At 67.7% G+C, this 57,671-nt stretch carries 34 protein-coding genes (2 of these 34 cut by a window edge); 28 read left to right on the top strand and 6 right to left on the bottom strand.

Annotated features, from left to right (window positions below; all coding sequences use genetic code 11):
• The 25 genes from SLW52_RS19270 to SLW52_RS19150 all read left to right on the top strand — a co-directional run.
• Positions 1-147: part of a chemotaxis protein CheW coding region (locus tag SLW52_RS19270; RefSeq protein ID WP_320744255.1), annotated on the top strand (this coding region is incomplete at its 5' end). The annotated region extends 771 nt beyond the left edge of the window; the window shows 147 of its 918 annotated nt.
• Positions 148-256: 109 nt separating this feature from the next.
• Positions 257-565, top strand: coding sequence for an STAS domain-containing protein (locus tag SLW52_RS19265; RefSeq protein WP_010341777.1), 309 nt, complete (start codon positions 257-259; stop codon positions 563-565).
• Entirely contained in the window at positions 562-927 is a 366-nt protein-coding gene (locus SLW52_RS19260; protein ID WP_010341778.1) for a response regulator, read from the top strand. Before SLW52_RS19265 ends, SLW52_RS19260 begins: the two co-directional genes overlap by 4 nt.
• Before the next feature lie 31 nt (positions 928-958).
• Entirely contained in the window at positions 959-2,962 is a 2,004-nt protein-coding gene (locus SLW52_RS19255; RefSeq protein ID WP_148827701.1) for a chemotaxis protein CheA, read from the top strand.
• A 491-nt stretch (positions 2,963-3,453) separates the two neighbouring features.
• Positions 3,454-5,694 carry a methyl-accepting chemotaxis protein gene (locus SLW52_RS19250; protein WP_320740901.1) on the top strand — a complete coding sequence of 747 codons (2,241 nt, stop codon included), beginning with the start codon at positions 3,454-3,456 and terminating at the stop codon, positions 5,692-5,694.
• Positions 5,695-6,433: 739 nt separating this feature from the next.
• A complete protein-coding gene (locus SLW52_RS19245) occupies positions 6,434-8,701 on the top strand; it encodes a methyl-accepting chemotaxis protein (RefSeq protein ID WP_320740902.1) in 2,268 nt (755 codons plus the stop codon).
• 465 nt (positions 8,702-9,166) lie between these two features.
• A complete protein-coding gene (locus SLW52_RS19240; RefSeq protein WP_320740903.1) occupies positions 9,167-11,410 on the top strand; it encodes a methyl-accepting chemotaxis protein in 2,244 nt (747 codons plus the stop codon).
• A gap of 383 nt (positions 11,411-11,793) precedes the next feature.
• Positions 11,794-14,442, top strand: coding sequence for a methyl-accepting chemotaxis protein (locus SLW52_RS19235; RefSeq protein ID WP_152180600.1), 2,649 nt, complete (start codon positions 11,794-11,796; stop codon positions 14,440-14,442).
• A gap of 238 nt (positions 14,443-14,680) precedes the next feature.
• Positions 14,681-15,451, top strand: coding sequence for a transporter (locus tag SLW52_RS19230; protein ID WP_017913687.1), 771 nt, complete (start codon positions 14,681-14,683; stop codon positions 15,449-15,451).
• A gap of 13 nt (positions 15,452-15,464) precedes the next feature.
• On the top strand, positions 15,465-17,834 hold the full coding sequence (locus SLW52_RS19225) for a methyl-accepting chemotaxis protein (RefSeq protein WP_267084388.1): 2,370 nt from the start codon (positions 15,465-15,467) through the stop codon (positions 17,832-17,834).
• Positions 17,835-18,083: 249 nt separating this feature from the next.
• Positions 18,084-20,312, top strand: coding sequence for a methyl-accepting chemotaxis protein (locus SLW52_RS19220; protein ID WP_267120908.1), 2,229 nt, complete (start codon positions 18,084-18,086; stop codon positions 20,310-20,312).
• A 346-nt stretch (positions 20,313-20,658) separates the two neighbouring features.
• Positions 20,659-22,902 carry a methyl-accepting chemotaxis protein gene (locus SLW52_RS19215; protein ID WP_267120909.1) on the top strand — a complete coding sequence of 748 codons (2,244 nt, stop codon included), beginning with the start codon at positions 20,659-20,661 and terminating at the stop codon, positions 22,900-22,902.
• Between the two features lie 686 nt (positions 22,903-23,588).
• A complete protein-coding gene (locus SLW52_RS19210; protein ID WP_320740904.1) occupies positions 23,589-26,087 on the top strand; it encodes a methyl-accepting chemotaxis protein in 2,499 nt (832 codons plus the stop codon).
• A gap of 348 nt (positions 26,088-26,435) precedes the next feature.
• A complete protein-coding gene (locus SLW52_RS19205; protein WP_320740951.1) occupies positions 26,436-26,870 on the top strand; it encodes a hypothetical protein in 435 nt (144 codons plus the stop codon).
• Positions 26,867-29,074 (top strand): methyl-accepting chemotaxis protein, encoded by a 2,208-nt coding sequence (locus SLW52_RS19200; protein WP_267103475.1) that lies wholly within the window; start codon positions 26,867-26,869, stop codon positions 29,072-29,074. The genes SLW52_RS19205 and SLW52_RS19200 overlap by 4 nt, the downstream gene beginning before the upstream one ends.
• Before the next feature lie 60 nt (positions 29,075-29,134).
• A complete protein-coding gene (locus tag SLW52_RS19195; protein WP_026144691.1) occupies positions 29,135-29,917 on the top strand; it encodes a flagellar brake protein in 783 nt (260 codons plus the stop codon).
• Between the two features lie 122 nt (positions 29,918-30,039).
• Positions 30,040-30,534, top strand: coding sequence for a chemotaxis protein CheW (locus tag SLW52_RS19190; protein WP_017910573.1), 495 nt, complete (start codon positions 30,040-30,042; stop codon positions 30,532-30,534).
• Positions 30,535-30,734: 200 nt separating this feature from the next.
• On the top strand, positions 30,735-31,097 hold the full coding sequence (locus SLW52_RS19185) for a hypothetical protein (protein ID WP_017910574.1): 363 nt from the start codon (positions 30,735-30,737) through the stop codon (positions 31,095-31,097).
• A gap of 101 nt (positions 31,098-31,198) precedes the next feature.
• Entirely contained in the window at positions 31,199-33,583 is a 2,385-nt protein-coding gene (locus tag SLW52_RS19180) for a methyl-accepting chemotaxis protein (RefSeq protein ID WP_152180626.1), read from the top strand.
• A 169-nt stretch (positions 33,584-33,752) separates the two neighbouring features.
• Positions 33,753-35,978 (top strand): methyl-accepting chemotaxis protein, encoded by a 2,226-nt coding sequence (locus tag SLW52_RS19175; protein ID WP_320740905.1) that lies wholly within the window; start codon positions 33,753-33,755, stop codon positions 35,976-35,978.
• A gap of 360 nt (positions 35,979-36,338) precedes the next feature.
• A complete protein-coding gene (locus tag SLW52_RS19170; RefSeq protein ID WP_320740906.1) occupies positions 36,339-38,564 on the top strand; it encodes a methyl-accepting chemotaxis protein in 2,226 nt (741 codons plus the stop codon).
• Between the two features lie 97 nt (positions 38,565-38,661).
• Positions 38,662-39,528, top strand: coding sequence for a CheR family methyltransferase (locus SLW52_RS19165; protein WP_152238835.1), 867 nt, complete (start codon positions 38,662-38,664; stop codon positions 39,526-39,528).
• Positions 39,525-40,127: a chemoreceptor glutamine deamidase CheD gene (gene cheD / locus SLW52_RS19160; protein ID WP_017908723.1), complete on the top strand. Its 603-nt coding sequence runs from the start codon at positions 39,525-39,527 to the stop codon at positions 40,125-40,127. The genes SLW52_RS19165 and cheD overlap by 4 nt, the downstream gene beginning before the upstream one ends.
• A complete protein-coding gene (locus SLW52_RS19155) occupies positions 40,124-41,197 on the top strand; it encodes a chemotaxis response regulator protein-glutamate methylesterase (RefSeq protein ID WP_026143996.1) in 1,074 nt (357 codons plus the stop codon). Before cheD ends, SLW52_RS19155 begins: the two co-directional genes overlap by 4 nt.
• Positions 41,198-41,201: 4 nt before the next feature.
• Complete coding sequence (locus tag SLW52_RS19150) at positions 41,202-43,799, top strand: EAL domain-containing protein (protein WP_267084381.1); 2,598 nt, start codon at positions 41,202-41,204, stop codon at positions 43,797-43,799.
• 132 nt (positions 43,800-43,931) lie between these two features.
• On the opposite strand, the gene acnB is transcribed toward SLW52_RS19150, so the two are convergent.
• From acnB to SLW52_RS19135, 3 genes are read right to left on the bottom strand one after another with little or no spacing between them, the layout of a single operon-like run.
• Positions 43,932-46,523 carry a bifunctional aconitate hydratase 2/2-methylisocitrate dehydratase gene (acnB, locus tag SLW52_RS19145; protein ID WP_320740907.1) on the bottom strand — a complete coding sequence of 864 codons (2,592 nt, stop codon included), beginning with the start codon at positions 46,521-46,523 and terminating at the stop codon, positions 43,932-43,934.
• A 52-nt stretch (positions 46,524-46,575) separates the two neighbouring features.
• Positions 46,576-46,983: a type II toxin-antitoxin system VapC family toxin gene (locus SLW52_RS19140; RefSeq protein ID WP_017908728.1), complete on the bottom strand. Its 408-nt coding sequence runs from the start codon at positions 46,981-46,983 to the stop codon at positions 46,576-46,578.
• Positions 46,980-47,243 carry an AbrB/MazE/SpoVT family DNA-binding domain-containing protein gene (locus SLW52_RS19135; protein WP_010343322.1) on the bottom strand — a complete coding sequence of 88 codons (264 nt, stop codon included), beginning with the start codon at positions 47,241-47,243 and terminating at the stop codon, positions 46,980-46,982. Before SLW52_RS19135 ends, SLW52_RS19140 begins: the two co-directional genes overlap by 4 nt.
• A 149-nt stretch (positions 47,244-47,392) precedes the next feature.
• Here SLW52_RS19135 and acnA point away from each other — a divergent pair, with 149 nt between their 5' ends.
• The 3 genes from acnA (at position 47,393) to SLW52_RS19120 (ending at position 53,395) form a co-directional block, all read left to right on the top strand.
• Entirely contained in the window at positions 47,393-50,152 is a 2,760-nt protein-coding gene (gene acnA / locus SLW52_RS19130; protein WP_320740908.1) for an aconitate hydratase AcnA, read from the top strand.
• Positions 50,153-50,690: 538 nt separating this feature from the next.
• Positions 50,691-52,376 carry a long-chain fatty acid--CoA ligase gene (locus tag SLW52_RS19125; protein WP_017917557.1) on the top strand — a complete coding sequence of 562 codons (1,686 nt, stop codon included), beginning with the start codon at positions 50,691-50,693 and terminating at the stop codon, positions 52,374-52,376.
• 149 nt (positions 52,377-52,525) lie between these two features.
• Positions 52,526-53,395: a crotonase/enoyl-CoA hydratase family protein gene (locus SLW52_RS19120; RefSeq protein ID WP_320740909.1), complete on the top strand. Its 870-nt coding sequence runs from the start codon at positions 52,526-52,528 to the stop codon at positions 53,393-53,395.
• A 46-nt stretch (positions 53,396-53,441) separates the two neighbouring features.
• Here the strand turns inward: SLW52_RS19120 and SLW52_RS19115 are convergent, their stop codons facing one another.
• From SLW52_RS19115 to lysS, 3 genes are all read right to left on the bottom strand, one after another.
• Complete coding sequence (locus SLW52_RS19115; RefSeq protein WP_320740910.1) at positions 53,442-55,616, bottom strand: ATP-binding protein; 2,175 nt, start codon at positions 55,614-55,616, stop codon at positions 53,442-53,444.
• Position 55,617: 1 nt separating this feature from the next.
• Positions 55,618-56,754 (bottom strand): two-component system response regulator, encoded by a 1,137-nt coding sequence (locus SLW52_RS19110; protein WP_043086876.1) that lies wholly within the window; start codon positions 56,752-56,754, stop codon positions 55,618-55,620.
• A gap of 147 nt (positions 56,755-56,901) precedes the next feature.
• Positions 56,902-57,671, bottom strand: partial view of a lysine--tRNA ligase gene (gene lysS, locus SLW52_RS19105; protein WP_017917554.1) — the 3' portion only. 748 nt of this gene lie beyond the right edge of the window; the window shows 770 of its 1,518 coding nt (coding positions 749-1,518); its start codon lies beyond the right edge, outside the window — the gene reads right to left on this strand; its stop codon occupies positions 56,902-56,904.

Genomic DNA, 57,671 nt, shown 5'->3' with positions numbered 1-57,671 from the left:
GAAGACGTGGCCAGCCTCAGCGACCAGCAGATCGAGCCGCCGGACAACGCCCGCATCTGCCGCATTTCCAACCATCTGTTCCGCGGCGTGGCGCGGCTGGCGCAGCAGCCGATGATCCTGCTCGACGCCGAGCAACTGCTGCACTGACCCGGGCCGGGGGGCGGCAACTGGGAACGGTGCCGCACTTTCCAACCGCCGCTAAAGCTTTTCAGGCCACGGCCGTTATCTGCCATAGAACCATTGGTGCGGAGCAATGATGAGCACAGTCCCCCTTGGCGAAGATCTCGGTATCGAGACCAGCGCCGACCTGAAACAACGCCTGACCGCGTTCCTTGCGTCGGACGACGTGCTGCGGCTGGACGCCGGCGAAGTCCGCCGCATCCATACCGCATCCGTACAGGTGCTGTGCGCATTCGTCGATGCCCGTCGCAAGGACGGCAAGCGCACCGAATTCGAGGCCTGCAACGCCACCTTTCGCGACGCGGCACGCCTGCTAGGGGTCAGCGAATCGCTGGGCCTTCCTGCAACCCCTGACAATCTGAAATCTGTGGAGAACGCGGCATGAGCGCACGTATCTTGGTAGTGGACGATTCGGCGTCGATGCGCCAGATGGTCTCCTTCGCCCTCACCTCGGCCGGCTTTGCCGTCGAAGAAGCCGAAGACGGCGCGGTCGCGCTGGGCCGCGCCAAGGGCCAGCGCTTCAACGCGGTGGTCACCGACGTCAACATGCCGAACATGGACGGCATCACCCTGATCCGCGAACTGCGGCAGCTGCCGGACTACAAGTTCACCCCGATGCTGATGCTGACCACCGAGTCGGCGGCGGAGAAGAAGTCCGAGGGCAAGGCGGCCGGTGCGACCGGCTGGCTGGTCAAGCCGTTCAATCCCGAACAGCTGATCGCCACCGTCCAGAAAGTCCTGGGCTGATCCCTCCCCTCCTTTTCCGGATTCCCGCCCCATGAGCATGGACCTGCAACGTTTCCACGCCACCTTCTTCGAGGAAAGCCGCGAAGGGCTGGACGCGATGGAAGCCGGATTGCTGTCGCTGGAAGAAGGCAATCGCGACCCCGAGACCATCAACTCGGTGTTCCGCGCCGCGCACTCGATCAAGGGCGGCGCCGCCACCTTCGGTTTCGAGGCGATGGCCGGCCTCACCCACGTGCTGGAGACGCTGCTCGACGAACTGCGCGCCGGCAAGCGCGAAGTCGAAGCGCACGCGATCGACGCCATCCTCGGCTCGGTGGACGTGCTGCGCGCCCTGCTGCGCGAAGCCGAACACGGCGTCCCGGCCGATCCGGCCGCGGTCAAGGCCGTGCACGAGCGCCTGCAGCACGCGTTGAACGGCGGCCCGGCCGCGCCCACCGTCGCCACCCCGGCGGCGAACCAGCCGGCCGAGCCGGAAGCCTGGCAGATCGGCTTCACTCCGGCGCCGTCGCTGTTCATGAGCGGCAACGACCCGCTGCGCATCATCCGCGAACTCGAACACCTCGGTCCGCTACAGGTCGCCTGCCGCAGCACGCGCCTGCCCGGCTTCGCCGAACTCGATCCGCTCGAGGCCTACCTGGCCTGGGACCTGGGCCTGGTCGGCAAGATCCCGCGCAGCGCGATCGAAGACACCTTCGCCTGGGTCATCGACGACTGCGAGCTGGAAATCCGCCCGGTGCCGCCGCCGAGCCTGGCCACCGCGCCGGCGCCGGTGCTGACCGCGCCGCCGACCGCCGCCACCGCCGCCCCGGCCGCCGCCGTGGCCGCGAATGCGCCGGCGGGCAATGCCGCGGCCGCGCACGAAGCGGAAAGCTCGATCCGCGTCAGCGTCGACAAGGTCGACGCGCTGATCAACCTGGTCGGCGAACTGGTCATCACCCAGGCCATGCTCAAGCAGGTTTCCACCGGCCTGGACCAGGCCGTGGCCGAGCGCCTGTTCGCCGGCCTGGACCTGCTCGAACGCAACACCCGCGACCTGCAGGAAGCGGTGATCGGCGTGCGCATGCTGCCGGTGGACGCGGTGTTCCGCCGCTTCCCGCGCCTGGTCCGCGACCTCTCCACCCGCCTCGGCAAGCAGGTGCGCCTGCGCACGATCGGCGAAGGCACCGAGCTGGACAAGGGCCTGATCGAGAAGATCGCCGATCCGCTGGTGCACCTGGTGCGAAACTCGATCGACCACGGCCTGGAACTGCCGGAGGCGCGCCGCGCCGCCGGCAAGGACGAGACCGGCACCATCACCCTGGCGGCCTCGCACCAGGGCGGCCACATCGTCATCGAAGTCAGCGACGACGGCGCCGGCCTCAACCGCAACCGCATCCTGGCCAAGGCCGCCGAACGCGGCATCGCCGTGCCGGACAACCCGAGCGATGCGCAGGTCTGGGACCTGATCTTCGCCCCGGGCTTCTCCACCGCCGACGCGGTCACCGACCTGTCCGGCCGTGGCGTCGGCATGGACGTGGTCCGCCGCAACATCCAGGGCCTGGGCGGCGAAGTGCAGCTGGAAAGCGAATCCGGCCGCGGCACCCGCGTGCTGATCCGCCTGCCGCTGACCCTGGCGATCCTCGACGGCATGACCGTGGCGGTGTCGGGCGAAACCCTGATCCTGCCGCTGGCCTACGTCATCGAGGCGCTGCAGCCCAAGGCCGACGACATCCGCACCATGGCCGGCGAAGGCCGCGTGCTGCGGGTCCGTGGCGAGTACCTGCCGATCCTCTCGCTCAGCGACTCCTACGGCTTCGGCCGCATCGAGCAGAGCGAAGAACCGCTGGTGGTGGTGGTCGAGGCCGACGGGCAGAAGCTGGCGCTGGAAGTGGACGAACTGATCGGCCAGCAACAGGTGGTGGTCAAGAACATCGAGAACAACTACCGGCGCATCAGCGGCATCTCCGGTGCCACCATCCTCGGCGACGGCCGCGTCGCCCTGATCGTGGACATCGGTGGCCTGGTCCGCTCGCTGCGGGTGCAGCAGGCGGCCTGACCGCCCCGTCCTCCGGCGTCACGCCACACATGAGCCCCGGCAGCGATGCCGGGGCTTTTTGTTTGCGGTGCGCGCTGCAGATCGGCGTCTCTGCGTACATCGCCGCCAAAAACGGGGCGACGCGCGCTGCACGCAGATGCCTCCAAGCGGCCCGCCATCCGACCTGCACACTGCAACGCGGCCCTAAAGAAAACGCCATGATTGCCGATGCACATTGAGCGCACAGTTTTTGTCTACATGTGCGTGCCGGTCACACCTGGGGAGGTGGAACCGGCGCTTCAGGGGAGCGATCGGAGGAGCTGCCGGTCGCTGAAGCCGTGCTGCAGCAGCGGGGAAAACGCATCGTGTGCCGTGTTGGCGTGGCTTGAACGCATGTTTCCGCATGCCTCTCGCCTGTTTTACGCACTTCATCACAGATGAAACCAGCATTACGACCGGTTTTCCCTGGTACCGACCACGCCGTGACTCGTCCATTTTCAGGGGGTTCCAACATGACGTCGCTCTTGCAACGCTACAACGTGGGCCGCCGCCTCGGCGGCGCGTTCGGCCTATTGATCCTGCTGTCCTGCCTGCTGGTCGCGGCCGGCCTGCTGTCCATGTCGCGGGCGCGGAACGAGCTGGACCATATCGTCAAGATCAACGTCGAGAAGATCCGCATCAGCAACGGCATGCTCGACGACAACGCCAACATCCTGGTCGCCCTCGGCACCTTGGCAATGGTGAGCAGCGACCAGCTCAACCGGGAAGCACTGGCGGAAATCAAGCAGCATCGCGCGCACTACATGGAGATGCGCAGGCAACTCGATGCGTTCCAGGACACCAGCGAGCGCATCCGCACGCTGCGCGCGGAGATCGATGCGCAACGGGCGGTCGCTGGCAAGCTCAACGATCAGGTGATTGCGCTCGGCGCGGCCAATCGCAACGACGAAGCGCAAGCCCTATTGAACGAAAAGGCGCGACCGGCCACAGCCGCCTGGCAGGCCAAGATTCGGGAAAACGCCGATATCCAGGACGCGCAGATGAAGCAGGCCTATGCCACGGCCACCGAGGCGATGACCGATGGCCGCAACATGCTGCTCGGCGGCGGCCTGGCCGTGCTGATCGTCAGTGGCCTGCTGGCCTGGACCATCACCCGCAGCCTGACCGGACCGCTGAACCAGGCCACCCGCGCCGCCGAAGCCATTGCCGATGGACGCCTGGACAACGACGTGGCCACCGATGCGCGCGACGAACCCGGCCGCCTGCTGGTCGCGATGGGCCGCATGCAGACCCAGTTGCAGCGCTTCTCCAGCGAAACCGCGTTGATGATCGAACTGCATGCCGACAAGGACATGTCCCACCGCATGCCGCAGGACTTCCCGGGCGTGTACGGCGAGCTGAGCAAGGGCATCAACACCATGATGTTCGAGCACCTGGACGCCATCGTCGACGCCATCGGCGTGCTCAACGAATACGCCAACGGCGACCTGCGCCGCGACGCCCGGCGCCTGCCCGGCAGCCGCGCGGTCCTGCACGAGTCGATGGATGCGGCCAAGGCCAGCCTGCTGGCGATCAACACCGAGATCAAGCGTCTGGCCGCCGCGGCGGCGGCCGGCGACTTCAGCGCCCGCGGCGATGCGGCGCACTTCCAGCACGATTTCCGGCTGATGGTGCAGGACCTCAACGCGATGATGGAGGTCAGCGACCACAACCTGGGCAAGCTGTCGGCCTTGCTGCAGTCCATCGCCGCCGGCGACCTCACCGCGCGCATGGAAGGCGAGTTCCACGGCGTGTTCGCCACCATGCGCGACGACGCCAACGCCACCGTCGAACAACTGACCGGCATCGTCGGCCGCATCCAGACCGCGGCGGTCAGCATCAATGCCGCTGCCACCGAAATCGCCGCCGGCAACGACGACCTGTCGCGCCGCACCGAGCAGCAGGCGGCCAGCCTGGAAGAAACCGCTGCGTCGATGGAGGAGCTGACCTCCACCGTCAAGCAGAACGCCGAGCACGCGCGCCAGGCCAACCAGTTGGCAGCAGGTGCCGCCTCGGTGGCCTCGCAAGGCGGCAGCGTGGTCGGCCAGGTGGTCGAAACCATGAGCGGCATCGAGGCCTCGTCGAAGAAGATCGCCGACATCATCGGCGTGATCGACGGCATCGCCTTCCAGACCAATATCCTGGCCTTGAACGCGGCGGTGGAAGCGGCGCGTGCCGGCGAACAAGGTCGCGGCTTCGCGGTGGTCGCCAGCGAGGTGCGGACCCTGGCCCAGCGTTCCTCGAATGCGGCCAAGGAGATCAAGAGCTTGATCGACGACTCGGTGGACCAGGTGGCCAATGGCTCGACCCTGGTACGCCAGGCCGGCGAGACCATGGCCGAGATCGTGGCCTCGGTACAGCGCGTCACCGACATCATGGGCGAGATCTCGGCGGCCTCGCAGGAGCAGGCGTCGGGGATCGAGCAGGTCAACCAGACCGTCACCCAGATGGACGAGACCACCCAGCAGAATGCCGCCCTGGTGGAAGAGGCCACCGCCGCCGCACGCTCGATGGAGGAACAGGCCACGCAGTTGCAGGATGCGGTGTCCGTGTTCAAGTTGGATACCCTGCCGGCGATCGCATCGATCGCGGTCGCGTCGACGGCCCGCCCCGCCCCACGCAGCGTGCCGTCTGCTCCGCCACGCAAGCCGCGGCCGGCGCCGCAGTCCGTTGCGCTTGCCCAGGCGGCCAGCAGCGACTGGCAGGAGTTCTGAGTCCTCCTCCCAGTCGCCTCGATGCGCGGCCGTGCACCGCACGGCCGCTCGATAGGCGACGCCGCGATGTCGGTACGGGGCAGCCAGGCTGGCTGGCGCCCGCATCGTCTCCATCGACGCGGCGTACGGCAACCACTGCCGGCACGACCGTACTGAGGCGCTCAAGAATCTCCTGCTTCTGTCGATACCAAATCGAGCGCACGCTTTTTGTCTACACCGGTGCGTGCCGACACGGCCTGGGGAGGTCCGTCGGCGCTTCAGAGGGATCGCTCGGTGCATGCGCCGATCGCTGAAGTCGCAAAACCGAACGGGGAAACCGCAGCCCTGACGACTGTTCCTTTTCGCGCCTGCCTTCGGCACGCGCGCAGCTTCGACTTGCCGTTCCTTGGTCCGTTTCGTCAGCTTGCCTACACCCGGGATCTCCGGCGCGCCACAACACGCGTCGTTCCTTCATTCGTACACGGGGGGCCACCATGCATGCGGTCTTGCGACACCGAAGACGCATCCACCGAGCGATCGACCGACGCCGTCGGCGATTACAGGCGGAACTCGGGCATGCCAACGCCATGGTCACCGTCGCGAGTGCGGCGCTTTCGCACGACCCGCCTGTCGCGTCGCCCGTCATCACGCCATGTGACTGGCGCCGCCTAGAGCGCAGGCCGTCCGCGTCAGCCCACGTCCACCGCCGACGTCGCACCCCTGCGCGCCGAGCAGCCTTTTCGCCCCTTGGAGATGTGAAATGACCCGCCTTCTGCAACGCTACAACGTCGGTGTCCGCCTGTCGGCGGCCTTCGGCGTGCTGATTCTTCTTTCGGTGGTCCTGGTGATCATCGGGCTGTCCGGCATGGCCGAGGCGCGCAAGCACCTGGACATGATCGTGCTGGACCGCATGGCGAAGATCGAGTTCAGCAACCAGATGCTCGACGCCAACTCCTCCGTGCTGGTTGCGCTGAGCACCTATACCACCTCCACCAACGCGACGATGCGGCAAGAGGCGCTGGAGACCTTCAATCGGCAGCGCGAGCGCTACGCCGAAGCCCGCGCCAAGATGGACAAGCTGTCCAGCACCGCCGGCGGCCGCGTCATCCGCGCCGAGATGGACGCCAAGCGCGCCGCTGCGAAACAGATCAACGACGCCATCGTCGCGCTGGGCGAAAAGGGCGAGAATGCCCAGGCGCTGGAGATGCTCAATCGCGAAGCGCTGCCGGCGACCCTGGCGTGGCAGAGCAAGATCCGCGAGTTCGCCGATCGGCAGAAGTCGCAGGCCGCCGAAGGCTATCAGGCGGCGCTGGACGCGATGCACCGTGGCCGCATGCTTCTGATCGGCGGTACCGTGCTGGCCCTGGTACTCAGCGTCTTGCTGGCGCTGGTCATCACCCGCAGCCTGACCGCACCGCTGGGCCTGGCCACCCGCACCGCCGAGGCCATCGCCAATGGCGACATGCACAATGCCGTGCGCACCGAGGCCCGCGACGAAACCGGCCGCTTGTTGAACGCCATGGGCCGCATGCAGCAGCAGCTGCAGGCCGTGTTGGCCGCGCAGGCCGATATGGCCCAGCGCCACGATGCCGGCCAGATCAGCTACCGCATGGACGAGAGCGTCTTCCCCGGCGACTACGGGCGCATGGTCCGCGACAGCAATGCCCTGGCCGCCGCGCACATCGCGGTGACCGAGCGCCTGGCGCAGATCATGGGCCGCTATGCCATCGGCGACCTGTCCGAGGACATGGACCGCCTGCCCGGCGAGAAAGCCCGCCTCAGCGAGACGATGGACACGGTCAAGCACAACCTGACCGCGATGAACAGCGAGATCAAGCACCTGGCCGGTGCGGCGGCCGCCGGCGACTTCAGCGTGCGTGGCGACGCCGCGCGCTTCCAGTACGACTTCCGCCTGATGGTCGACAGCCTCAATCAGCTGATGGCCACCGCCGACGGCAACCTGCAGGCGCTGTCGTCGCTGCTGCAGTCGATCGCCGCCGGCGACCTGACCGTGCGCATGCACGGCCAGTTCCAGGGCGTGTTCGCCACCATGCGCGACGATGCCAACGCCACCACCGAACAACTGGCGGCCATCGTCGCGCGCATCCAGACTGCCGCGGTCAGCATCAACGCCGCCGCCAGCGAGATCGCCACCGGCAACGACGATCTGTCGCGCCGCACCGAGCAGCAGGCGGCCAGCCTGGAAGAAACCGCCGCGTCGATGGAAGAGCTGACCTCCACGGTCAAGCAGAACGCCGAACACGCCCGCCAGGCCAACCAGCTCGCCACTGGCGCCGCGTCGGTCGCCTCGCAGGGTGGCACGGTGGTCGGTCAGGTGGTCGAGACCATGAGCGGCATCGAGGCCTCCTCGCGCAAGATCGCCGACATCATCAGCGTCATCGACGGCATCGCGTTCCAGACCAACATCCTGGCGCTCAACGCGGCGGTGGAAGCGGCGCGTGCCGGCGAGCAGGGCCGCGGCTTCGCCGTGGTGGCCAGCGAAGTGCGCACCCTCGCCCAGCGCTCGTCGAATGCGGCCAAGGAGATCAAGGACCTGATCGACGACTCGGTCGGCCGCGTCGCCACCGGGTCGGCCCTGGTCGACCAGGCCGGCAAGACCATGCAGGAGATCGTGGCCTCGGTGCAGCGCGTCACCGACATCATGGGCGAGATCTCCGCCGCCTCGCAGGAACAGTCGGCCGGCATCGAGCAGGTCAACCAGACCGTGATGCAGATGGACGAGGCCACCCAGCAGAACGCCGCCCTGGTGGAAGAAGCCACCGCCGCCGCGCGTTCGATGGAAGACCAGGCCGGCCAGCTGAGCCAGGCCGTGGCCCTGTTCAAGATCGACCAGCAGGCACCGACGGCACCGCGCCGCGCCGCGCCGCCAGCCGCGCTCGCCAGCGTCGGCGCCAAGCGACCGGCCAAGATGCCTGCACCACCAGCGGTCGCACGCCGGCCGGTGGCCGTTGCTGCAGCCAAGACCACAGACGTGGTTGCGGGCGGTGGCGACTGGCAGGAGTTCTGATCGCGCTTCACCGCGCATCCCACTGACACGGGTAACGAAGCCCGGGGGCGCCAGCTCCCGGGCTCTTTTTTTGAGTCATTCCACACGGCTGGAGGCGAATCGACGGGCGTGGCGCCCGGAAAAGCGCGACGCCTATCCCTGTCGGAGTGAAGCCAACGTGAAGCGAATCTAAATCCGCACCATCCCGCCTTAAAGAACAGAGTGCGCACGCCGATACGGGGGTAGCGCACACAAATTGTCTACAAATTTGAACAAGAGTTGCCACAAAACAACCAAAGCAAGACAAGCCAAATCGTAAAGGAAGTCTAAATCGTCAATGCCTATTGAAAAGACAAGAACTATCAACTGAGCTTTTCGACTTGCAACAGAAACAGATAGGGCACCGCCCAGCGCCTCCGCGGACATCGACTCAGGCAAGGGGGTACGCCATCCCCAACGCTTCACCTTTCCACCAGGACTCCGACGATGACGCTCAAGAATCTCAGTCTCTCCGCCAGGCTCGCGCTCAGCTTTGCCGTAATCGTGCTGATCACGGTGGTCATCGGCTCGATCAGCCTGAGCAGCCTGTCTTCGCTCAACAGCGCCGCCGACATGAACGACCATACCTACAAGGTGATGGCCACCGGCGACATGATGGAAATCGATGCCCTCAACGTCGAGACCGGCTCGCGTGGCTATCTGCTGGCGGGCGAGCAGCAGCATCTGCAACCGTTCACCACGGGCGTCGCCGAATTCGAAAAGAACTTCGCCGAGGCCAAGCGCCTGACCGCGGACAATCCACGCCAGCAGGCGCGGCTGGAGAAGGTGCACGCGGCGTTCGATGACCTGGTCGGCATCGAGAAGCAGATCATCGCGCTGCGCGCCCAATCCGACGACCCGGCAAAGATCACCGCGGCGTTCAGCCAGGCCCGCGACCGCAAGGCGATGCAGGAGATCCGCGGCCTGCTGGGCGACTTCAGCAACGAGGAGCGCGGCCTGCTGGCCAAGCGCACCGAGACCCTGACCGCCGTGCGCGCGCAGAACAAGTGGGCGGTGCTGCTGGGCAACCTGCTGGTGATCGTGGCCGCGGTCGGCATGGCGATCGTGATCCGCCGCCAGTTGCTCAAGCGCCTGGGCACCGCGATCGGCGTGGCCGACGCCATCGCCCGCGGCAAGCTCGACAATGCGATCGACCTGCGCAGCAAGGACGAGGCCGGCGTGCTGCTGCTGAGCATGGACAAGATGCAGAGCCAGTTGCAGGCGGTGCTCGCCGCGCAGGCGGAGATGGCCCAGCGCCATGACGCCGGCCAGATCAGCTACCGCATGGACGAAACCGTGTTCCCGGGCGACTACGGGCGCATGGTCCGCGACAGCAACGCGCTGGCCGCCTCGCACATCGCGGTCAAACTGCGCCTGGCGCAGATCATGGGCCGTTACGCGATCGGCGACCTGTCCGAGGACATGGACCGCCTGCCCGGCGAAAAGGCCGTGCTCACCGAAACCATGGACACGGTCAAGCACAACCTGACCGCGATGAACAGCGAGATCAAGCACCTGGCCGGCGCGGCCGCCGCAGGCGACTTCAGCGTGCGTGGCGATACCGAGCGCTTCCAGTACGACTTCCGCCTGATGGTCGAGAGCCTCAACCAGTTGATGGCCACCGCCGACGGCAACCTGCAGGCGTTGTCGGCACTGCTGCAGTCCATCGCCGCCGGCGACCTGACCGCGCGCATGCACGGCCAGTTCCAGGGCGTGTTCGCCACCATGCGCGACGATGCCAACGCCACCGCCGAACAGCTCGCGGCGATCGTCGCGCGGATCCAGACCGCGGCAGTCAGCATCAACGGCGCCGCCAGCGAGATCGCCGCCGGCAACGACGATCTGTCGCGCCGGACCGAACAACAGGCCGCCAGCCTCGAAGAAACCGCCGCGTCGATGGAGGAACTGACCTCCACCGTCAAGCAGAACGCCGAGCACGCCCGCCAGGCCAACCAGCTCGCCACCGGTGCAGCCACGGTTGCCTCGCAGGGCGGCGCGGTGGTCGGCCAGGTGGTCGAGACCATGAGCGGGATCGAGGCGTCCTCGAAGAAGATCGCCGACATCATCAGCGTCATCGACGGCATCGCCTTCCAGACCAACATCCTGGCCTTGAATGCGGCGGTGGAAGCGGCGCGTGCCGGCGAACAGGGCCGTGGCTTCGCCGTGGTCGCCAGCGAAGTGCGCACCCTCGCCCAGCGCTCGGCCAACGCGGCCAAGGAGATCAAGGGTCTGATCGACGACTCCGTCGGCCGTGTCGCCCAGGGCTCGGCGCTGGTCGACCAGGCGGGCAAGACCATGCAGGAGATCGTGACCTCGGTGCAGCGCGTCACCGACATCATGGGCGAGATCGCCGCCGCCTCGCAGGAACAGTCCGCCGGCATCGAGCAGGTCAACCAGACCGTCACCCAGATGGACGAAACCACCCAGCAGAACGCCGCGCTGGTGGAAGAAGCCACCGCCGCCGCACGTTCGATGGAAGAACAGGCCGGCCAACTGAGCCAGGCCGTGGCGGTGTTCAAGATCGAGGCGAGCAGCGCCCCGCTCGGCCATCCGGCTGTCGCCAGCGCACCGAGCCGCCCGGCCGCCCGGTCGGCGGCCAAGCCGGTGGCCAAGCCCGCCGCCCGCCCGGTCCGGCAATCGGCCCGGCCGGTCGCGGTCACGGCGGGCGACGACAGCTGGCAGGAGTTCTGAGCACGCGCGGTCGCCGCCGGTCCGCGTCGACGGCCCCGGGAGCGATCGCTCCCGGGGCTTTTTCGTTGTCATCGTCCTGTCGGCCGCCGAGCCGCCTTGGTCGTGCGGCTCGGCGCCGCGCCCGACGCTCGACATGCCTTGATCGGGGAACGATCGCGATGCGGTGCCGTCCAACGCGACCGACAGAGCATCCGGTTCCGGCCGCATGGCCGGTGCCGGGGCGCGTGTGGCGTTGCACCACAAACACGCCCTACATTTCTGGGACGCCGTGCCGATAACCGGAAGGTCGCGCACGTCTCCGCTCCGGTCTGCTGTGCCCGCAGGCAACAGGCTCCGGTCCACGACAGCGCGATCTTTCCCTCCTCTCCATCGAGACGACCGCGATGTCCACGACGTCCTCCACTCGCCCGAGCAGTGTCGCCACCCGCCTGATGCTCGGCGTGGCCGCGATCGCCCTGCTGTGCTTCGGCATTACCGCCGCCATCATCTACGCCCGCAGCAGTTCCGCCCTGCTCGCCTCCGCCAAGGTCGGCATGACCGACACCGCGCGCCTGGAATCGGAGCGCATCGGCAACACCATCGGCGCCTCCGCGGTCTCCAACCAGGCGCTGGCCAATGCCCTGCTCGCCCAGCGCGGCCACGACAAGGCCCGCGAGTTGTTCAGCGACAGCCTGCGCCGCGAACTGCAGCAGCATCCGGACTGGACCGGCATGGGCACGCTATGGGAACCGCAGGCGCTGGACGGCAAGGACGCGGACTACGTCAACAGCGCAGGCCATGACGCCAGCGGCCGCTACATGGTGTACTGGTCCTGGCAGAACGGGAAACTGGTGCGCGATCCGCTGCGCGACTACGACGTGGCCGGCGCCGGCGACTGGTATCTGAATCCGCGCAAGCTGCTGCGGCCGACCGTCGCCGAACCCTACGATTACGAGATCGCCGGCAAGAAGGTGCTGATGACCACGGTCAGCACGCCGATCCTGGAAGACGGCAAGTTCCTGGGCGTGGTCACCACCGATTTCGGCCTGGCCACGCTGCAGCAGCGCGTCGCCAAGCTGCGCCCGCTCGGTGCCGGCCGCGTGCGCCTGCTCTCGCCGGGCGGCGCCATCGTCGCCGACCGCGATCCGGCACTGGTCGGCAAGAAGCTGCAGGATCCGGCCACCCGCGCCTTGCTGGCCGAGATCGCCCAGGGCAAGACCGTCGGCCGCAACACCGTCGATCCGCAGACCGGCGCCACCGACGTGGAAGTGTATGTGCCGCTGCAGATCGGCCAGGCCCAGGAGCGCTTCGCGCTGGGCGTGGCGGTGCCGAAGGCGGTGCTGATGGCGCAGGCGCGCAGCCTGCTGTGGACCATCGTGGCGGTCGGCCTGTGCGCCGCGCTGCTGCTCAGCGGCGGACTCTACCTGCTGCTGCGGCGGCTGGTGGTCAAGCCGCTGGCCAGTGCGGTGGAAGTCTCCAGCGCGGTCGCCGCCGGCCGCCTGGACAGCCGCATCCAGTATCCGCGCAACGACGAATTGGGGCAGCTGCTGGGATCGCTGCAACGCATGCAGCAGCAGCTGCGCGCGGTACTCGACGCGCAGAAGGAGATGGCCCAGCGCCACGACGCCGGCGAGATCAGCTACCGCATGGACGAAGCGGCCTTCCCCGGCGACTACGGGCGCATGGTCCACGACAGCAACGCCCTGGCCGCCTCGCATATCGCGGTCAAGATGCGCCTGGCGCAGATCATGGGCCGCTACGCCATCGGCGACCTGTCCGAGGACATGGATCGGCTGCCCGGCGAAAAGGCGGTGCTGACCGAAACCATGGACACGGTCAAGCGCAACCTCACCGCGATGAACACCGAGATCAAGCACCTGGCCGGCGCCGCCGCCGCCGGCGACTTCAGCGTGCGTGGCGACGCCGAGCGCTTCCAGTACGACTTCCGCCTGATGGTCGAGAGCCTCAATCAGTTGATGGCCACCGCCGATGGCAACCTGCAGGCGCTGTCCACGCTGTTGAAAGCAATCGCCGCCGGCGATCTGACCGCGCGCATGCACGGCCAGTTCCAGGGCGTGTTCGCCACCATGCGCGACGACGCCAATGCCACCACCGAACAGCTGGCCGCCATCGTCGCGCGCATCCAGACCGCCGCGGTCAGCATCAACGGCGCCGCGGCCGAGATCGCCGCCGGCAACGACGATCTGTCGCGCCGCACCGAACAGCAGGCGGCCAGCCTGGAAGAGACCGCTGCGTCGATGGAAGAGCTGACCTCCACGGTCAAGCAGAACGCCGAGCACGCCCGCCAGGCCAACCAGCTCGCCACCGGTGCAGCCACGGTCGCCTCGCAGGGCGGCGCGGTGGTCGGCCAGGTGGTCGAGACCATGAGTGGGATCGAGGCCTCGTCGAAGAAGATCGCCGACATCATCAGCGTGATCGACGGCATCGCCTTCCAGACCAACATCCTCGCCTTGAACGCGGCCGTGGAAGCGGCGCGTGCCGGCGAACAGGGCCGCGGCTTCGCCGTGGTCGCCAGCGAAGTGCGAACCCTCGCCCAGCGCTCTGCCAATGCCGCCAAGGAGATCAAGGGCCTGATCGACGACTCGGTCGGCCGTGTCGCACAAGGTTCCGCCCTGGTCGAACAGGCCGGCACCACCATGCAGGAGATCGTCGCCTCGGTGCAGCGCGTCACCGACATCATGGGCGAGATCTCGGCCGCCTCGCAGGAGCAGTCCGCCGGCATCGAGCAGGTCAACCAGACCATCACCCAGATGGACGAGGCCACCCAGCAGAACGCCGCGCTGGTCGAGGAAGCCACCGCCGCGGCGCGTTCGATGGAAGACCAGGCCGGCCAGCTCAACCAGGCCGTGGCCCTGTTCAAGCTGGACACCAGCGCCGCGGTGGCGAGCGCCGCGCCGGCGCCTGTGCGCCGCCCTGCTCCGCCTGCTCCGGCCGCCCCGGCAGCAACGCCGCGGCGACCGGCAGCGGCCCCGCTGCGGGCGGTCCCGCGCGCGACCGCGTCGACCGACGACGGGCAGTGGCAGGAGTTCTGAGCCGCTGCAGCGCCCCGCTGCCACCGCGAGGCGCGCTGTGCGTCTCGCGGTGCGGCTGCCGGGCAGCGGGTGACGACGTCCCACAGAGCGCTTAGCGCGTCACGCTCGTAAAGAAAGTGTATTCAGGGTCGATATAGAAAGCGGAACTGCCATGCCATGGGCACCGCGACGCGCGCCCCGGCGCCGGCCGCACTGCGCCCGGATCCACGGTTCCGACCGAACCGCCACGGGAGCCGCCATGAAGCGACGCGTTATCGCCACCTGTCTGACCTTGTGCGGCCTCGCCAGCCTCGCAGGCCATGTCCATGCCGAGGCCGAGCCGATCGCCACCGATCGCCCGGACTTCGTCGAATCCAGCCTCACCGTCGGCGACCGCCGCCTGCAGGTGGAAACCAGCGTGGCCTGGGAACGCGACGGCGATGTCGACGGCTATGCCACGCCCACCCTGTTCCGCTACGGCATCGGCCCGACCTGGGAACTGCGCCTGGAGACCGACGGCTGGCAGACCATCGACGTCCCCGTCGGCGGCGACGTCTCCGGCTTCTCCGACATCTCGCTGGGCCTCAAGCACCACCTGGCCAGCGAGATCGGCGGCGCCTCGCTGGCCTGGCTGCTGCACGTGGACCTGCCCAGCGGCGCGCGCAACGTACGCGGCAGCGGTGCACGCCCCTCGTTCCGCCTGGTGGCCGAATGGGAACTCAGCGACAGCGTGTCCCTGGGCATGATGCCGGGCGTGATCCGCGACGAAGGCGACGGCGGACATCGCTACACCGCCGGCATCTTCGGCGTGGTGCTGGGCAAGGCCTGGAACGACCGCACCCGCTCGTTCGTGGAGCTGGCCCTGCCGCAGATCGCGCATGCCGACGACGGCGGCACCATCGCCCTGCTCGACATCGGCTCGGCCTGGCTGCTCACCCAGGACGTGCAGCTGGACGTGGTGTACAGCCGCGGCCTCAACGACCGTTCGCCGGACCACGCGCTCGGCGCGGGCCTGTCCTTCCGTTTCTGATCGGGCCACACCGATGAAAATCATGCATATGCTCGGGATCCTGGTGCTGGTGGCGGTGCTCGCCCTGCTCGCGCTGGGCGGGGTCGGCTACGGCGCGCAGCAGGGGCTGCTGCGCTCGGTCGCCGCGCAGGTCGTGTCCTCGGACGCGCTGCGCAACCACATGCAGGCCGACATGATGCATGACGCACTGCGTGGCGACGTCACCGCTGCGCTGCTGGCGGCGGCGCACCAGGATGCGGACGGGGTCAAGGCGGCGCGCGCGGCGCTGGGCGAACACGCCGGCGAGTTCCGCAAGGCGCTGGACGACAACCAGAAGCTGCCGCTGGACGGCACCCTGCGCGCGCAACTGGATGCGGCGGGACCGGCGTTGCAGCGCTACATCGCCGCCGCCGACAAGGTGGTGACGCTGGCCGAGTCGCAGGGCGACAGCAGTGCCGCCTATGCCGACTTCACCGCGCAGTTCACGCGGCTGGAAGCCGAGATGGACACGATCAGCGACAGCATCCTGGCGCTGAACGAGCAGAGCCGCAAAGCCGCCGAACAGCAGAGCCAGCGCGCCACCTGGCAGCAGGCCGGCGCGGTGCTGGTGGCCGTGCTGTGCCTGGCCGCGGCCGCGGCCTGGATCCTGCGCTCGGTCGCGCAATTGCTCGGCGGCGAGCCGCGGGTGGCGATGGACGCGGCCCAGCACATCGCCGAGGGCCGCCTGGACCAGCCCATCCCGGTCGCGGCCAGGCACGGGCGCAGCCTGATGGCGGCGCTGGCGCGGATGCAGCGCGAACTGCGCGAGCGCATCGAACGCGAACGCAGCGTCGCCGCGGAAAACCTGCGCATCCGCACCGCGTTGGACAACGCGTCCACCGGCATGTACATCGCCGATCCCGACCTGACCATCATCTACGCCAACACCGCGCTGCAGACCCTGCTGCAGACCCACGCCGAGGACATCCGCGCCTGCGCGCCGGCGTTCGACCGCTCTGCGCCGCTGCTGGGCCAATCGGTGGCGCTGCTGGAAGTCGGCAATTCGCAGGACGCGGAGATCTACCAGCGGCTGGATCGGCAAGGCGCGGCGCAGCGCGAGGTGCGCTACCGCGAGGTCTGCATCGCCCAGGAGATTTCCGCCATCCGCAATGCCGAAGGCGCGCACCTGGGCTTCGTCTGCGAATGGCGCGACCGCACCGCCGAGACCCGTGTCGAAGCGGAAGTGGCCGCGGTGGTGCGCAGCGCCGCCGCCGGCGACCTGTCGCAGCGCATCGACCGCACCGGCAAGCAGGGCTTCTTCCTGATGCTGGCGCAGCAACTCAACGGCCTGCTCGACGCCAACGCGATCAGCATCGCCGAGGTCTCGCGGCTGCTCAGCGCGCTGGCCGACGGCGATCTCGGCGCGCGCATGCACGGCGAGTTCCACGGCATCTTCGCCACCATGCGCGACGACGCCAACGGCACCGCCGAGCGCCTGGCCGACATCGTCGGCCGCATCCAGCGTGCCGCCGGCGACATCCACAGCGCCGCCACCGAAATCGCCCAGGGCAACAGCGACCTGTCGCAGCGCACCGAACAGCAGGCCGCCAGCCTGGAGGAAACCGCCGCCTCGATGGAAGAGCTGACCGCCACGGTGAAGCAGAACGCCGAGCACGCGCGCCAGGCCAACCAGCTCGCCGCCGGCGCCGCCGCGGTCGCCTCGCAAGGCGGCGCGGTGGTCGGCCAGGTGGTGGACACCATGAGCGGCATCGAGACCGCATCGAAGAAGATCGCCGACATCATTTCGTTGATCGACGGCATCGCCTTCCAGACCAACATCCTGGCGCTCAACGCTGCGGTGGAAGCCGCACGCGCCGGCGAACAGGGCCGCGGTTTCGCCGTCGTGGCCAGCGAGGTGCGGGTGCTGGCGCAACGCTCGGCCAATGCCGCCAAGGAGATCAAGGGCCTGATCGACGACTCGGTCGGCCGCGTCGCCACCGGCGCGGAACTGGTTCAGCGCGCCGGCCAGACCATGCAGGAGATCGTGGCCTCGGTGGGCCGCGTCACCGACATCATGGGCGAGATTTCCGCCGCCTCGCAGGAGCAGTCCGCCGGCATCGAGCAGGTCAACCGCACCGTCACGCAGATGGACGAGAGCACCCAGCAGAACGCTGCCCTGGTCGAGGAAGCCACCGCCGCGGCGCGGTCGATGGAGGACCAGGCGGCGCAGCTGAGCGACGCGGTGGCGGTGTTCCGGGTGGAACAGCACGCCGTGCATGCCGCCCCTGCCCCGGCCTTCATCGCCGCGGTGGTGGCCGGCCATTCGGCCACTGCTGCAACGTCGCATGCCACGCAGGCGCCTCAACCGAACGCGCAGGCCATCGCCGACGCGATCGGCACCCAGTGGCAGCCGCTCACCGCTTGAGGAGGCGTGTAGGGAAATGAATCAGACAGCGTCGGGAATCGCCTTACGACCAACGACGCATCCAGAACTACGCCGTTACGCCGATATCACCTTCGAGCGACGGCAAAACATGGTGTACAGCAAGATATTGGGTTTCTTTCTTCACTTTTCTGACCGCCACGCTCGCCACTCCGGCCACGCACATGCCGCCGGAGCCTGTAGGGACAAGGACCTGGACGTGCCAGGGACACCGTCAACGAAGAGGTCGACATGAATTCCTTTCTGCAACGCTACAACGTGGGACGCCGCCTCGGCGCTGCCTTCGGCCTGCTGATCCTGCTGTCCTGCCTGCTGGTCGCGGCCGGCCTTTTATCCATGGCAGGCGCGCGCCATGAACTGGACAACATCGTCAAGGTCAGTGTCGAGAAGATGCGGATCAGCAACGGCATGCTCGATGCCAACTCAAGCATCCTGGTCGCACTCGGCACGCTGTCCATGGTGACCAGCGAGGATCTCAACAAAGAGGCGCTCGCCGAGATCAAGGATAAGCGTCAACGCTATAGCGACCTGCGCAACGAACTGGAAAAGTTTCCCGCAACCAGTGCAAGCGTGGTCAAATTGCGCGCCGACATCGATGCGGCGCGCGATATCGCGCGCACCCTCAACAATCAGGTGATCGACCTGGCGAACGCCGGGCGCAACGCCGAGGCGCAGACACTGCTGAGCGAGCGTTCGCGCCCGGCCACGCTGGCGTGGCAAGCGAAAATCCGCCAGAACGTCGCCTTGCAGGAACAGCAGACGCACGACGCCTACGCCACGGCAACGCGCGCCATGGCGCGCGGCCGCAACATGCTCATCGCAGGTGGAGTGGCCGTCCTGGTCGTCAGCGTCTTCCTGGCCTGGGCGATCACCCGCAGCCTGACCATGCCGCTGAACCGCGCCACGCGTGCCGCCGAGGCCATCGCCAGCGGCCGCCTGGACAACGACGTCACGACCGACGCTCGCGACGAGCCGGGCCGCCTGCTGCTGGCGATGGACGCGATGCAGCGGCAGTTGCAGCGCTTCTCCGGCGAGACGGCGTTGATGATCGAACTGCATGCCGACAAGGACATCAGCCACCGCATGCCGCTGGATTTCCCGGGCGTGTACGGCGAGTTGAGCAAGGGCATCAACACCATGATGTTCGAGCATCTGGACGCCATCGTCGATGCCATCGGCGTGCTCAACGAATACGCCAACGGCGACCTGCGCCGCGACGCCCGCCGCCTGCCCGGCAGCCGCGCGGTCCTGCACGAATCGATGGATGCGGCCAAGGCCAGCCTGCTGGCGATCAATACCGAGATCAAGCGCCTGGCCGCGGCCGCCGCCGCCGGCGACTTCAGCGCCCGCGGCGATGCGGCGCACTTCCAGCACGACTTCCGGCTGATGGTGCAGGACCTCAACGCGATGATGGAAGTCAGCGACCACAACCTGGGCAAGCTGTCGGCCCTGCTGCAATCCATCGCCGCCGGCGATCTCACCGCGCGCATGGATGGCGAGTTCCATGGCGTGTTCGCGCGGATGCGCGACGACGCCAACGCCACCGTCGAACAGCTGACCGGCATCGTCGGTCGCATCCAGACCGCGGCGGTCAGCATCAACGCGGCCTCGACCGAGATCGCCGCCGGCAACGACGACCTGTCGCGCCGCACCGAGCAGCAGGCGGCGAGCCTGGAAGAAACCGCCGCGTCGATGGAGGAACTGACCTCCACGGTCAAGCAGAACGCCGAGCACGCGCGTCAGGCCAACCAGTTGGCGGTGGGCGCGGCTTCTGTGGCCTCACAGGGCGGCAACGTGGTCGGCCAGGTTGTTCAGACCATGAGCGGGATCGAGGCCTCGTCGAAGAAGATCGCCGACATCATCAGCGTCATCGACGGCATCGCCTTCCAGACCAATATCCTGGCCTTGAATGCGGCGGTGGAAGCGGCGCGCGCCGGCGACCAGGGCCGCGGCTTCGCCGTGGTCGCCAGCGAAGTGCGCACCCTGGCACAACGCTCGGCCGGCGCCGCCAAGGAGATCAAGACGCTGATCGACGACTCGGTCACGCGCGTGGCCGAGGGCTCGGCGCTGGTCGATCAGGCCGGCCGCACCATGAGCGAGATCGTGGCCTCGGTGCAACGCGTCACCGACATCATGGGCGAGATCTCGGCGGCCTCGCAGGAGCAGGCGTCGGGGATCGAGCAGGTCAACCAGACCGTCACCCAGATGGACGAGGCCACTCAGCAGAACGCCGCATTGGTGGAAGAAGCCACCGCAGCCGCGCGCTCGATGGAGGAACAAGCCGGCCAGCTCAGCGACACCGTGGCGTTGTTCAAGATCGACAACGTCGGCGTGCGTGCGGCGACGGCGCCGCATGCCACGGTCAACGCGCCGCGTGCGGCCAAGGTGACGGCGCGTCCGCAGCGGCAGCCCGCCAAGCGCACCGCGGTCGCGGCCGGCGGCGACTGGCAGGAGTTCTGAGTCGTACGGTCGCCATGCCGCCGGCATGGCGACCGGTCCCGGCGGTAACGCCCGGCGTTCGCAGCGCAGCCCGTACGCGTCTGCGCATTCCTGCAATACGCGAACCATAGCTCGGCGCATTACACGCCGACGCATGTCGGAACCACGTCGGATTTTGCCTTCGCCGACCAACACGCGTCGGAAGGCAGACAGCTTCCTAACCGCCTGCCAACAAGGATCCGCACACCGCTCAATTTCTGGCCGCCATGTCGATATCCATGGGGTGGCAGCGCATCGCCACGAGGCGCCGCAACGCTGGCCTGCCAGCGCGTGCGACCCGACTCCTTCTGTCCCCCAAAGGTCGGCTATGAACGCACTTCTGCAACGCTACAACGTCGGTCGGCGCCTGGGCATGGCGTTCGGCATCCTCATCCTGTTGTCCGGTGTACTGGTCGCCATGGGGCTGCTGACCATGGCCAGGGCGCATCGCGAACTGGACAGCATCGTCAACGGCAACATGGAAAAGGTCCGCCTCTCCAACGAGATGCTGGACGCCAACACCAATGTGCAGATCGGGCTGCTGTCCATCACCATCGTCGATGGCGATGCGGCCAACCAGAAGATGATCGACATCGTGCAGCGCAACCGGGCGCGCTACAAGGCCGCGCACGATGCACTGTCGGCGATGCCGGCGACCCCGGCCGAACGCCAGGCCATGGCCACGATCGAGCGCACGCGGGCGCAGTCGGTGCAATTCAACAACCAGGTGCTGGCGCTCGGCGAGAAGGACCAGAACGCCCAGGCCCAGGCATTGCTGCTGGGCGATGCCGCGGTAGCGATGGAGAAGCAGCAGGCGGCGATCCGCGCCAATGCCGATCTGCAGCGGCGCTTGAGCCGGGAGGCCTATGCTGTCTCCTCGGCAGCGATGGCGCGGGGCCGCATCATCCTCATCTCCGGCGGCCTTGCGGTCCTGCTGGTCAGTGGCCTGCTGGGCTGGACGATCACCCGCAGCCTGACCGGGCCGCTCGGCCGCGCCACCCGCGCCGCCGAAGCCATCGCCGATGGCCGCCTGGACAACGACGTGAGCACTGACGCGCGCGACGAACCCGGCCGCCTGCTGGTCGCGATGGGCCGGATGCAGACCCAGTTGCAGCGCTTCTCCAGCGAAACCGCGCTGATGATCGAACTGCATGCCGACAAGGACATGTCGCACCGCATGCCGCAGGACTTCCCGGGCGTCTACGGCGAGCTGAGCAAGGGCATCAACACCATGATGTTCGAGCACCTGGACGCCATCGTCGACGCCATCGGCGTGCTCAACGAATACGCCAACGGCGACCTGCGCCGCGACGCCCGGCGCCTGCCCGGCAGTCGTGCGGTGCTGCACGAGTCGATGGATGCGGCCAAGGCCAGCCTGCTGGCGATCAATACCGAGATCAAGCGCCTGGCCGCGGCCGCCGCCGCTGGCGACTTCAGCGCCCGCGGCGATGCCGCGCATTTCCAGCACGACTTCCGGCTGATGGTGCAGGACCTCAACGCGATGATGGAGGTCAGCGACAACAACCTGGGCAAGCTGTCGGCGTTGCTGCAGTCCATCGCCGCCGGCGACCTCACCGCACGCATGGAAGGCGAGTTCCACGGCGTGTTCGCCACCATGCGCGACGACGCCAACGCCACCGCCGACCAGTTGACCGGCATCGTCGGCCGCATCCAGACCGCGGCGGTCAGCATCAATGCCGCCGCCTCCGAGATCGCCGCCGGCAACGACGACCTGTCGCGCCGCACCGAGCAGCAGGCGGCGAGCCTGGAAGAAACCGCCGCGTCGATGGAGGAGCTGACCTCCACCGTGAAGCAGAATGCCGAGCACGCGCGCCAGGCCAACCAGTTGGCAGTGGGTGCGGCGGCGGTCGCCTCGCAAGGCGGCAGCGTGGTCGGCCAGGTGGTCGAGACCATGAGCGGCATCGAGGCCTCGTCGAAGAGGATCGCCGACATCATCTCGGTGATCGACGGCATCGCCTTCCAGACCAACATCCTGGCGCTCAACGCCGCCGTGGAAGCCGCCCGTGCCGGCGAACAGGGCCGCGGCTTCGCGGTGGTCGCCAGCGAGGTGCGCACCCTCGCCCAGCGTTCGGCCAATGCCGCCAAGGAGATCAAGACGCTGATCGACGACTCGGTCGGCCGTGTCGCCACCGGCTCGGCGCTGGTCGACCAGGCGGGCCGCACCATGAGCGAGATCGTGGCCTCGGTGCAGCGTGTCACCGACATCATGGGCGAGATCTCGGCCGCCTCGCAGGAGCAGTCCGCCGGCATCGAGCAGGTCAACCAGACCGTCACCCAGATGGACGAGACCACCCAGCAGAATGCCGCGCTGGTCGAAGAAGCCACCGCCGCCGCGCGTTCGATGGAAGAACAGGCGGTGCAGCTCAGCGATGCAGTCGCGCTGTTCAAGATCGACCGTGTCGCCACGATCGCGCCGCCGGCCGCGGTCCGCGCGGCACCGGCGAAGCCGGCGGCGCGGGTTGCGAGCAAGGCCGGCGCGGCGCCGCAACCGGCGGCACGCCGTCCGGTCGTGGCCGCCGCCAGCAACGGCGATGCCTGGCGGGAGTTCTGAGGCCGCGGTGGCCAGGCGCACACGGCCTGGCCACCTCGCCTGCACCAGCGGCACATTCCGCCATTCCCTGCCTGATCGAACGCCGGCTGTCCCGACGCGCGCTCGACACGCGCCGCCATCGGCCATCGCCCCGCGCCTCCTCGCCATCATCGCGTGCCTGCCACGGCGCGCCAGCGCCCGACTGCCCCTGCCTCGCCCGACCTCGATGCCGGCCCGGCACGGCCGGATCACGCCCACTGCAGGCGACACCAGCGACGGCGGCGCGGCACGTCCATCGGCGAATGGACCGAGCGAGGACATGCCAACACCCGCCGGTCACCGCGGTTCCCGCAGCCTTCTCGACAGGCCTGCACATCCCGGAATCGTGCGGCCGTTCGCAGATCGCGCAGCTCCTGCATCGGCGCTGCATCCGCAGCGCGCCGCAGCGCGTATGTCCTGCCCACTCCGTTCCTCACATGGGCGCCACAACCCTGATGGCCGCGTAACTCCGCCGAGATCACAGATTCAATCTTTGTCTCAAGCCGCCGCTAAAGATCTGCCCGATTCGGCCGAGTGCTGGCGATCCCCTCGCATGCACGCGTCTTCGCCCGGCGAAGTTCGATCGCTGTCCGCCCCCCTGCATTCCCATCGCATGCGCTTGCTCGCGAGCGCATGCCTTCTTTCGCTTTCCCCCAGAGACCCGCGCAATGACGTCGCACTCCGCGAACCACGCCGCTCCGCCCGCCTCCGACCGCCGCTCGCGTTTGCGGGTCTGGCACGATCTCCCCATTGCGCGCAAGCTCAGCCTGATCGGCGTGCTGGCCTTGATCGGGCTGGCCATTCCCCTGCTGCTGTACACCCGCACCCTCAGCGACGGCGTGGAGGTCAGCCGCGCCGAGCTGCGCAGCTACGCGCCATTGCGCGAGATGCTGCGGCTGCTGGCGGCCCTGCAGGAAGAACAGGTCGGCGCCGTCGCCGACACGGCGCAGGCGCGCGACACCGCGGACCGGGCGCTGCGCGAACTGCAGCGGACCGTGCCGGCCCTGCCCGGCTTCGAGCGCAGCACGGCGGCGCTGGCGCAATTGCAGCAGACCCTGCAGACCAGGCGCAGCGACTTCGCGGCGGTCGCCGACCAGGCCGACGACGCGCTGGACGCCCTGCGCGACGACAGCCAGCTGGTCTATACGCCTTACGTGGAAAGCTACCACCTGGTGGTCAGCAGCCTGATCTACGCCCCGGTGACCAGCCAGACCCTGACCCGGCTGGACGCGATGCGCGACCCCTCGCAGGCCGGCGCCGACACCCCGGTCCTGCGCGCGCAGATCGCCGAACTGGCCCGCGATCAGGGCCGCCTGCGGCATGAGCTGAAGAAGGCGTTGGGCCTGCTCGAACAGCCTGATTTGGCCCTGTCCCAATCCGTCGCCGCCGAAGCCGCCGTCGCCGATCGCGCTCTGCCGCAACTGGCGCAGGCCCTGGACGGCGGCAGCGCCGATGCCGATCAGCGCTGGAACGCGGCCCTGCATGGCTGGGACGAGGCCTTGCACGGGCTGAGCGCCACCGCGTTGCAGGCGCTGCAGCGCCAGTCGCAGCGTCATCTGGACGCCTCGCTGCAGGCGATGTGGACCGCGGTGGCCGGGCTCGGCGTGCTGACGCTGCTGATCGCGGCGATCTGCGCGCATACGCTGGTCACGCTGACCCGCAATGTGCGTCGCGCTGCCGGCGTCGCCGCCGACATCGCCGAAGGCCGCCTCGACGCCCGCATCGTGGTGCCCAGCCGCGACGAAAGCGGGCGGCTGCTGGCCGACATGCAGCGCATGCAGCAACAACTGCGCGAAGTGCTGGCCGCACAGATCGAGATGGCGCGGCGCCACGACGTGGGCCAGACCAGCTATCGCATGGACGAGAGCAGCTTCCCCGGCGACTACGGGCGCATGGTCCGCGACAGCAACGCCCTGGCCGCCGCGCACATCGCCGTGACCGAGCGCCTGGCGCAGATCATGGGCCGCTATGCCATCGGCGACCTGTCCGAGGACATGGACCGCCTGCCCGGCGAGAAAGCCCGCCTCACCGAGACGATGGACACGGTCAAGCACAACCTGACCGCGATGAACACCGAGATCAAGCATCTGGCCGGTGCGGCGGCCGCAGGCGACTTCAGCGTGCGTGGCGACACCGCGCGCTTCCAGTACGACTTCCGCCTGATGGTCGACAGCCTCAACCAGCTGATGGCCACCGCCGACGGCAACCTGCAGGCGCTGTCCGCCTTGCTGCAGTCCATTGCCGCCGGCGACCTGACCGCGCGCATGCACGGCCAGTTCCAGGGCGTGTTCGCCACCATGCGCGACGACGCCAATGCCACCACCGAGCAACTGGCCGCGATCGTCGCGCGCATCCAGACCGCGGCGGTCAGCATCAATGCCGCGGCCAGCGAGATCGCCACCGGCAACGACGACCTGTCGCGCCGCACCGAGCAGCAGGCGGCCAGCCTGGAGGAGACCGCAGCCTCGATGGAGGAGCTGACCTCCACCGTCAAGCAGAACGCCGAACGTGCGCGCCAGGCCAACCAGCTGGCCGCCGGCGCGGCCTCGGTCGCCTCGCAGGGCGGCGACGTGGTCGGCCAGGTCGTGCAGACCATGAGCGGCATCGAAGCCTCGTCGAAGAAGATCGGCGACATCATTTCGGTGATCGACGGCATCGCCTTCCAGACCAACATCCTGGCGCTCAACGCCGCGGTGGAAGCCGCCCGGGCCGGCGAGCAGGGCCGCGGTTTCGCCGTGGTGGCCACCGAAGTGCGCACCCTCGCCCAGCGATCTGCCAACGCCGCCAAGGAGATCAAGACGCTGATCGACGAGTCGGTCGGCCGCGTCGCCGAAGGCTCGGCCCTGGTCGAGCGTGCCGGCACCACCATGCAGGAGATCGTGACCTCGGTGCAGCACGTCACCGACATCATGGGCGAGATCGCGGTCGCCTCGCAGGAGCAGTCGTCCGGCATCGAGCAGGTCAACCGCACCGTCACCCAGATGGACGAGAGCACCCAGCAGAACGCTGCGCTGGTGGAGGAAGCCACGGCCGCCGCGCGTTCGATGGAGGAGCAGGCCGGCCACCTGCGGCAGGCCGTGGCGGTGTTCAAGGTGCAGGCGGCGGCATCCTCGGCGCGTGCGTCGGCGGTACCGGCCGCGCGCAGGCCGTCACACGCGGCCGCTTGAGTCCAGGCGCGCAGATCGCGCCCCCCCAGGCTCGGCCTGTCACGCCGCGGCGGGCGCACACCGCGCCGCCGGAACAGCAACCCAATTGCCGATCGGCCGCGGAACGCCTCCGCGGCCGATTGCGTTTCCAGGCCTGCGCGGCAGCCTTTTTTCGAAAACCCACACTAGCGTCGTTACCACTATGTGAAATGTGATGAATACCTCCTTAAGGATCGATAGGTGCTGTCGATAACGTGAACAGCCGGTGAGTACCGGCGTCGCGCTGGCCGGTTTCCAATGCAGGCACTATCCACCACGACGCCCCGTTGGGGAGGCTTCACCCGCCTGCCATGGGGGCTGTTGCTGCTGGTGCTCTGGAGCATCTGGGCGGCAAGCCAACTGGTAGCGCTCGCCAGCCCGCCGCCGGCCGACAGCGCCGAGGCCATTCGCGCGCGCCTGCTGGCCTTTGCGCCCGCCATCGACGCTGCCGACGGGCAGCCCGTGGCGTTCCACCTGCGCGTGGCCGGCTGCGAGTGCGCTGCACCTGCGGCGCTCGCACTTTCAGGGATGCGCAGCGTGGACCTGCGCGCCCGGCTGGCGCCGCCGTCCCTGCCCTATGCACTGATCGTCTTCGATGCGCAGTCCCGCCTGATCTATGCCGGCCCGGCACAGCTGGCCGGATGCGGCACGTCCATCGCCGCCGCGTCGCTGCTGCCGCGGCTGCTCGCCACCAGTGGCGCCGCGCCGCTGATCTCTCCCGCCCAGTGCGGATGTCCCACCGACTCCAAGGAATCCCTCTCATGAGCGCCTCGCCTACCCAAGGCAGCTTTCTCGTCGGCAACGAGCGCTACGTCTACCTGCAGAAACTGGCGGCGCAGGCCGACCGGCTGTTCGTGGTCGTCGCGGTCCTGGCCACCCTCGCCAGCCTGGCCGCCGCCTGGCATCAGGGCGCGTGGACGCCGTGGCTGGCGGTCAGCCTGCCGACCCTGGCCGTCATGGCCCTGCAGGTGAAGCTGCATCCGGGCAGCCTGCTGAGCCGCTGCACCGTGGCCCTGGGCCTGATGGTGCTGGCCGCAGCGCTGATCCAGCAGGCCGGCGGCATGATCGAAGTGCACTTCGGCGTCATCCTGCTGATCGCGCTGCTGCTGTACTACCGCGACTGGCGGCCGATCATGGTCGCGGCCGCCGCGATCGCCGTGCATCACGTGCTGTTCTTCTGGCTGCAGCACCGCGGCCTGCCGGTGCGGGTGTTCACCACCGAGGCCGGGATCGGCATCCTGGCGATCCATGCGCTGTACGTGGCAGTGGAAGCGGCGATCCTGGTGCCGATGGCGGTGCAGATGCGCCGGCAACTGCTGGACGTGGGCCACGACCCGCACGCCCTGGCCCAGGCCGCGCGCGCCATCGCCCAGCAACAGCCGCTGTCGGCCGCGATCCGCGAGCTGGACCTGCCGGAAGGCTCCATCGCCCACACCCTGGTGGCCGCCAACGCGCAGCTGCTGCGCAGCCGCGAGCAGGACAGCGAGGCCCAGCGCGAGACCCAGCGCATCCGCAGCGCGCTGGACGATGTCACCACCAACGTCATGATCGCCGATGCCGACCGCCGCATCGTCTACGTCAACCGCCCGCTGCTGCAGATGCTCAGCGAGGTGCAGGAAGACCTGCGCCGCGACCTGCCGCAGTTCGATGCCAGCGCATTGCTGGGCAAGACCATCGACGTGTTCCACCGCCATCCCGAACACCAGGCGCGCATGCTCGCCGAGCTGACCGGCACGCACCGCGCGCAGATCCGCGTCGGCGGCCACACCATGCGCCTGATCGTCAATCCGGTCACCGACGCGGCCGGCAACCGCCTCGGCTTCGTGGTGGAATGGGCCGACCGCACCGACGAAGTGGCGGTGGAAGAGGAGATCGCCGGCATCGTGCGTGGCGCGGTCGCCGGCGACCTCGGCGGCCGCATCCGCCTGGACGACAAGCACGGCTTCCTGCTGCAGTTGGGCGAGCAGATCAACGCCATGCTCGCCGCCAGCGCCTCCGGCCTGGGCCACATCCAGCAGATGCTGCGCGCGCTGGCCGAGGGCGACCTGTCGCGGCGCATCGACGCCGACCTGCAGGGCGTGTACGCGAACATGAAGGACGATGCCAACGCCACCGCCGAGCAGTTGTCGACGATCGTGCGGCAGATCCAGGGCGCCTCGGACGCGATCAACACCGCCGCCGGCGAGATCGCCGCCGGCAACGACGACCTGTCGCGCCGCACCGAGCAGCAGGCCGCCAGCCTGGAGGAAACCGCCGCCTCGATGGAGGAGCTGACCTCCACCGTGAAGCAGAACGCCGAGCATGCGCACCAGGCCAACCAGTTGGCGGTCGGCGCCGCGGCGGTCGCCTCGCAGGGCGGCAGCGTGGTCGGCAAGGTGGTCACCACGATGAGCGGCATCGAAGCCTCGTCGAAGAAGATCGCCGACATCATCAGCGTGATCGACGGCATCGCCTTCCAGACCAACATCCTGGCGCTCAACGCCGCGGTCGAGGCCGCGCGTGCCGGCGAGCAGGGCCGTGGCTTCGCCGTGGTCGCCAGCGAGGTGCGCGTGCTGGCGCAGCGTTCGTCCAACGCCGCCAAGGAGATCAAGGGCCTGATCGACGATTCGGTGACCCGTGTGGCCGAAGGCTCGGCCCTGGTCGACCAGGCCGGCCGCACCATGCAGGACATCGTGTCCTCGGTCCAGCGCGTCACCGACATCATGCGCGACATCGCCTCGGCCTCGCAGGAACAGTCGGCCGGCATCGAGCAGGTCAACCAGACCGTCGTGCAGATGGACGAGGCGACCCAGCAGAATGCCGCCCTGGTCGAGGAAGCCAGCGCCAGCGCCCGGTCGATGGAACACGAGGCGGGCGAACTGGCACGGGCCGTGGCATCCTTCACCCTGGAGCAGCGCCCGCCGTCGAACGCGGTCGCCACTGGCGGCAACGTGCAGCCGGTCTACAAAAAAGTCCAGCTCAGCCGATAGCATGCGTGGGGCGGCCCGACGCGGTGCCGCCCCACCCACCTCCAGTACCCACTCTCCACCATGGCCGAAGGCACTCCCAGCGACTCCCCTGTCCCGACTTCGCCGGAAGAAGAAGTGGAGGACGACCGTTTCCTGCTGACCAAGCCCCGGCAGATCCGCCAGTTGCTGCAGTCGCTGATCCAGCAGCGTTCGCAGGTCAGCGCGCACGTGGGCGGTCGCGACCAGGCCTTCTCGACCGCGTTGCTGGACCTGGACGAGGACAGCGTGCTGCTGGACCTGAGCGTCAACGAGGCCTCCAACCGCGCCGCCGAGCAGGCCGAGTACCTGCTGTGCTTCGCCCAGCTGGACAAGGTGCGGGTGCGTTTCCGCATCGAAAGCCCGCAGCGCACCGACGACAACGGCCAGCCGGGCCTGCGCGCGCCGCTGCCGGAATCGCTCTACTACCTGCAGCGGCGCGAGCATTTCCGCCTGGAGACCCCGATCACCGATTCGCCGTTGTGCGTGCTGCGCATCGACGACGATGCCGGCCAGGTCGAACTGAAACTGCGCGTGGTGGACATCAGCGGCGGCGGCCTGGCGGTGGCGCTGGTACAGGGCCAGCCGATGCCGCAGCTGCAGCAGAGCTATCCGAACTGCGTGCTGCAGTTGCCCGATGCCGACGCCATCCGGCTGACCCTGCAGGTCTGCAACATGTATGTCTCCAAGCTCGCCAACGGCCAGGACACCCTGCGCGTGGGCATGCGCTTCCAGGACCTGCCGCGCGGTGCCGACGCGGCGATCCAGCGCTACGTGTTCCGCATCGAGCGCCAGCGCAGCGCCCGCAAGAGCGGCGTGCTTTCCTGAACGCCGCAAGCGGCCGGCCGATCCAGGTCTAAAGTTCGCCGTGGCCGCGCCGATCTAGCATCAGAGTCGCGCTTTCCCACCCACGCCACCACCCGCAATCCCGTGCGCACCAGGAGCACACGATGAACGACAAGACCACCTCCAATTCCGACGCCACCGGCGGCGAATTCCTCAGCTTCACCCTCGGCGAAGAACACTACGGCGTGGATATCCTCAAGGTGCAGGAAATCCGCGGCTACGACTCGGTCACCCGGGTCCCGGACGCCCCCGAGTACATCAAGGGCGTGATCAACCTGCGCGGCACCATCGTCCCGGTGATCGACCTGCGCCTGAAGCTGCGCCTGAAGGAAGCGCGCTACGACGCCTTCACCGTGATGATCGTGCTCAACGTCGAGAACCGCGTGGTCGGCATCGTGGTGGACAGCGTCTCCGACGTGATCCCGCTGAACGAAGAGCAGATCCGCCCGACCCCCGAGTTCGGCGCCGCGGTCGACACCCGCTTCATCTCGGGCATCGGCACCCAGGACGACAAGATGTTGATCCTGCTGGATATCGAGACCCTGCTCGACAGCGCCGAGTTCGGCCAGCAGCACGCCCACGTCGACGAGGCCGCCTGACCCCCGGCCGCTGCGGCGGCCGCCCGGCTGTAGACGAAACCCGCCGCAAGGCGGGTTTTTATTTGAAATGCGAACTGTTTATCACTTGGGCGAATCAAGTTAACCGGTTTCACGCCGATAGCTGAAGAGTGGCCGGCATCACACGGCCCTCACTTCAGCCCCCGTCCCCAAGGAGTCGTTCCATGAAACCGAGCTTTCCCATGCTGCTGGTCCTGCTGCTCGCCGCCAGCCCCAGCACCTTCGCCCAGTCCCAGCAGATGATCCCGCCGGAGATGGCCACCCGTTTCGTCGGCAAGGACGGCATGGTCTGCGGCAAGGTCGAGAAAGCCAAGTACGCGCAGAATTCCGAAGGCGAGCCGACCTTCCTGTACATGGGCGGCATGTTCCCGCGCCACACCTTCTCCGCCCGCATCGCCGGCGCCGACCGCAGCAAGTTCGGCTTCGCCCCGGAAACCCTGGAAGGCAAGGACGTGTGCGTGATCGGCAAGATCGAGCGGGACAGCTCGCGTGCCGAAATCCAGGTCAGCGCGCCGTCCAGCCTGAAGCTGGCCACCATCAAGTAAGCCATTGCGCCGCCGTGCTGGACCCGTGCACACGGTCCGGCGCGGCGGCGTTTGCTTTTTTGCCCCTTGTCGTCCCCCTCCGAATTATGGGAAACGCGCTCATGCAGTGGATTAAAGATCTGAAGGTGATGCCCAAACTGATGCTGGCGTTCGGCGTCGTGCTGGCGTTGATGCTGATCCAGGGCGTGGCCGCCTACCGCGGTCTTAACTCGCTCGATGGCGTGACCACGAATGTGTCGTCGCAGGTGGTGCCGAGCGTGCGCACCGGCGGCGAAATGCGCGGCATCCTCGGCGAGTACCGCAACGCGGCCTACCAGAGCCTGATCCGCAGCAGCGATGCGCTGAAGAAGGAATCGGCCGCGCGCAAGGTTGCGCTGAAGAAGCAGATGGACCAGATCCTGGCCCAATATCCGCCCAAGATCGGCAGCCCGCAGGAAAAGACCATCTACGACCGTCTGGTCGCCGACTGGAAGAAGGCCAGCGCCTCCTACCAGTCCGTCGACGAAATGCTGCAGCTCGACCTGCACGACGACGCCATCGATACCTTCACCGGTGAGACCCGCACCCTGCACAACAAGGTGGTGGACGACGTCGTCGCCCTGATCGCCGAGAACGATCGCCAGGCCAAGGCCGCGGCCGACGCCGCCAGCGGCACCTATCGCAATGCCTCGGCAACCCTGCTGATCTGCCTGCTGATCGGCCTTGGCGCAGCGGTCGGTCTGGCCTTCCTGTTCGGGCGGATGCTCGCCAACAGCGTGCGCGATGCGGTCAAGGTGGCCAGCGACGTCGCCGCCGGCAAGCTCGACGGACATATCGACGCCAACAGCAAGGACGAGATCGGCGAGCTGATGCAGGCGCTCAAGCGCATGCAGCAGGACCTGCGCGGGCGCATCGAGCGCGACGCCGCGGTCGCCGCCGAGAACCTGCGCATCCGCACCGCGCTGGACAATTCCTCGACCGGCATGTTCATCGTCGATCTGGACTACAACATCGTCTACGCCAACCCGTCGATGCAGGGCCTCACCGACAAGTACGCCGAGCAGATCCACTCGGTGGCGCCGGCTTTCGATTCGAGCCTGCCGCTGGTCGGCTCGCCGGTGACGGTGCTGGAGTACGGCAACCAGCACGATCCCAAGACCCTGGCGGAGCTGGAAAAGAAGGGGGTGATGGAACGCGAGATGGCCTACGTCGACGCGCGCGTCGCCCAGACCATCACCGCCATCCGCGACCAGCACGGCACGCACATCGGCTTTGTCTGCGAATCGCGCGACCGCACCCTGGAAGCGCAGGTCGAGCAGGAAGTGGCCAAGATCGTGCGCGAGGCCGCCGCGGGCGACCTCAGCGGGCGCGTCGGCATCGAAGGCAAGCACGGCTTCTTCCTGCAGCTGGCGCAGCAGCTCAATGGCCTGCTGCAGGCCAACGGCGACAGCATCGGCCAAGTGTCCAGGCTGCTGACCGCGCTGTCGCAGGGCGACCTCACCGCGCGCATGCATGGCGATTTCCAGGGCGTGTTCGCGACCATGCGCGACGACGCCAACGCCACCGCCGAGCAGCTGGCGGCCATCGTCGGCCGCATCCAGCAGGCGGCGAACGCGATCAATGCCGCCGCCGGCGAGATCGCCGCCGGCAACGACGACCTTTCGCGCCGCACCGAGCAGCAGGCGGCGAACCTGGAAGAGACCGCCGCCTCGATGGAGGAACTGACCTCCACCGTGCGCCAGAACGCCGAGCACGCGCGCCAGGCCAACCAGTTGGCCGGCGGCGCCGCCACGGTCGCCTCGCAGGGCGGCAGTGTGGTCGGCCAGGTGGTGCAGACCATGAGCGGGATCGAGGCGTCCTCGAAGAAGATCGCCGACATCATCAGCGTCATCGACGGCATCGCCTTCCAGACCAACATCCTGGCGCTCAACGCCGCGGTGGAAGCCGCGCGTGCCGGCGAACAGGGCCGCGGCTTCGCGGTGGTCGCCAGCGAAGTGCGCACCCTCGCCCAGCGCTCGGCCAACGCCGCCAAGGAGATCAAGGGCCTGATCGACGCGTCGGTGAGCCAGGTGGCCAACGGCTCGACCCTGGTGCGCCAGGCCGGCCAGACCATGACCGAAATCGTCGCTTCGGTGCAACGCGTCACCGACATCATGGGCGAGATCGCCGCCGCCTCGCAGGAGCAGTCGGCCGGCATCGAGCAGGTCAACCAGACCGTCACCCAGATGGACGAAACCACCCAGCAGAACGCCGCGCTGGTGGAAGAAGCCACCGCCGCCGCGCGTTCGATGGAAGAGCAGGCCGGCCAGCTGATCGAGGCCGTGTCGATCTTCCGCGTCGAGCAGTCGGCGCAGGCCAGCGCGGTCCACGCGCCGCAGGCCGTGTCCGCGCCGCGGCCGGCAGCGCCGGCGAAGAAGCCTGCGGCCGTCGCCGCCGCCAAGCCGGCGGCGGTGCGTGCCCGCAAGGTCGAGCCGGCCCTGGCCGATTCGGACTGGCAGGAGTTCTGAGACAGGCCCGGCCTGTCGCTGCATCCCCCCATCCCCGGCCTTCGCGCCGGGGATTTTTTTGACCGCCGCGCCAGCGCGAGGATTGTCTACGGATCGGTCGCGCCGCACGCTCAATTTCCCCGTTCCCGGAGCCGTTAAACCTTTGGGAACCTTTCCAAGGATCAGGTCGATGTCGTCTCGCTCGTTGCTCACCCGCCTCTCGGATCTGCCGCTGCGCCGCAAGTTCCTCTGGCAGACCTTGTTGCTGGGTGCCGGCATCGTCCTGCTGGCGGTGATTGCCGCGCGCATGCAGTACCTGGACATCCGCAACACGCGCGAGCAGGCACTGAAGAGCCAGATCGAGCTGGCGCTGGGCGTGGTGCGCGCCTATGCGGCCGAGGTGGACAAGGGCAGCATGCCGCTGGCCGAGGCGCAGCGCACCGCCCTGCGCACCCTGGAATCGATGCGCGCCCGCGACGGCGTGGACTACTTCTACGTGCACGACCTGCACCCGACCATGCTGATGCACCCCACCCGCCACGACCTGGTCGGCAAGGACATCGGCCAGGTGCTCAGCGCCGACGGCAAGCCGATCTTCCGCGAGTTCGTGAAGGCAGCCGAGGCCGGCGGCGGCTACGTCGACTACCTGTGGCCCAAGCCCGGCAGCGACAAGCCGGTCGAAAAAATCTCCTACAACGCCGCGTTCGCGCCCTGGCACTGGGTGATCGGCACCGGCGTGTACATGGACGACGTGCAGGCGCAGGCGCTGGTCTTCACCGGGGTGATGACCCTGGCCGGCGGCATCCTGGTGCTGCTCACCTTCGGCATCAACTGGCTGATCGGCAGTTCGGTGCTGCGACCGGTATCGCGCAGCCTGGAGGCGATCCGCGCGGTGTCGCGCGGCGACCTCAGCGTGCGCATCGACAATCCCGGCCGCGACGAGACCGGCGAGATGCTGCGCGCCACCGGCGAAATGATCCGGATGCTGGAACGCTTCTCCAGCGAGACCGCACGGATGGCCGTGCTGCACGCCGACAAGGACATGTCCCACCGCATGCCGGAGGACTTCCCCGGCGTGTACGGCGACCTGGCTGCCAGCATCAACCGCATGATGTTCGAGCACCTGGACGCGATCGTCGACGCCATCGCGGTGCTCAACGAATACGCCAATGGCGACCTGCGCCGCGACGCGCGCCGCCTGCCAGGCAGCCGCGCGGTGCTGCACGAATCGATGGACGCGGCCAAGGCCAGCCTGCTGGCGATCAACACCGAGATCAAGCGCCTGGCCGCGGCCGCCGCCGCCGGCGACTTCAGCGTGCGCGGCGACGCCGGCCGGTTCCAGCACGACTTCCGGCTGATGGTGCAGGACCTCAACGCGATGATGGAGGTCAGCGACCGCAACCTGGGCAAGCTGTCGACGCTGCTGCAGGCCATCGCCGCCGGCGACCTGACCGCGCGCATGCACGGCGACTTCCACGGCGTGTTCGCAAGGATGCGCCAGGATGCCAATACCACCGCCGACCAGCTCGCCGACATCGTCGGCCGCATCCAGACCGCGGCGCGCAGCATCCACGGCGCCACCACCGAACTGGCCGCCGGCAACGACGACCTGTCGCGCCGCACCGAACAACAGGCGGCCAACCTGGAAGAGACCGCGGCCTCGATGGAGGAGCTGACCTCCACGGTCAAGCAGAACGCCGAGCACGCCCGCCAGGCCAACCAGCTCGCCACCGGCGCGGCCGCGGTGGCCTCGCAGGGCGGCCAGGTGGTCGGCCAGGTGGTCACCACCATGAACGGGATCGAGGCTTCGTCGAAGAAGATCGCCGACATCATCGGCGTCATCGATGGCATCGCCTTCCAGACCAACATCCTGGCACTCAATGCCGCGGTGGAAGCCGCCCGCGCCGGCGAACAGGGCCGCGGCTTCGCCGTGGTCGCCAGCGAGGTCCGCACCCTCGCCCAGCGCTCGGCCAGCGCGGCCAAGGAGATCAAGACGCTGATCGACGACTCGGTCGGCCGCGTGAGCGAAGGTTCGGCCCTGGTCGACCAGGCCGGTCGCACCATGCAGGAGATCGTCGCCTCGGTGCAGCGGGTGACCGACATCATCGGCGAGATCGCCGCGGCCTCGCAGGAGCAGTCGATGGGCATCGAGCAGGTCAGCCGCACCGTGGCGCAGATGGACCAGGCGATCCAGCAGAACGTCGCCGTGGTCGAGGAAGCCAGCGCCTCGGCGCGGGCGCTGGAAGACCAGGGCCGCCGGCTCGGCGAGGCGGCGGCGGTGTTCCGGCTGGCCCCGGCGCAGGCCGGCGCGAACGGCGGCGCAGGCCCCACGCCCGCGGCCCCCGCACGCGGCGCGGCGCGGCAGGCGCCGCTGCGGCTGGTGCGCAAGGCAGTCCCGGCCATCAAGGCCGATTGAGCGGCCATACCGTTGCGATAGAAACAATCACGCACGACACGCCGATTCGCACCACGGCGCGGTTCAAGCTATCGCCGCGCTAGTCGATATCAGGATCACGCTTCGTGGTCCGCGCACGTCACCGCCGGATCACCACCGCGACCGTTCAGGGAGCACGTGATGCCCAGCCGCCGACATCCGCCATCGTCCACCCTCCCGTCGCGGCGCCGCGGCGCCGCACGCGCGCCCCTGTTCGGCATGGGTTCCCGCCCGCCTGCGCGCGCCGCCACTGGCGCGGCGCTGCCCTCGCCGCGCTTCGTCTCCGCCGGCTGACCGCCGGCCGCCCTGCTTTTTTCAACCGCTGCTGCACATGGAATGCCCATGAACGTACTTGCGCACCTGAAAATCCGCGACAAGCTGATCTTCGCCTTCGCCGTGACCACGCTGCTGACGGTCGTGCTGGGAGGCTTTACCTACTCCCGGACCAACCTGTCCATCGCCGAGCTCAAGCACATCCAGCACGATTGGGTGCCGGCGACCCAGGCACTGGCCGAGGTGCGCGCGCAACTGGGCGAATTCCGTACCTACGAACTGGCGCAACTGTCGCGCGCCGGCGATCCCCAGGCCCAGGCCGATTACTTCAAGCGCATGCAGAAGGTGCGCACGGAGGTGGCGAAGAACCAGCAGGTCATCGCCGCGATGATGCGCGACCAGAAGCAGGTGCAGATGTACGCCGGCGTGCAGGAGACGCTGAAGGCTTACCTGCAGGCCAACACCGAGATGGGTGCGGCGCTGCGCGCCGGCGACGTGGCCGGCGCACAGAAGATCTCCGACACCCAGTCGCGGACGCTGCGCCGGACCCTGTTCGAGCGCATCGTGGCGCTGACCCAGTACAACGTCGCCGAACTGAACCGGGAGATGGATCTCGCCGACAGCCAGCTGTCCAACACCAAGACCCTGATCGTGACGCTGCTCGGGCTGGCCGTGCTGTTCGCCAGCGTCACCGCCTGGCTGATCGCGCGCGGGATGGCGCGCCAACTGCACGCGGCCAAGCGCCTGTCGCAGGCGGTGGCGCGCGGCGAACTGGAGGGCGCCACCTATCCGCACGGCAAGGACGAGATCGGCGAGCTGATGGACGACATGCTGATCATGCGCTCGCGCATCCACAGCGTGATCCGCGCCCAGGAGGAGATGGCCCGGCAGCACGCGTGCGGCACCATCAGCTACCGCATGGACGAGAACGCCTTCCCCGGCGAGTACGGGCAGATGGTCAAGGGCACCAACGAACTGGTGGCCTCGCACATCGCGGTGAAGATGCGACTGCTACAGATCATCCAGCGCTATGCGATCGGCGACCTGTCCGAAGACATGGACCGCCTGCCCGGCGAGAAGGCCGTGCTCACCGAAACCATGGACATGGCCAAGCAGAACCTGACCGCGATGAGCGAGCAGATCAAGCAGCTGGCGGAGGCGGCCGCGGCCGGCGCCTTCGGCACGCGCGGCGACCCGGAACGTTTCCAGTACGGGTTCCGGGTGATGGTGCAGGATCTCAACGCGATGATGGAGGTCAGCGACCGCAACCTGGGCGAGCTGTCCACGCTGCTGCGGGCCATCGCCGCCGGCGACCTGACCGCGCGCATGCACGGCGAGTTCCATGGCGTGTTCGGTCGCATGCGCGACGACGCCAACGCCACCGCCGCGCAGCTGGCGGCGATCGTCGGCCGCATCCATGCCGCCGCCGCCAACATCAATGTCGCCTCCACCGAGATCGCCAGCGGCAACGGCGACCTGTCGCGCCGCACCGAACAGCAGGCGGCCAGCCTGGAGCGCACCGCCGCCTCGATGGAGGAGCTGACCTCCACGGTCAAGCAGAACGCCGAGTACGCACGCCAGGCCAACCAGCTTGCGGCCGGCGCCGCCGCGGTGGCCTCGCAGGGCGGCGACGTGGTCGGCCACGTGGTCACCACCATGAACGGGATCGAGGCCTCGTCGAAGAAGATCGCCGACATCATCGGCGTGATCGACGGCATCGCCTTCCAGACCAACATCCTGGCACTGAACGCGGCCGTCGAGGCCGCGCGCGCCGGCGATCAGGGCCGTGGCTTCGCCGTGGTCGCCACCGAGGTACGCACCCTCGCCCAGCGTTCGGCCAATGCCGCCAAGGAGATCAAGACGCTGATCGACGAGTCGGTGGGCCGCGTCGCCGAAGGCTCGGCCCTGGTCGACCAGGCGGGCCGCACCATGAGCGAGATCGTGACCTCGGTGCGCCGCGTCACCGACATCATGGGCGAGATCGCCGCCGCCTCGCAGGAGCAGTCCGCCGGCATCGAGCAGGTCAACCAGACCGTGGTGCAGATGGACGAGAGCACCCAGCAGAACGCCGCGCTGGTGGAAGAAGCCACCGCCGCGGCGCGCTCGATGGAGGAACAGGCCGGCCAGTTGGGCGCGGCCATCGCCGCTTTCAAGCTGGACACCTACCACGGCGTGGCCGCCAACGCGCCGACGGCGCAAGCCGCGCCGGCCCCGGCCCGCGCCAGGCCCCGTGCGGCGGCGCGCCCGCGCCCCGCCAGCGCCGCCGCCAGCGAGGCCCAGTGGCAGGAGTTCTGAGCCCGCACGCCACCGCCGGCGCTCTTTCCTGACTGCCGGCTGTCAATTTCGTCCGTTCCCGGCCGATAACCCGATTGACCGACCATCGCTGCGCATCATGGCCATCCAGACTCCCGCTTCGCCCTCCTCCGGTTCCGACAATCGCGACTTCGACTTCAGCGACCGCGATTTCAAGCGGGTCTGCGACCTGATCTACCAGAAGGCCGGCATCGCCCTGGCCCCGGCCAAGCGCGACATGGTCTACGGCCGGCTGTCGCGGCGCCTGCGCGTGCTGGGCCTGCGCTCGTTCCGCGACTACCTGGACTGGCTGGAGCGCGACGGCGGCGACGAATGGGAGGCGTTCACCAATGCGCTGACCACCAACCTGACCTCGTTCTTCCGCGAGCCGCACCATTTCGAGCGGCTGCGCGAAGAGTTGCAGAAGCACTCCGGCGCGGCGCCGCTGAAGATCTGGTCCTGCGCCTCGTCCACCGGCGAGGAGCCCTACTCGCTGGCGATCACCGCCTGCGAGGCGTTCGGCACGCTGACCCCGCCGGTGCGGATCCTGGCCACCGACGTCGACACCCAGGTGCTGGCCACCGCCTCGCGCGGCGTCTACGCGCTGGAACGCGTCGCCAGCCTCGATCCCGCCCTCAAGCGCAAGTATTTCCAGCGCGGCAGCGGCGCCAACGAAGGCCACTGCCGGGTGCTGCCGGCGCTGCGCGACCTGCTCGAATTCCGCCAGCTCAACCTGCTGGAACCGCGCTACGACGTGGCCGGCCCGTACCTGGCGCTGTTCTGCCGCAACGTGATGATCTATTTCGACAAGCCCACCCAGCGCGGCATCCTGTCGCGGCTGATTCCGCACCTGGACGACGACGGCATGCTCTACACCGGCCATTCGGAGAACTATCTGCATGCGGCCGACCTGATCCAGCCCTGCGGCCGCACGCTGTATCGCCGGGCGCAGAAGGATCGCGCATGAGCGCCGCGGCCATGGCCCTGGACCAGGTGATGCGCTATCACGACACGCGCTTCCAGACGATGGCGGCCAAGCTGTTGCCGACCCAGTACCTGGTGGTGGACGACGACACCGCGCTGACCACCATCCTGGGCTCGTGCGTGGCCGCCTGCATCCGCGACCCGCTGCTGAAGATCGGCGGCATGAACCACTTCATGCTGCCCGACGGCCAGAGCGGCGACGGCGCGCCGGCCCGATACGGCAGCTATGCGATGGAAGTGCTGATCAACGACCTGCTCAAGCGCGGCGCCGCCCGCAACCGCCTGGAAGCCAAGGTGTTCGGCGGCGGCAACGTGCTCAAGGGCTTCACCAACAATCCGGTCGGCACGCGCAACGCCGACTTCGTACTGAACTACCTCAAGGCCGAACATATCCCGGTGGTGGCCGAGGATCTGCGCGGCATCCATCCGCGCAAGATCTGGTTCTTTCCCGCTACCGGCCGCGTGGTCGTGCAGCGCCTGCCGCACGCGCACGAGGAAGCCGAAATCGCCGCGGCCGAGTCGGCGGTGCGCGCCCGTCTCGCCAAAGCCCCCGTCACCGGTGCCGTGGAGTTGTTCGAATGAGCCTGGAAGCCCCTTGCCGCGTGCTGATCGTCGACGACTCGGCGGTCGTGCGACAGATCCTTACCGAAATCCTGTCGGGCGCGCCCGGCGTGGAAGTGGTCGGCTCGGCCGCCGACCCGCTGCTGGCGCGCGAGAAGATCAAGCGTCTGAATCCGGACGTGATCACCCTGGACGTGGAAATGCCGCGCATGGACGGGCTGGCGTTCCTGGAAAACCTGATGCGGCTGCGGCCCACGCCGGTGGTGATGATTTCCTCGCTGACCGAGCGCGGCGCCGACACCACCCTGCAGGCGTTGTCGCTGGGCGCGGTCGACTTCGTCTCCAAGCCCAAGCTCGACGTGGCCCGCGGGCTGGAGGAGTACGCCGAAGAGATCATCGCCAAGGTCAAGAACGCGTCCAAGGCCAAGGTCCGCGCCCTGGACCGGCCGGCCGCGCCGAAACCGGCCGGCGCCACCGCCACGCCCGCCGCGGTGTCCTCGCTGAAGTTCCGCACCACCGACCGGCTGATCGCCATCGGCGCCTCCGCCGGCGGCACCGAAGCGCTGCGCGTGGTGCTGGAAGGCATGCCGGCCGACGCGCCTGCGGTGGTCATGACCCAGCACCTGCCGGCCGGCTTCAGCACCGCGTTCGCCGACCGCCTCAACCGGCACTCGGCCATGGCCGTGCGCGAAGCGACCGAAGGCGAAGCGATCCTGCCCGGCCACGCCTACCTGCCGCCCGGCGGCAAGCACCTGCAGGTGATCCGCGACGGTGCGCGCTGGCGCTGCAAGATCGACGACGGCCCGCCGGTCAACCGGCACAAGCCGGCGGTGGACGTGCTGTTCCAGTCGGTGGCACGCAACGCCGGCGCCAACGCCATCGGCGCGATCCTCACCGGCATGGGCGACGACGGCGCGCGCGGCCTGCTGGAAATGCTGCAGGCCGGGGCCAGCACCCTGGTCCAGGACGAGGCCACCAGCGTGGTCTGGGGCATGCCCGGCACCGCCTTCCGCCTGGGCGCGGCGCAGGAGGTCTTGCCGCTGGACAAGATCGCCGAGCGGCTGATCGCCTTGTCCGTGCAGGCGCGCTGACACCATGCCGGGCCGCCGCGTCACAACGTCGAGCGTGCCCAGCGACGTCAGCGTGGAGGCGGCGCGGGTGGCATCGGCCCGTTCCGAACTGGACCTGCTGCTCTGCCTGCAGTACGCGCCGGAAGGCGTGCTGATCGTCGATCCGCAGGCGCGTGTGGTTGCCTTCAACCACACCGCCGAGGCGCTGTGGAACCGTCCCCGCGCGCAGGTGCTGGGGCGGCCGCTCGGCGAGTTGGCCGATGCCGACGTGCGCGACGACTTCCTCGCGCATTGCCTGCACGACGGCGGCAGCGGCAGCTACGAGCTGCTGTTGCGCGACTACGATGGCGCAGCGCGCTGGCTGGCGGTGAGCGCAGCGCGGGCACCGCAGCACTACAGCCAATTGCAGGTGCTGTTCGTGCGCGACATCAGCGCCGAGCGCGCCCGCGACGCCAGGATGCGGCTGCTGTCGCTGGCGCTGGACTCCAGCGACAACGCCATCGTCGTCTGCGATCCGGAATTGAACACCCTCTATGTCAACGCCGGCTTCAGCCAGGTGTTCGGCTACGCCGAGAGCGAAGTGCTGGGACGCCTGCCCAGCAGCGTGCTGAGCGGCCCCGGCACCGACCTGCAGACCGTGCAGCACACCCGCGAACGCGTGCGCGCCGGTTTCGGCCACCAGGCCGACATCCTGGCCTACCGCAAGGACGGCACGCCGCTGTGGGCCACCCTGGTGGCCACCCCCATCGCCAGCGAGGACGGCAGCCAACAGCACTACATCCTCTCGTTCACCGACATCACCCAGAGCAAGATGCACGAGGTGCTGCACAAGAACGTGCTGGATGCGCTGGTCCGCGAACAGCCGCTGATCGAGGTCGCCACGCTGATCTGCAAGGAGGTCGAGCGCATCGCGCCGGAACTGATGGCCGCCATCGTGAGTGTGGACGGCAACGGCTGCCTGCAGCCGCTGGCGGCGCCGAGCATGCCGGCGCGGTTCGGCGAGACCATGAACAACATGCGCGCCGGACCGCGGGCCGGCGCCCTCGCCACCTCGATCTGGCGCGGCAAGCAGGTACTGGTCCTCGACCCGCACACCGACCCGCTGTTCGCCGACTACATGGGGCTGGTGCAGCATGTGCAGTTGGGCACCTGCGTGGCCACCCCGATCAAGTCCAGCAGCGGTCGCGTCCTCGGCAGCTTCGCGCTGTGCTATCGGCAGGTGCGCGAGCCATTGGCCTGGCACCTGCGCCTGATCGAGCTCTGCGTGCATCTGTGCGCCCTGGCGCTGGAACGCGAGCAGACCAGGGCACGCGTGCACCAGCTCGCCTTCTACGACTCGCTCACCGGCCTGCCCAACCGGGTGATGTTCAGCGCCCGCGCCGAGCAGGCGCTGGCCGCCGCCGAGCATCAGGGCGCACCGGTGGCGATCCTGTTCGTGGACCTCGACCGCTTCAAGCGCATCAACGAGACCCAGGGCCATGCCGCCGGCGACGGCCTGCTGCGCGACATCGCCCAGCGCATCGGCGACACCCTGGGCCTGACCGATCTGGTCGGTCGCCAGGCCGGCGACGAGTTCGTGCTGATGCTGCCGAACTGCAGCGTCGAACAGGCCGCCGGCGTCGCCGAGCGCCTGCTGCTGGTTCTGGCCGAGCCGCTGGTGGTGGGCCAGGTGACCCTGCACCCCAGCGCCAGCATCGGCGTGGCCATGTTCCCCGACGACGGCCGCGACATCGAGACCTTGCTGCGCCATGCCGACCTGGCCATGTTCCGGGCCAAGCACGAAGGCGGCGACAGCGTGCGTTACTTCAGTTCCGACATGAACCGCATGGCGCAGGAACGCGTGGCAATGGAGACCGCGCTGCGCGACGCCCTGCATCGCAACAAACTGCAGCTGCACTACCAGCCGCAACTGGACAGCCAGGCGCCGCACGCGCTTTACGGCGTGGAGGCGCTGCTGCGTTGGGAACATCCCAATCTCGGCGCGATCTCGCCGGCGCGGTTCGTGCCGATGGCCGAAGAATGTGGGCTGATCGACGAACTCGGGCAGTGGGTCTTGCGCGAAGCCTGCCGGCAGATGGCCGACTGGCGTCTGCGCGGCATCGCGGTGCCGCGCGTGGCGGTGAACCTGTCGGCGAACAACTTCGCCGACCCCGAATTGCCCACGCGGGTGGAAGGCCTGCTCACCGCGTCCGGCCTGCAACCGTCCGACCTGGCACTGGAAATGACCGAGAGCGTCATGCTCTCCAACACCAACGCGGTGCTGGCCAACCTGCGCCAGTTGCAGGCCAGCGGCGTGCTGCTGTCGCTGGACGACTTCGGCACCGGCTATTCCAGCCTCAGCCATCTGCACCAGTTGCCGGTCAACGAGCTCAAGCTGGACATGAGCTTCGTCAGCGACCTGGAGCACTGCCAGACCTCGCGGGCGCTGACCACCTCGGTGCTGCGGATCGGCGAAACCCTGGGCATGCACACGGTCGCCGAGGGCGTGGAAACCGAAGCGCAACGCGCGTTCCTGGCGCGGCTGGGCTGCCGCGTGCTGCAGGGCTTCCTGTTCGCGCCGGCGCTGCCGGCGGCGGCGCTGGAACACTGGCTGCAGGGGCGAGCGTCCGCACCACAGGCCTAGCGCAGGCAAGCGGCGAACCCGCCGTCGTACGCAGCGCAGGCACCACCAACGAAAAAGCCCGGCAGTGCCGGGCCTCTTCGTTGCGACCGTGCCGCATGGGCGGCACGTCGCGTCAGCGCATCGCCGGGGCGATCAGGCCGCGACCGTCGCGGCCACGTCCTGGTAGTCCTGGATCTGATCGAAGTTCATGTAGCGATAGATCTGTTCGCCACTGGTCTTGATCACGCCCACGTCGGCCATGTACTCGTCCTTGGTCGGGATCCGGCCCAGGCGCGAGCAGATCGCCGCCAGTTCCGCCGAGCCCAGGTACACGTTGGTGTTGCGGCCCAGGCGGTTGGGGAAGTTGCGGGTGGAGGTCGAGAACACCGTGGCGCCCTCGCGCGCCTGCGCCTGGTTGCCCATGCACAGCGAGCAGCCCGGCATTTCCATGCGCGCGCCGGCGGCGCCGAAGGTGCCGTAGTGGCCTTCCTTGGTCAGCTCCGAGGCGTCCATCTTGGTCGGCGGCGCGACCCACAGGCGGGTCGGGATGTCGCGCTTGCCTTCCAGCAGCTTGGCCGCGGCACGGAAGTGGCCGATGTTGGTCATGCACGAGCCGATGAACACTTCGTCGATCGCCGCACCGGCGACGTCGGACAGGGTCTTCACGTCGTCCGGGTCGTTCGGGCAGGCCACGATCGGCTCGTGGATGTCGGCCAGGTCGATCTCGATCACCGCCGCGTACTCGGCGTCGGCATCGGGCTCGAGCAGCTGCGGGTCGGCCAGCCACTCCTCCATCTTCTTGATCCGCCGCGCCAGCGAACGCGCGTCGGCATAGCCTTCGGCGATCATCCACTTCAGCAGGGTGATGTTGCTGGTCAGGTACTCGACGATCGGTTGCTTGTTCAGGCGCACCGTGCAGCCGGCGGCCGAGCGCTCGGCGGAGGCATCGGACAGTTCGAACGCCTGCTCCACCTTCAGCTCCGGCAGGCCTTCGATCTCCAGGATGCGGCCGGAGAAGATGTTCTTCTTGCCCTGCTTGGCCACGGTCAGCAGGCCCTGCTTGATCGCGTACAGCGGGATCGCGTTGACCAGATCGCGCAGGGTCACGCCCGGCTGCATCTGCCCCTTGAAGCGCACCAGCACGCTCTCGGGCATGTCCAGCGGCATGACGCCGGTGGCGGCGGCGAAGGCCACCAGGCCGGAACCGGCCGGGAACGAGATGCCGATCGGGAAGCGGGTGTGCGAGTCGCCGCCGGTGCCGACGGTGTCGGGCAGCAGCATGCGGTTGAGCCAGCTGTGGATCACGCCGTCGCCCGGACGCAGCGACACGCCGCCGCGGGTGGAGATGAACTCCGGCAGGGTGTGGTGGGTCTTGACGTCCACCGGCTTCGGATACGCCGCGGTGTGGCAGAACGACTGCATCACCAGGTCGGCGGAGAAGCCCAGGCAGGCCAGGTCCTTCAGCTCGTCGCGGGTCATCGGGCCGGTGGTGTCCTGCGAGCCCACCGAGGTCATCTTCGGTTCGCAGTAGGTGCCCGGGCGCATGCCCTGGCCTTCCGGCAGGCCGCAGGCGCGGCCGACCATCTTCTGCGCCAGCGAGAAGCCCTTGCCGGTGTCCGGCGGGTCCATCGGCAGGCGGAACAGGGTGGAGGCCGGCAGGCCCAGGAACTCGCGCGCCTTGGCGGTGAGGCCGCGACCGACGATCAGCGGGATGCGGCCGCCGGCGCGCACTTCGTCGAACAGCACGTCCGACTTCATCGCGAACTCGGCGATCACCTGCCCGTTCTTCAGCGCCTTGCCCTCGTACGGACGCAGTTCGACCACGTCGCCGTGCTCCATCTGCGACACGTCCAGCTCGATCGGCAGCGCGCCGGCGTCTTCCATGGTGTTGTAGAAGATCGGCGCGATCTTCGACCCCAGGCACACGCCGCCGAAGCGCTTGTTGGGGATGTACGGGATGTCCTCGCCGGTCCACCACAGCACCGAGTTGGTCGCCGACTTGCGCGAGGAACCGGTGCCGACCACGTCGCCGACGTAGGCGACCAGGTGGCCCTTGGCCTTGAGGTCGGCGATGGCCTGGATCGGGCCGCGCTTGCCGTCCTCTTCCGGCTCGAACGGCGCGCCGTCGCGCTTGTTCTTCAGCATCGCCAGCGCGTGCAGCGGGATGTCCGGGCGGGTGGTGGCGTCCGGCGCCGGCGACAGGTCGTCGGTGTTGGTCTCGCCCGGCACCTTGAACACGGTGATGGTCAGGCTCTGCGGCACTTCCGGCTTGCTGGTGAACCACTCGGCCTCGGCCCAGCTCTGCAGCACGGCCTTGGCGTGCGCATTGCCGGCCTCGGCCTTTTCCTGCACGTCGTGGAAGGCGTCGAAGATCAGCAGCGTGTGCTTGAGGCCCTCGGCGGCGACGGCGCCCAGCTCGGCGTTGTCCAGCAGCTCGACCAGCGGATGGATGTTGTAGCCGCCGAGCATGGTGCCCAGCAGTTCGGTGGCGCGGGTGGGCGAGATCAGCGGGGTCTTCTCGCTGCCGAAGGCGACCGCGGCCAGGTACGAGGCCTTGACCTTGGCGGCGTCGTCGACGCCGGCCGGCACGCGGTGGCTCAGCAGCTCGACCAGGAACTGCTCCTCGCCGGCCGGCGGGTTCTTCAGCAGTTCGATGACCTGCGCGGTCTGCTGCGCGCTCAGCGGCAGCGGCGGGATTCCGAGCGCGGCGCGCTCTGCAACGTGGTGGCGATAGGCTTCCAACATGCGGGTTCTCCGGAAAAATACGGTGGGGATGTGCGGCAGCGGCGGCGCGGCGTCAGCCGGCAGGCTTGGGGACGATGATCTTCAGGCCTTTGAAGTAATCGCGGAAAAAACGGTCGTCGTGGGTGATCAGGCCATCGCATTGCAGCAGCGCATGCGCACCGATCAGGAAATCGGCCACCACCCGCTCGCGCTTGCCGCCACGGGCGCGGAAGCGGCGCTGCATCTCGCCGGCGCGCAAGGCCGACTTGGCTTCCAGCGCGCTGAAGCGGATGCTCATGTCCTCCAGCACCGACAAGGCCTCGGCGCCGTCGCGCAGCGCGCTGCAGACTTCGGCCAGGACGATGTCGCAGACCACCACCGGGCCGGTGCTCAGGCACTGGCGCAGGCAGGCTTCGGTGGCATCGGCCTGCGGGCCGTCGGCCAGCAGGTCCACCAGCACGGACGAGTCGATGGCGATCATGCGCCGGCGTCGGGCTCGGGTTCGAACGGATCGCCCGGGGCACGGCCGCGGATGGCGCGCATCGCCTCGTCGGTGCTGGCGAAGCCGTCGAGCTTGAAGCGGCCGCGGGCGCGCGAGATGGCATCGTCCACGCTCTTGCGCAGGATGATCCGGCCGCCATCCAGTTCCACCTTCAGGATGGTGCCCTTGCTCAGGCCCAGCGCATCGCGCACGGCCTTCGGCAGGGTGATCTGACCGCGTTCGGCGACAGTGGCTTCCATCGGGCTGGCTCCACAAGGTATGTACGAATTTTACATACTTGAAGCGTCATACTCAAGCCCGCATACAGCGGCGGTCACACCTGCCATACACACTGAATCGGTCAGAATGACCGCAGTCCCTACAGCCGCGACGCCATAGGAGTTCCGTGATGAGCGATTCCTTTTCCACCCGCGCCTCGCTCGAGGTCAACGGCCAACGCTACGCCTACTACAGCCTGCCCAAGCTCGCCGAGCGCTTCGATATCGCCCGCCTGCCCTACTCGCTGAAGATCCTGCTGGAAAACCTGTTGCGCCACGAAGACGGCGGCGTGACCGTGGGCAAGGACCACATCGAGGCAGTGGCCAAGTGGGATCCCAAGGCCGAACCCGACACCGAGATCGCCTTCATGCCGGCGCGCGTGGTGCTGCAGGACTTCACCGGCGTGCCCTGCGTGGTCGACCTGGCGGCGATGCGCGATGCGGTGGTCAAGCTCGGCGGACGCCCGGAGCAGATCAACCCGCTGATCCCCTCGGAACTGGTGATCGACCACTCGGTGCAGGTGGACGTGTTCGGCAAGCCCGACGCGCTGGATCTCAACGGCAAGATCGAATTCCAGCGCAACAAGGAACGCTACGGCTTCCTGCGCTGGGGCCAGAAGGCCTTCGACAACTTCAAGGTGGTGCCGCCGAACACCGGCATCGTGCACCAGGTCAACCTGGAGCACCTGGCGCGGGTGGTGATGACCGGCGAGCGCGACGGCGAGGCGATCGCCTACCCGGACACCGTGTTCGGCACCGACAGCCACACCACCATGATCAACGGCATCGGCGTGCTCGGCTGGGGCGTGGGCGGCATCGAGGCGGAAGCGGCGATGCTCGGCCAGCCTTCGTCGATGCTGATCCCGCAGGTGGTGGGCTTCAAGCTCACCGGCAAGCTGCCCGAAGGCGCCACCGCCACCGACCTGGTGCTGACGGTGACGCAGATGCTGCGCAAGCACGGCGTGGTCGGCAAGTTCGTCGAGTTCTTCGGCGACGGCCTGCAGCACCTGCCGCTGGCCGACCGCGCCACCATCGGCAACATGGCGCCCGAGTACGGCGCCACCTGCGGCATCTTCCCGATCGACGCCGAATCGCTGACCTATCTGCGCCTGTCCGGGCGCAGCGAGGAGCAGATCGCGCTGGTCGAGGCCTACGCCAAGGCGCAGGGCCTGTGGCACGACGCCGACAGCGCGCATGCCGAATACAGCGCGGTCCTGGAACTGGACATGGGCGACGTCAAGCCGTCGCTGGCCGGTCCCAAGCGCCCGCAGGACCGTGTGCTGCTGGAAGACATGCAGCGCAACTACCGCGACAGCCTGGTGCCGTTCGCCGACGCGCGCGCCAAGCGCCGCAGCGATGCCGTGCAGGAAGACCGGCTCAAGAACGAAGGCGGCGGCGGCACTGCGGTCGGCGCCCAGGCGGCGCATGCGCAGGACGCCGAGGCCAGCGGCGCCGGCTGGCAGCTGCGCGACGGCGCGGTGGTGATCGCGGCGATCACCTCCTGCACCAACACCTCCAACCCGGCGGTGATGCTCGGCGCCGGCCTGCTCGCGCGCAATGCCGTGGCCAAGGGCCTGAAGGCGCAGCCGTGGGTCAAGACCTCGCTCGGGCCGGGCTCGCTGGTGGTCACCGACTACCTGAAGAAGGCCGGGGTCATGCGCGACCTGGAGCAGCTCGGCTTCTACGTGGTCGGCTACGGCTGCACCACCTGCATCGGCAACTCCGGCCCGCTGCCCGAGGACGTCTCCGCGGCGATCGCCCAGGACGACCTGGTGGTGGCCTCGGTGCTGTCGGGCAACCGCAACTTCGAAGGCCGCGTGCATCCGGAAGTGAAGATGAACTACCTGGCCTCGCCGCCGCTGGTGGTCGCCTATGCCATCGCCGGCACCACCGACATCGACCTGACCCGCGACCCGCTGGGTACCGGCAGCGACGGCCAGCCGGTGTACCTGCGCGACATCTGGCCGAGCAACAAGGAGATCGGCGACACCATCGCCGCCACGGTCGGCCCGGAGATGTTCAAGCAGAACTACGCCGACGTGTTCAAGGGCGACAGCCGCTGGAACACCATCGCCTCGCCCGATGGCGAGCTATACGAGTGGGACGGCGCCTCCACCTACATCAAGAACCCGCCCTACTTCGACGGCATGACCATGCAGGTCGGCCGCATCGAGGACGTGCACGGCGCGCGCGTGCTGGGCCTGTTCGGCGACTCGATCACCACCGACCACATCTCTCCTGCCGGCAACATCAAGAAGGACTCGCCGGCGGGCCGCTTCCTGCAGGAGCGCGGCGTGCAGCCGGCCGACTTCAACAGCTACGGCAGCCGCCGCGGCAACGACGACGTCATGGTCCGCGGCACCTTCGCCAACATCCGCATCAAGAACCTGATGTTCGGCGGCGAGGAAGGCGGCAACACCCTGTACCACCCGCCCGGTGGCGGCCAGCCGGAAAAGCTGGCGATCTACGACGCGGCGATGAAGTACAAGGCCGACGGCGTGCCGCTGGTGGTGATCGGCGGCAAGGAGTACGGCACCGGCTCCTCGCGCGACTGGGCAGCCAAGGGCACCAACCTGCTCGGGGTCAAGGCGGTGATCGCCGAGAGCTTCGAACGCATCCACCGCTCCAACCTGGTCGGCATGGGCGTGCTGCCGCTGCAGTTCCTCGACGGCCAGAACGCGCAGAGCCTGGGCCTGGACGGCTCGGAAGTCTTCGAGATCACCGGCTTGCAGGATGGCGCCAGCAAGCGCGCCAAGGTCGTCGCGACCAAGGCCGACAGCAGTGCGCAGTCCTTCGAGGTGGCGGTGATGCTGCTGACCCCCAAGGAAGTGGAGTACTTCCGCCACGGCGGCCTGCTGCAGTACGTACTGCGGCAGTTGGCTGCGCGCTGACCGACCCTGCGCTTTCCGGCAGCGGAAGCCCGGCCCCCGCGCCTGCGCGGGGGCGCTGCCAGGGTCCGCGAATTGACGCTTGCAGGCGCGCGCACGCAAGAGCAAAGGCTTTCGCCTTTCGGCGAGTTACTTTTCTTTGCTTGTGCAAAGAAAAGTAACCAAAAGAAAGCACACCCTGCCTCGCGCCCTCCGCGCTGCGCGCTCCGGGTCCGCGTCCAGCCCGGGGATCCGCGGAAGGGGCATCCTGCCCCTGCCGCGGACGGCGCACGTCCTTGTGCGCCGCCCCTTCGGGGTTTTTCCCCGAACTGGCCGCCGCTTCGGAAGGGAACCGGTAAAAGCAACAGCAACAGCAACAGCAACAGCAACAGCAGAGATAGTCTTCAGCACGCTTGGCCTAGCGGCACAAAAACAGGCTAGGCCGTAAGGCATCCACCCCACCCCTGTTCGCCTTTTCCCTACGGAACGGTATGCTGCCGTTGCCGGTTCTAGCGGATACTGTCCGTACAGAGCCCAACAATACGTTTCCTGGAGGGGGAATATGAGTCTGGATCGTCCGTGGTTGCAGAGTTATCCGGCCGGCGTTGGCGCCGACATCAACGTCGACGAGTACCGCTCCGTCGCCGCGGTGTTCGAAAGCTCCGTGGCCAAGTTCGGAGACCGCCCCGCCTACTGCAACTTCGGCAAGACCCTGACCTACCGCGAGGCCGGCGAACTGGCCCGGCAATTCGCCGGCTACCTGCTGGGCGAACTGCAGCTCAAGAAAGGCGACCGCGTCGCCCTGATGATGCCCAACTGCCTGCAGTACCCCATCGCCACCTTCGGCGTGCTGCTGGCCGGCATGACCGTGGTCAACGTCAATCCGCTGTACACCCCGCGCGAACTGCGCCACCAGCTGATCGACTCCGGCGCCAGCGCCCTGGTGGTGATCGACAACTTCGGTACCACCGTGCAGGAAGTGCTCGCCGATACCCCCGTCAAACAGGTCATCACCACCGGCCTGGGCGACATGCTGGGCTTCCCCAAGGGCCCGCTGGTCAACTTCGTGCTGAAGTACGTCAAGAAGCTGGTGCCGGACTACGACATCCCCAACGCGATCCGCTTCCGCGACGCGCTGACCCTGGGCCGCCTGCACACGCTGCCTCAGATCGACATCGAACCGGACGACATCGCCTTCCTGCAGTACACCGGCGGCACCACCGGCGTAGCCAAGGGCGCGATGCTGACCCACCGCAATCTGGTCGCCAACATGCTGCAGGCCGGCGCCTGGATCTCGGCGACCGGCAAGCTGGAGGAAGGCAAGGAAGTCATCATCACCGCGCTGCCGCTGTACCACATCTTCGCGCTGACCGCGAACGGGCTGGTCTTCATGAAGCTCGGCGGGCTCAACCACCTGATCAGCAATCCGCGCGACATGCCGGGCTTCGTCAAGGAGCTGCAAAAGACCCGCTTCACCGCCTTCACCGGCGTCAACACCCTGTTCAACGGCCTGCTCAACACCCCCGGCTTCGACAAGGTGGATTTCTCCTCGCTGAAGTTCACCCTCGGCGGCGGCATGGCGGTGCAACGCGCGGTGGCCGAGCGCTGGAAGCAGGTCACCGGGGTCACCCTGGTCGAAGCCTACGGCCTCACCGAGACCTCGCCGGCGGCCTGCATCAACCCGCTGACCCTGACCGAATACAACGGCGCGATCGGCCTGCCGATCCCGTCCACCGACGCCTGCGTCAAGGACGACCAGGGCCAGGTCCTCGCCCATGGCGAGGTCGGCGAGCTGTGCATCCGCGGGCCGCAGGTGATGAAGGGCTATTGGCGCCGTCCGGAGGAAACCGCCAGCGCCATCGACGCCGACGGCTGGCTGCACACCGGCGACATGGCGCGGATGGATCCGCAGGGCTTCTTCTACATCGTGGACCGCAAGAAGGACATGATCCTGGTGTCCGGCTTCAACGTGTATCCGAACGAGGTCGAGGACGTCATCGCGATGATGCCCGGCGTGCTGGAAGTGGCCGCGGTCGGCGTGCCGGACGAAAAATCCGGCGAGGCGGTCAAGGTGGTGATCGTGAAGAAGGACCCCAACCTGACCGCCGAGGAGGTGAAGGCGCACGCCCGCGCCAACCTCACCGGCTACAAGCATCCGCGCATCGTCGAGTTCCGCAAGGAGTTGCCCAAGACCAACGTGGGCAAGATCCTGCGGCGCGAACTGCGCGACGCGCCGCCGCCGCAATAAGCAGGTCCGACGGGCGCCCACGCGGCGCCCGTGCAGGCGCTGGCGGGGCGAGTTCCGGCCGCGGCACCCGGGTGTAGCATCCGCCGGGTGGAAACGCACTCGCCCGCTGCGCCACGCCATCTCCGCGGGCGTCTTTCCGAGAGCCCGCCATGAGCACGATCGACACGCTGCCCCGTACCCGCGCCTATTCTTCCCTCCGTGTCGAATCCGCACCGTCGGGAGGACAGCATTGGATCTACATGCACGCAAATGCACGCACTCAGCCGACGCGCGCCTGCTTCTCCTCGCAGTTGGTGCACGAGATCGTCAATTGTCAGAAAGAGCTCAAGGCACGCATCGAACAGGAAAACGCATTCCTCCCCCACATCGTCCTGGCCTCAGACGCCGATGTCTTCAATCTAGGCGGTGATCTCGAGCTGTTCGGCCACCTCATCGGGACAGGGGATCGCGACGCATTGCTTCGCTACGCAAGGGAATGCGTCGTTGGCGTACATGCGTTCCATGCTGGATTGGCAGCGGGCGCTCACACAATTGCACTTGTCCAGGGAAATGCCCTTGGCGGTGGCTTCGAAGCCGCCTTGAGCTGCCACACGATCGTCGCGGAGCAAGGCGTGATGATGGGACTGCCCGAGGTCTTATTCGATCTATTCCCAGGCATGGGAGCTTACTCGTTCCTGTGTCAACGCATCAGTCCGCGCCATGCGGAAAAATTCATGCTTGAGGGAACACTGTACAGCGCCGAGCAGTTGTTGCAGATGGGACTGGTTGACGTGGTGGTTCCCACCGGCCAAGGCGCGAACGCGGTCGAGCAAATCATTCGCAATCATCGCCGCACGCCGCACGCCAGCGCGGCCTTGAACAAAGTCCGGCGACTCGTCAACAGCGTGTCCTTGGACGAGCTGATGGAAATCACAGAGATCTGGGTCGATACGGCGCTACAACTCGGAGAAAAGTCTTTGCGCACGATGAACAGGCTTGTCAGGGCGCAATCCCGGCGCTCTCACTACGTCGCGGCTTAAACGCCAGCGAAACGGCACATGACTGGCCCGACCTGTGCCAGTTTCATCAGCCAATTTCGCCGCCGCCTTCTTGCGCGGCGGCTTTGTTCGCACGCAACTCCAATGCCTCCCTCCCCTCGGTCAGACTCGCATTGAGGCCAACGAGACGTTGCCGCCATTCGCTGCTGATCTGCCAATCTGGCATCCGCATCAGTTCCCCGCCCAGGCTGGCCATTCTGAGCAATCCCAGATTGCTGGCAACGCCTTTGATCGCGTGCGCATGCTCGCGTATACGCTCCCAATTGCCTGCGTCGCCCGCGATCTGCATTCCTCCCAAGCAGCCTTCCGCATCGTTGAGGCATTGCGATATGAACTCCCTTTCAAACCCTTCCCCCATCCCCAAGCCAGCCAACTCGTCCAAGACAGACGAATCGAGCACTCCTTCCAGCACTACATGAGTGGCTTTAGGTAATGGCTCCAATGCACGCAACTTGCCGTTCATGGCGATCTCCGCCAAGGTATCCAAGAGGCGTCCAGCTACAACGGGCTTGGCGAGAAACGTGTGCGCCCCGGCCTGTTCGCAACGCTGAATGGAATCCGGGGTGACGTCGGCACTCAGCACGACGACGGGCGTACGCGGACCAATGGACTGCATGACTCGGAGTTCTTTGAGCATGTCCAATCCGCTCATTCCGGGCATGTGCAAATCAACGATCACCGCATCGAATTCAGATTCCGCAAGCACGTCGAGCACCGCCTCCGCGCCATCGACGCAGATGACCCGATGGCCCGACTTTTGCAACATTCTTTGCAGCACCATTCGGTTAGCCGCATGATCGTCTGCGACCAAGATGCGCATGCTACGCACCCGAGCCCGATGGCGCAGGAACGGGTCCGAAAACGCGATGACATTTCCGTTCGGATCCTGCTGCTCTTGTAGCGGCGCGTCCTCTTGCACCATCGGCCTGACCGTGGGTGGCACCTCGCTCACTGTCAACGGCAATTCGAACCAAAAGCGGCTGCCGCCGGCAGGATTTTCCTGGTAACCGATCTCGCCCCCCATCGCCTCCACCAAGCCTTTGGCAATGGTCGTACCGAGTCCAGTACCTTCATAGCGACGCGACAAGCCGACATCAGCCTGTTCAAAGGCTTCGAATAGGCGATGACGCATCTCTGGCGGCACGCCGATACCCGTATCGACGACATCGAACCCGAGCCTGATTTCGTGATCCTGCTGGCGCTGCACTGCATGAACCCGCAGTTCTACGCGACCAACCTCTGTAAATTTCACCGCATTTCCCGCAAGATTGAGCAGCACTTGGCGCAAATGCCCAACATCGCCGGACAAGACATCTGGCACATCTTCAGCGACATCCAAGTGATAACTTAGACCCTTGCCGTATGCCTGCGGCTTCAGAATCAAGCCAATCCCATCGAGCAGCTCGCGCAACCGAAAATCGGACTTGTTGATGCGGATCTTGCCGGCCTCGATCGCTGAGATATCCAGCACCTCCTCTACCAGCGACAGCAAACTGCGGGCAGACGCTTGAATCGTGCTGACGCACTCCCGCTGCTCGGCATCCAGGTTGGTGGTCGCCAACACCTCGGTCATGCCGGACAGGCCATTGAGTGGGGTACGGAATTCGTGACTCATATTGGCAAGGAAGCGGCTTTTAGCGTCATTTGCACGACGCGCCTCACCGATAGCACCAGTCAACGCATTAAGCAAAGAATCGAAATACAACGGAATTGCACACAAGCCAACCCACAACCCCCAGGCAAGATACGAATTCCCTCTCCAGAAAGGCGAAATCATCACCACGCACAGGAAGGAGACGCACGCCATCGTTGTCGCGATACGCAGATAGCGACTGCCGTAGCGCAGTCCGTTGCCAATAGAGACCCACAAGTAAACCGCATATAGCGGCGAGGCCGGCTCGCCCTGGATACACATGATCGCGCCGATGCAGGCGTAATCGGTCAGCATCCCGATCCACCGCCGCACATGCGAAACGCCTGGACGTAGCAAAATCGCTACGAACAGCACTGTCGCGACAAAAAGTTCAAAAAGCAGAATCAGCCAAGTGGCCGGCAATGTATTGACCACGCCTTCATGAAAATACCGCCATCCCATGTATGTGGAAAACAGCGCCGTAATCACCATCCGAATCAAATTCTGAGCGTGCTCGCTGTCGGGACGACGCTCCAGAAAGGCAACCAGTCGATGAAATGAAGATTTCATTTCACACTCCTGGTCGCGCCGAGGCGGTGGAGAATTTCTCGCAGATCACCTGCAGCTGCTCGCGGCCGCGGAACAGCGCGTCCACGCAGCGCGGGTCGAACAGGCGGCCGCGCTGGGCGTAGAGATAGGCCAGCGTCGCATCCATGGTCCAGGCTTCCTTGTAGGGGCGCGGCGAAATCAGCGCGTCGAACACGTCGGCGACCGCCACGATCCGCGCTTCCAGCGGGATCGCCTCGCCGACCAGGCCGTCCGGGTAGCCGCTGCCGTCGTAGCGCTCATGGTGGCGCAGGGCGATCAGCGCGCCGACCTGGATGAAACGGTTCTGGCTGCCGCTGAGCAGTTCGTAGCCGATGCGCGGGTGCATGCGCATCACCGCCATCTCGTCCTCGTTGAGCTTGCCCGGCTTGAGCAGCACCGCGTCGGGAATGGCGATCTTGCCCATGTCGTGCAGGCTCGCGGCCATCTCGATGACCCGCACCTCGTCCTCGGACAGGCCCAGTTGCTCGGCGATCAGCCCGGCCACGTGCGCCATGCGTTCCAGGTAGGCGCTGGTGCCGACGTCGCGGTACTCGATGGCCCGCGCCAGCCGCGACAGGGTCTCGCGCTCGCGTTCCTCGACCTCGCGCATGCTGGCCAGCAGGCGCTGCTCCAGCGACATCGCGCGCTGCTTGATGTTCTCGCTCTGCAGCCGCAGCTGCAGCAGGTTGTGGCATCGCGCGCGCAGCTCGCGGGGGCGGATCGGCTTGACCAAGAAGTCGATCACCCCCGCTTCCAGCGCCGCCTGGCGGATCGGCTCGTCGCCGACCACGGTGATCAGGATGATCGGGATGTCGCGGTGCTTGGGCAGCCGGCGCAGGCGCCGCGCGAACTCCAGCCCGTCCATGCCCGGCATGCGGTAGTCGAGCAGCAACAGGTCGACCTTGCCGGCCTCGCACCAGGCCAGCGCGGCCTGCGAGTCGCCGAAGTCGCGCACGGTCAGCTCCGGGGCGATGTCCTCGATGACATGCCGCAGCATCGTGCGCGCGGAGGTCTGATCGTCGACGATGACGATGTTCAAACGATTGTCGCTTCCGTCCGCCCAGTGGAGACGGTCCCCGTTCGAGGACGCGCCGGAGAGGCTCATGCTGGCATCATGCATCTGCAATCCTCCGCCCGTCGCATCTGCGCGGGCTGCTGAGACGACAACGGGAACGCGCCGACGCTGACTCACCCCGGCCCGTCCACCTCACTTCCTTTTGCGTGCAACGCCTGGTGCAAGAACCGCGCCACCTCGTCCGCGGCTAGGTTAAGCCTCCGGACGCATGTACGGAAACAGCAGCACGTCACGGATCGAGCTGCTGCCGGTGAGCAACATTACCAGTCGGTCGATGCCGATGCCCAGGCCGCCGGTCGGCGGCAGCCCGACTTCCAGCGCCCGGATGTAGTCGGCGTCGAAGTGCATGGCCTCGTCGTCCCCCCCGTCCTTCGCCGCGACCTGAGCCTGGAACCGCGCCGCCTGGTCTTCCGGGTCGTTGAGCTCGGAGAAGCCGTTGGCGATTTCCTTGCCGTTGATGAACAGCTCGAAGCGGTCGGTGTAGCCCGGCTCGGTGTCGCTGGAGCGGGCCAGCGGCGACACCTCGACCGGGTGGTCGGTGATGAAGGTCGGCTGGATCAGGGTGTGCTCGACCGTGGCCTCGAAGATCTCCAGCAGCAGCTTGCCCCAGCCGTAGGACGGCTTGGTGCGGATCTTCAGCCGCTCGCAGTGGCGCAGCAGGGCCTCGCGGTCGGTGCAGTCGGCGGCGCTGATCTCCGGGTTGTGGTGGCGCACCGCCTCGTCCATGCGCCAGCGGCGGAACGCCGGCGCCAGGTCGATGTCGGCGCCGTCCCAGTGCACCTGGGTGGTGCCCAGCACCTCGCGGGCGACGTCGCGGATGACGTTCTCGGTCAGGTCCATCACCTCGTGGTACGTGGCGTAGGCCTCGTACAGCTCCATCATGGTGAATTCCGGATTGTGCCGGGTGCTGACGCCTTCGTTGCGGAAATTGCGGTTGATTTCGTAGACCCGTTCCAGGCCGC

Origin of the sequence: Xanthomonas sp. LF02-5, from assembly GCF_034105325.1 — a bacterium.
GTDB classification, from domain to species: domain Bacteria; phylum Pseudomonadota; class Gammaproteobacteria; order Xanthomonadales; family Xanthomonadaceae; genus Xanthomonas_A; species Xanthomonas_A sontii.
The sequence above is the reverse complement of the archived record's forward strand: the minus strand, read 5'-3'. Positions and strand labels throughout refer to the sequence as shown.

Excerpts from the sequence above, each read along its gene's own strand:
- SLW52_RS19140 (WP_017908728.1), bottom strand. The coding sequence starts at position 46,983 with ATGATCGCCATCGACTCGTCCGTGCTGGTGGACCTGCTGGCCGACGGC.
- SLW52_RS19195 (WP_026144691.1), top strand. The coding sequence starts at position 29,135 with ATGGCCGAAGGCACTCCCAGCGACTCCCCTGTCCCGACTTCGCCGGAA.
- SLW52_RS19115 (WP_320740910.1), bottom strand. The coding sequence starts at position 55,616 with ATGAAATCTTCATTTCATCGACTGGTTGCCTTTCTGGAGCGTCGTCCC.
- SLW52_RS19225 (WP_267084388.1), top strand. The coding sequence starts at position 15,465 with ATGAAAATCATGCATATGCTCGGGATCCTGGTGCTGGTGGCGGTGCTC.
- SLW52_RS19165 (WP_152238835.1), top strand. The coding sequence starts at position 38,662 with ATGGCCATCCAGACTCCCGCTTCGCCCTCCTCCGGTTCCGACAATCGC.
- acnB (WP_320740907.1), bottom strand. The coding sequence starts at position 46,523 with ATGTTGGAAGCCTATCGCCACCACGTTGCAGAGCGCGCCGCGCTCGGA.
- SLW52_RS19235 (WP_152180600.1), top strand. The coding sequence starts at position 11,794 with ATGTCCACGACGTCCTCCACTCGCCCGAGCAGTGTCGCCACCCGCCTG.
- SLW52_RS19190 (WP_017910573.1), top strand. The coding sequence starts at position 30,040 with ATGAACGACAAGACCACCTCCAATTCCGACGCCACCGGCGGCGAATTC.
- SLW52_RS19200 (WP_267103475.1), top strand. The coding sequence starts at position 26,867 with ATGAGCGCCTCGCCTACCCAAGGCAGCTTTCTCGTCGGCAACGAGCGC.
- SLW52_RS19210 (WP_320740904.1), top strand. The coding sequence starts at position 23,589 with ATGACGTCGCACTCCGCGAACCACGCCGCTCCGCCCGCCTCCGACCGC.
- SLW52_RS19230 (WP_017913687.1), top strand. The coding sequence starts at position 14,681 with ATGAAGCGACGCGTTATCGCCACCTGTCTGACCTTGTGCGGCCTCGCC.
- cheD (WP_017908723.1), top strand. The coding sequence starts at position 39,525 with ATGAGCGCCGCGGCCATGGCCCTGGACCAGGTGATGCGCTATCACGAC.
- SLW52_RS19155 (WP_026143996.1), top strand. The coding sequence starts at position 40,124 with ATGAGCCTGGAAGCCCCTTGCCGCGTGCTGATCGTCGACGACTCGGCG.
- SLW52_RS19245 (WP_320740902.1), top strand. The coding sequence starts at position 6,434 with ATGACCCGCCTTCTGCAACGCTACAACGTCGGTGTCCGCCTGTCGGCG.
- SLW52_RS19215 (WP_267120909.1), top strand. The coding sequence starts at position 20,659 with ATGAACGCACTTCTGCAACGCTACAACGTCGGTCGGCGCCTGGGCATG.
- acnA (WP_320740908.1), top strand. The coding sequence starts at position 47,393 with ATGAGCGATTCCTTTTCCACCCGCGCCTCGCTCGAGGTCAACGGCCAA.
- SLW52_RS19185 (WP_017910574.1), top strand. The coding sequence starts at position 30,735 with ATGCTGCTGGTCCTGCTGCTCGCCGCCAGCCCCAGCACCTTCGCCCAG.
- SLW52_RS19220 (WP_267120908.1), top strand. The coding sequence starts at position 18,084 with ATGAATTCCTTTCTGCAACGCTACAACGTGGGACGCCGCCTCGGCGCT.
- SLW52_RS19135 (WP_010343322.1), bottom strand. The coding sequence starts at position 47,243 with ATGGAAGCCACTGTCGCCGAACGCGGTCAGATCACCCTGCCGAAGGCC.
- SLW52_RS19150 (WP_267084381.1), top strand. The coding sequence starts at position 41,202 with ATGCCGGGCCGCCGCGTCACAACGTCGAGCGTGCCCAGCGACGTCAGC.
- SLW52_RS19240 (WP_320740903.1), top strand. The coding sequence starts at position 9,167 with ATGACGCTCAAGAATCTCAGTCTCTCCGCCAGGCTCGCGCTCAGCTTT.
- SLW52_RS19110 (WP_043086876.1), bottom strand. The coding sequence starts at position 56,754 with ATGCATGATGCCAGCATGAGCCTCTCCGGCGCGTCCTCGAACGGGGAC.
- SLW52_RS19175 (WP_320740905.1), top strand. The coding sequence starts at position 33,753 with ATGTCGTCTCGCTCGTTGCTCACCCGCCTCTCGGATCTGCCGCTGCGC.
- SLW52_RS19250 (WP_320740901.1), top strand. The coding sequence starts at position 3,454 with ATGACGTCGCTCTTGCAACGCTACAACGTGGGCCGCCGCCTCGGCGGC.
- SLW52_RS19120 (WP_320740909.1), top strand. The coding sequence starts at position 52,526 with ATGAGCACGATCGACACGCTGCCCCGTACCCGCGCCTATTCTTCCCTC.
- SLW52_RS19180 (WP_152180626.1), top strand. The coding sequence starts at position 31,199 with ATGCAGTGGATTAAAGATCTGAAGGTGATGCCCAAACTGATGCTGGCG.
- SLW52_RS19255 (WP_148827701.1), top strand. The coding sequence starts at position 959 with ATGAGCATGGACCTGCAACGTTTCCACGCCACCTTCTTCGAGGAAAGC.
- SLW52_RS19260 (WP_010341778.1), top strand. The coding sequence starts at position 562 with ATGAGCGCACGTATCTTGGTAGTGGACGATTCGGCGTCGATGCGCCAG.
- SLW52_RS19170 (WP_320740906.1), top strand. The coding sequence starts at position 36,339 with ATGAACGTACTTGCGCACCTGAAAATCCGCGACAAGCTGATCTTCGCC.
- SLW52_RS19125 (WP_017917557.1), top strand. The coding sequence starts at position 50,691 with ATGAGTCTGGATCGTCCGTGGTTGCAGAGTTATCCGGCCGGCGTTGGC.
- SLW52_RS19265 (WP_010341777.1), top strand. The coding sequence starts at position 257 with ATGAGCACAGTCCCCCTTGGCGAAGATCTCGGTATCGAGACCAGCGCC.